The sequence below is a fragment of the Bacteroidia bacterium genome, from assembly GCA_039924845.1.
Taxonomy (GTDB): Bacteria; Bacteroidota; Bacteroidia; order DATLTG01; family DATLTG01; genus DATLTG01.
In genome coordinates this window covers 1-57,671 of sequence record JBDTAC010000077.1, presented here as the reverse complement: position 1 = coordinate 57,671, position 57,671 = coordinate 1, and the positions used below count along the sequence as shown (strand labels likewise).

Genomic DNA, 57,671 nt, shown 5'->3' with positions numbered 1-57,671 from the left:
AGCGATAATTTTGTTCGAGTTTATACGTGTGTAAATCCGGATAATCTTTTTCGAAGTTTAAAATGTTCTGAATATTGGCTCCGCGAAAAGCGTATATGCTTTGTGCGTCATCTCCAACCACACAAATATTTTCGTTCAAAGCCGCCAATTGTTTCACAATTACGTATTGCGAAAAATTCGTGTCTTGATACTCATCCACCATAATATATTTAAACTTGTGTTGATATTTGTGCAACACTTCTGGGAAATCGCGCAGCAACACATTTGTTTTAAAAAGCAAATCGTCAAAATCCATTGCACCTGCTTTAAAACAGCGTTTGGAATATAATTCATACACCAAACCCATTTTCGGTTTTGCTGCCATTTTATCATCGTTCAGCGTTTGCGGATTGGCATTGTACGCTGCTGCAGAAATCAATTTGTTTTTCGCATCCGAAATGCGAGACAAAACGGTAGAAGCCTTGTAAATCTTCTCATCCAAACCCTGTTCCTTTAAAATATCTTTGATTAATCCTTTCGAATCTTCGGTATCGTAAATCGTGAAATTATTTGGATAACCTAATTTTGTAGCTTCTGCGCGCAATATTTTTGCAAACACGGAATGGAAAGTTCCCATCCATAAATTTTTCGCATCGTTGCCTACAATTTTTGCAACACGTTCTTTCATAGCACGTGCAGCTTTATTGGTAAACGTAAGTGATAAAATTTGGAAAGGATCAACGCCTTTTTGAATCAAGTGTGCAATGCGATACGTCAGTACGCGCGTTTTTCCAGAACCAGCTCCGGCAATAATCATTACCGGACCTTCTGTGCATTCCACTGCCTGACGTTGCGGCTCGTTCAGCTCGTTCAAATAATCCATCCGAAAAAATATTTTTTTGATTGTGTTTTCAAAAGTACAGCTTTTGAAGAAGAATTTCGTCTCCGAAAAATTAATTTTTCAAACGCTTTTATTTGAAACTCCAATCATAGGTATCTAATTCTTGCACGCAATGTTTCAATAAATCGATGCTGGCACGAACATCGTCTTTGTCGCACATTTCAATTACTTGATGAATGTGTCGCGTTGGAATAGAAACCGCTCCTGCAATAGATCCGCCAGCTGTCATGCGTTGGATGCCTGCGGTGTCTGTTCCACCTGCTGGTAAAATTTCTGGTTGCCATTTTATTTTATTTTTGATGGCTGTCTTTTTCATGAATTCCACCATTCGATAATCACAAATAGTAGATGAATCCATAATTTTAATTCCGGTTCCATTTCCCAGAACAGTTATTTTTTCGTGTGCTTGTGCACCCGGAACATCAAATGCAATAGTGGTATCTAATCCGAAACCAAAATCAGGTTGTATTTTAAGTGCGGAAACATTGGCGCCGCGAATACCAACTTCTTCTTGAACCGTAAAAACGGCGTACACATCGTACGGCGGATTTTTTAATTCTTTCAGCATTTCAATCAAAATAAAAACAGAAACGCGGTTGTCTAACGATTTACAATTTACGCAATTTCCCATTTCAATTAATTCGCGCTGACGCGTAACGGTATCGCCAATTTTAATAATTTTTTCAACTTCTTTTTTCGGCATTCCGAGATCAATAAAATAATCGCTTAAAGGCACTATTTTAGAGCGTTCTTCCGCTGTCATTACGTGGATGGGTTTGCTTCCCATTACGCCAATCACATCTTTTTTTCCGTGTACGATAACGCGCTGTGCCGTTAATGTTTTCGGGTCAAATCCGCCAAGCGGGATGAAACGCAAAAATCCTTGATCATCAATGTGCGTAACAATGAACCCGATTTCGTCCATGTGCGCAGCAATCATCACTTTTTTATTTTTTTTACCTTTTCGGAAAGCCACCACATTGCCCATGTTATCAATACTTACGCTGTCCACGTGATTTTTTATTTCTTTCAGAACAAGCTCTCTCACGCGTTGTTCATGTCCTGGCGCACCAGTAGTTTCACAAATTGTTTTCAGTAATTTTATGTTTATCGACATAGTTTTTAGGAGTTAAAAAATTATTTTTTTGATGCGTTATTTTTTCGATTAAAATTGGGGGTTGAAAAATTATTTTTTCAAACAGATTAACTGATATAACTCAACTTCAACATATTCGTTCTACCTTTTTCTTTCATCGGAATACTGGCAATATTAATCACTAAATCGTCTTTTTTTACAAAATTATTTTCTTTCAAATATAATTTTAAATCAGTGATGGTTTTGTCGGTACTCTCGTATTTATCGTAATAAAAACCAAGCACGCCCCAAACTAAACTCAGCGAAGTAAGCAAAGGGCGATTATCCGTAAAAATATAAATAGCTGCCTTTGGGCGATGGCTCGAAATTCGAAACGCGGTATATCCAGAATTCGTCATGGAAATAATTGCGCTCACATCCGCTTGTTGCGCCATTACGCAAGCGTTGTAGCAAATCGAATCCGACACAAATGTTTGTGTTTTCAGCATCGGTGCGTGTTCACGATTGTAAATACTGTCTTCCTGTTCCACTCTTTTCACGATGCGGTGCATGTGTTCGATCACATTTACAGGATATATTCCGACAGACGTTTCCGCGCTCAACATCACTGCATCCGCGCCATCCATCACGGCATTCGCTACGTCGTTTACTTCGGCACGTGTTGGCGAAGAATTTAAAATCATGCTCTCCATCATTTGCGTCGCGATGATAACGGGTTTCGATGCTTTAATACATTTATGCACCAACATTTTCTGGATCATCGGTACTTGTTCCATCGGCATTTCTACGCCTAAATCGCCACGTGCCACCATAATTCCGTCCGCTAAATCAATGATAGCATCAATTTCGTTGATGGCTTCTGGTTTTTCTATTTTCGCGATGACGCGCGCATTTTTATTATTTTTTTTGATGAGATTTTTCAAATCCACAATATCATTGGCGGAGCGCACAAACGACAAGCCAATCCATTCCACATCATTTTCCAACGCGAAATGCAAATCGCTGATGTCTTTTTCAGTTAAGCAAGGCAAAGAAATTTTTGTATTCGGCAGATTCACTCCTTTTTTGGATGATAATTTTCCGCCAAAAATAATTTTTGCTTTTACTTCGTTTTCACGATTGGTCGCTAACACTTTCAGCAATAATTTTCCATCGTCAATCAACACATTATCACCCACAGCAACGTCTTTCGGAAACTGCGGATACGTGATGTAAATTTTTTCTGCAGTACCGATACATTCCTTGGTAGTAATGGTAATTTCGTTTCCAGAAATAATTTCCACGCTATTATTTTCTACATCGCCGATGCGTAATTTCGGTCCTTGTAAATCGGCTAAAATTCCAATATGTCTACTTTGTTCTTTGTTAATTTCACGGACGTTTAAAATAATTTTTTTGACCACATCGTATGAGCCATGAGAGAAATTAATGCGGCAAATATTTACGCCCGCAGCAATAATTTTTTCCAGCATTTCTTTTGATTCCGTAGCGGGACCAATCGTTGCAATAATTTTTGTTTTGTTGTTTAACATTTCTAAAATAATAAATTTTGTTTTGATTTTAATTTTGTCGGATCAATACTGTACGCCGTAATAACTGCCGGAATTTCCAATAATTTGGAAAGTATTTTTTCAGTATTCGACGATTCGCTTTTCAGTAATAAAAAATAATCACATTGTTTTTCTTCCAGAATTAACCATTCTTTTAAAGGCTCTTTTGTCGGAATGCTAATTTGGTATGAAAGATTGATTTCAGAGGGCTTAACACGTGTTCCTTCATTTCTCAATAAATAATATTCAGAACATTCATCGCTGTTTGTAAATGCGTACATCGAAAATTCTGCAAAATTTATTTCAGTGTTTTTGAGGCATAAATTTTCTGCTTTTTGAAGTTCCATTCCAAGTTTTGCGTTCAACAACCAGCAAATACGATGTTCTTTCTCGGTGCTGCAAATTCCGATAAGCGCAAAATCGTAATCGTATTGTATGTCGAGTTTAAATTTTTTCAATTCGTAAAAAACGTAAAGATATTAACCTCTGCGCATTATTTCAAATAAATTTAGGAGAAATTTGGAGGTTGAAAAAATTAATTTTTAGGGACTTGGCGCATAAACATTAAAATGGCTAACCAATATTCGTGATAGCTGGGATCTTCTACCCACAATGCTTTAGAGCCATGTTCGCCAACTGTAGCGGGAGCAAAAACAATTTTATGTTTGGACACGATATCTTTCGCTAATTCGGCTACTTTCGGAGCTTCTTCGCGCGTAGACGCAATAAAAACAGCTTTGTCTAAGTTTTTTATTGCGACTTTCACGTTCACATTTTTTAAATATTCGCCCGGACTAAACGCCATCACAGCCTTTACTTTTTCGTTAGTAACAGCAATCATTAAAGCCAAGGACGCAGAATAAGAACTTCCAACCAACAATACTCTTTTTCCATTTTGGTTGAAAGCGTAATTGATGGCGCCCAAAATATCTTTTTCTGCACTCATAAAATCGGTGGGCATTCGTTTGGCTTCTGCCAGATTTGCGGTTTCATCAATTTCTCCATTAACTTCTTTACCAGAACGCAAATCAACAGCAATACAATTATATCCAAGCCGACTAAATTTTTTGGCAGTTTCTTGATATTCTCCGCGGCTATAGCCAGCTTGGTGGCAAAGCACCATGTAGGGCAGCGTATCGTTCACTAAGTATAAATCGGCAGTAACAATTAAATTGTCGGTGGAAAGGAACGTAATTTTCCTCTGCCCCATTGTGGTAGTAGAGACAAACAACGTTGCAATAAAGCATATTTGAAAAAAAAGATTTTTCATTGGCATAAAATTAATAAAAAGAATTGGTTTTGAAAAATTATTTTTTTGAAGTGCTATTCTGAATAAAGTCAAAAACGCGAATTAAACTATTTCTAGGATTCTGAAATCGATATCTTCCCACGCTCGCAAACTTTCAAATAAAAGCAATATTAACGACTGTAATTAGGTGCTTCGCGAGTAATAAAAACTCCGTGTGGATGACTTTCGGTAATTCCTGCTGAAGTAATGCGAATAAATTTCGCATCGTGTAATTTGGAAATATTTTTTGCTCCGCAGTAACCCATTCCAGCGCGTAATCCGCCTACAAATTGATAAATGACTTCGGCTAAAGTGCCTTTGTAAGGTACTCTTCCAGAAATTCCTTCGGGAACTAATTTTTTGATATCGTCTTCTGCATCCTGAAAATAACGGTCTTTAGAGCCTTTTTGCATGGCTTCAATAGAACCCATTCCGCGGTACGATTTGAATTTTCTACCTTCGTAAATAATTGTTTCGCCCGGCGATTCTGCCACACCAGCGAACAAAGAACCCGCCATTACAGTACTCGCACCGGCTGCAAGTGCTTTTACAATATCGCCTGTAAAACGAATTCCTCCATCTGCAATTACCGGAACGCCCTTACCTTTTAAAGCTTTCGCCACATCGTAAACGGCGGTTAATTGCGGTACGCCCACACCTGCAATAACGCGTGTGGTACAAATAGAACCTGGACCAATGCCTACTTTTACAGCATCTGCACCTGCCTTTACCAATGCCAATGCGGCTTCGGCAGTTGCTACATTACCCACTACCACTTGTAAATTCGGAAACATTTTTTTTACTTTCTTCAATGCTTCGATAACGTACATGGAATGTCCATGAGCGGTATCAATTACAATGGCATCTACACCTGCTTTTACCAAAGCTTCCACACGTTGCAACATATCAGTAGTTATGCCAACAGCTGCTGCTACGCGCAATCTACCAAATTCATCCTTGCTTGCGTTTGGTCTTACTTTTATTTTGATGATGTCTTTATACGTAATTAATCCAACCAATGTATTGTCTTTATCAACTACCGGAAGTTTTTCGATTTTATAATTTTGAAGAATTTCTTCGGCTTTTTTCAAATCCGTTCCACGTTTGGCTGTAATGATATTTTCCTTTGTCATCACTTCAATAACCGGACGTTTCAGATTTTTTTCGAAACGTAAATCGCGATTCGTTACAATGCCTACTAATTTATTTTGCTTTGATACAACAGGGATTCCGCCGATTTTAAATTCTTTCATTAAATCCAATGCGTCCGAAACCTTAGCATTTTCAAGCAAAGTAACAGGATCTTGAATCATGCCACTTTCCGAACGTTTTACCTTTCGAACTTGTTCGGCTTGCAACTGAATGCTCATATTTTTATGAAGCACGCCAATTCCGCCTTCTCCGGCAATGGCAATCGCCAATTCCGATTCGGTAACCGTATCCATAGCTGCCGAAACAATCGGTGCATTTAATTTTATTTTTTTTGTAAACTGAGTGGAGATGTCCACTTCGCGTGGAAGTACTTCTGAATAAGCTGGTACTAAAAGAACATCATCGTAGGTAAGTCCTTCACCTATAAATTTGGAATCTGGTAACATGTGTTTGAATTTTGTGATAAAATTCGCGCAAAGTTACTAAAAAATCAACTTGCAAAATAAATTGTTCTAAAAATAGCGTTTGAAAAATTATTTTTTTGAACGCCTTTTTTTACTAAAAAAAATTATTGTTGTCTCGCTCCTCCTTCTTGGTTGCGGTTTTTTAGCTGATTAATCAGATATACTTTAAATTGTTCTTCGGCTTCGTAAAATTTTGCCACTTTCTTTATGGGTAAAACAGCTTTGAATTTTGCGAGGTATTCTTTCACCACATCCAATTCTTGCTGACGGTAAATAATTTCGCCATCTACCAATGTTTCCAAATCTTTATCCGACATATTATCTACTCCTTCCTCTTTGGCTTGCGCCATATTTTTTCGATGATTTTTACGGAGCGTTCCCAAGTCCGCTTCGTACTGATTGTAAACGGGCCAAAAAACCTGCGCCTCTTGCGGAGTGAGCGCTAATTTATCGGTGATAAACGCAATTTTCATTGCTTCTACTTTTTGTTTTTTAGTTTGAGCGGGCGCATCGTTACTTTGGTTTTGTGCTTTTAAAGGCGAAAAAGAGGTTGCGAAAAAAGCGATTAAAATGCTGCTCGCAAAAATATTTTTTCGAAGATGAATAGAAAATATTTTTTTCATAATGGATTTAATTTGTAGCGTTAGTAATGGTATTTACGTCCACATCGTTATCAATTAAATAGTTGACGATGGGTTGATCGTTATCTGTTTTTTGAGTGCTTGCAACTTTATTATCAGGCATAGATTCAATGAGTAATGTTTCATCATCCACCGATAAATTATCCGTTAAAGCAGTTGTAATTTCGTCTGTAGAGGGTGCAGATTTTTGTACTCCATTTTTAGAGAGATAGAAAAAATATCCTCCACTCATCAATAAAATAAGTATTCCGAACGCAATATATTTTCGGCGCATCAAAAAAATAATTTTTTCGAGCACTGAAATTTTATGTGTATTTTCTTGCGCACACCTTTCCTGAATCAACATCGGTAATTCATCAAAATAATCAGCGGGCACTTCAAATGGAAGTTTTCTGTCGAGTGAAAAAAGTTTCGACGCGCTGTTTTTCAACTCATCAAAATCTTCTTCGTCCAAAAAAATATTTTCCGTATTCATCTTTATTAAACTTTTCCTTTTGATAGTGTAATTTTCTTTTTCAATAGATTAATTTCCTCGTTTGATAGTGCAAAATTAGAAAGGTTTAATCCGAAAACACAAAATCTTCATGCAATTTTCATCCATTTTTGATGATGTTCTCTATTTTTTTTACAGCATGATGATATGATGCTTTCAACGCGCCGACAGATGTATCAAGGATTTTAGACATTTCTTCGTACTTTATATTGTCAAAATATTTCATATTAAAAACGATGCGTTGTTTGTTTGGAAGCGTTAAAATCGCATTTTGCAATTTCAACTGAATTTCATCGCCTTTCATGTATTGATCGCTTTGCAAAGAGTTGGACAAAGAATATTCTACATCCGAAAAAGGAACGAGATTTTTGCGCTTTTTTTGTTTTAAAAAAGTCAGTGATTCATTGGTAGCAATGCGATACAGCCAAGTGTATAATTGAGAATCTTCCTTAAAACCATCTAAATTTTTCCACACTTTGATAAATACATTTTGGGTAACATCGTTGCTATCGTCGTGGTCGATAAGGATTTTGCGAATGTGCCAATATATTTTTTTTTGATACTTGCGTACGATAAGATTAAATGCAAAATTCCTTTCCGCTAAATCGGAATTTTTGAATTTATCTAATAGTTCTTTATCGCTGTATTCTTGCATTTTACAGAGGTAGTCAATTGTTTTTTACATGCAAAAATAAGGCTTCGAAAAATTATTTTTTCGAGTGCACTTTTTGAGCTGCATTCACAATGTCAATGGTATCCAAACCGTATTTAGTCATCAATTCATCGGGCGTTCCGCTTTCTCCAAACGAATCTTTCACAGCAACCATTTCCATCGGTGCCGGATTTTTCCGAGCTAATAATTGTGCGATGCTATCGCCCAAACCGCCATTCATTTGGTGTTCTTCCGCACTTACCACACATTTTGTTTTTCGTACAGAATTCAAAATCGCTTCTTCGTCTAACGGTTTAATTGTATGAATATTGATGACTTCCGTAGAAATTCCTTTTTGTTCTAATATTTCAGCGGCTTCAAGGACTTTCCAAACCAAATGTCCGGTAACAAAAATACTTACATCTTTTCCTTCGTTTAAAAGAATTGCTTTTCCAATTTGAAAAACGTGATCGGCAGGCGTAAAATTAGGAACCGCTGGTCGCCCGAAACGTAAATAAACAGGTCCTTGATAGGCAGCAATGGCAAGCGTTGCCGCTTTTGTTTGATTGTAATCACACGGATTAATTACCGTCATGCCTGGCAACATTTTCATCAAGCCAATGTCTTCTAAAATTTGATGTGTCGCGCCATCTTCACCTAATGTTAAGCCAGCATGAGACGCACATATTTTTACATTTTTTCCTGAATAGGCAATGGATTGACGAATTTGATCGTACACGCGACCCGTCGAAAAATTAGCAAATGTGCCCGTAAACGGAATTTTCCCACCGATGGTTAAACCAGCTGCAATGCCCATCATATTTGCTTCTGCAATACCGACTTGAAAAAAACGCTCCGGAAATTCTTTCGCAAAAGCATCCATTTTTAAAGAGCCAGTAAGATCGGCGCACAAAGCAACAATGTTGGAATTGTTTTTTCCAAGTTCATGCAAACCTGCACCAAATCCAGAACGTGTGTCTTTTTTCTCGTTAAAAAAATATTTTTTCATAGCTCAAATTTCATTAATATAATTGGACTTGTGTCGAAGAACCGGAATCTATTTTAAATGTTTTTTCGATGCTGTAAATACATTGAGTGGCTTCTCTGGCGCGGAATTCCAAACGATAATGACCCGGTTGCAAAACAATTGTTTGTTGTGTTTGATTTTCAATTAGGTTACAAACCCAAGCAAGCGTACCGTTATTCTCCAAATAAATACTTCCAGGACCAGCAGAAGGTTTTAAAATAGTAACGCTTCCTGCTTGCGGAATTTGCACAGTGGTGGTAGTACTTTCGGAAATTTTCACATCGTTGATATACGTCCGCGGAAGCGTAAGAATTTCCAAATCGTATTTCCCGACAATGTATTTTTCACTCGTATTAAACGCTTGAATATTGAGCGTATTCATATCGCTTTTTTTTCGCACGATGGTTTGTAAAACGTTGTAATTATTATATCCATCAATTGCCAAATACAAATAACCTTGCGGTGCGTCAAGCGCGATAATATTGTGTTTCCCAGGCGTAAGTGTAATGTCGGATTTTTCCACTTCCGGAATTGTGTGCACCACCAAATGGTATTTTACCAAAGGATCTAAAGGAATGGTATCTGGATTTCCTCTAGCGTTAATTGTATGAATATAATTGTATTTTATTTGTCCGCTTACTTGATCGTAAAACGTCATATCGGTATTGGTTTCCGTCGGTTTTCCTTTTATATCGAGTAAATTTACTTGCGCGGTAGTATTGTCCAAAGCCTGTGAAATCACAATGTTTAAGATATTTGTGAAATTTGCTTCGTTGGTTACTTGATAAAAAGTGCCGACACAATCAAATGCTTTTCCGAAATCTTCGTTGGCGCCAATTCCGATAATAAATGGTTTTAAAATAATTCCCTTTTTTTGTAAAGCAAGAGAAACTGCGCAGGGATCGCCGTCGCATTCTTCAATACCATCCGTAATTAAAATCACAATATTTCTACAATTATCGCGCGGCGGAAAATCGTTTCCACATTGTTCCAGAGAATACGCAATCGGCGTTGTTCCTTTCGGTTCAATATTATCAATGGCTTTTTTAATGGCAGGAATATTATCTCCGCCGAAAGGCACCATTAATTTTGTATCATGACAGTTTCTAACGGGCTCAAGCGCATATTGTGCACCGTACACACGCAAAGCAATTTGTAAATGATCACGACCTTGCAAACTGTCTAAAAACTGAGAAAGCAAGCGTTTCGCAATGTCAATTTTAATTCCTGTTTTCCATGTTCCAAACATACTGAAAGACGCATCGAACATAAACAAAACGCGCGTTGTTGGTTTGTTGTCGGTTTGCGCACGCAACACAATCGGTTGCAAGCAAGCGAAAATGAGCATTAGAAAAAATATTTTTTTGAACGACTTTAAAACCATGTTAATTTTGGTAATCTCCTAATGTTTCAGGAAGCTGTGCCAATGCTTTTGCCAATTGTTCATCGTTAGGTGCTACGCCATGCCATTTGTGCGAACCCATCATAAAATCAACACCATTTCCCATTTCAGTTTTCATTAAAATGAGAACAGGTTTTCCTTTTCCGGTATGTGTTTTAGCTATTTTTAATGTTTCGATTACTTCTGAAATATTATTTCCGTTCATACTCAAAACATCCCAGCCGAAAGCTTGCCATTTTGCTTTTAAATCGCCCATCGGCAATACATTTTCGGTAGAGCCATCTATTTGCTGTCCGTTCATATCCACGGTAGAAATAATATTATCCACCTTACGCGCAGCGCCAAACATAGCAGCTTCCCAAATTTGTCCCTCCTGCAATTCACCATCTCCATGTAATGTAAAAATAAGAGAATTGTCTTTGTTTAATTTTTTTGCGAGTGCTGCACCCAATGCAACAGATAATCCTTGTCCGAGAGATCCAGAAGCGATGCGTATTCCCGGTAAACCTTCGTGCGTGGTAGGATGACCTTGCAAACGAGAATTTAATTTTCGGAACGTAGCCAATTCCTTTACAGGAAAATATCCAGAACGCGCTAAAACACTATAAAATACGGGAGAAATATGTCCGTTGGATAGAAAAAAAATATCCTCTCCAATACCATCCATCGAAAACTTTTTTTTCGGATCGTGTTTTAAAATATCGAAATACAAAGCAGTAAAATATTCTACACAGCCCAACGATCCGCCTGGATGACCTGAATTTACGGCGTGAACCATACGAACAATGTCTCGTCTTACTTGGGAACAAATTTTTTCCAATTCAGCAATTGTGGGCATATCAAATAGTTGTAAAGGTTAAAAAGAAAGGCTCAAAAGTAAATTTTTTTAAGAGGGGGATAAGCAATGTTAATAACATTTAGAAAATTGTTGAAAATTCAATAAAATTAAGCTAAACGAGCGAATTATCGAGCGCAGATTTTGGTATCTTTGTTGGCTGAAAAAAAATGTAAAAACACTAAAAATCATACTTGAATTATGGGATTACAATGTGGGATTGTGGGATTGCCGAACGTAGGAAAATCAACCCTTTTTAATTGTTTATCGAATGCAAAAGCGCAAGCGGCAAATTTTCCGTTTTGTACCATTGAACCCAATATTGGCGTGATTACAGTGCCAGATGAGCGTTTATCGAAACTCGAATTTTTAGTAAAACCAGAACGTGTGGTGCCTACAACTGTTGAGATTGTGGACATTGCCGGATTGGTAAAAGGTGCCAGCAAAGGCGAAGGTTTGGGTAATAAATTTTTGGGGAACATTCGTGAAACAAATGCGATTATTCATGTATTGAGATGTTTCGATGATGACAACGTGGTTCACGTGGATGGTTCTATTAATCCGGTGCGCGACAAAGAAATCATCGATACAGAATTGCAAATAAAAGATTTAGAATCGGTGGACGCGAAATTGAAAAGAGTTGAAAAGCAAGCGAAAACAGGGAATGATAAAGACGCAAAAAAAGCATTTGAAGTCCTTTTAAAAGTAAAAGAAACCTTGGAACAAGGCAAATCTGCTCGTTTAGCTGATATTTCTCCAGAAGATGTAAAACACTTGGCAGACATTCATTTATTAACTATAAAACCCGTTTTATACGTATGCAATGTGGACGAAGCATCTGTGAAAACAGGAAATAAATACGTGGATGTTGTAAAAGAATTAGTAAAATCAGAAAATGCAGAAGTGATTATTATTACGGCGGCAATGGAAGCCGAAATTGCTTCTTTGGAAACGTACGAAGAACGCCAACTATTTTTAGCGGAAATGGGATTGAGCGAGCCAGGTGTAAATAAACTTATAAATGCTGCTTATCGATTACTGAATTTGCAAACATATTTTACCGCAGGTGTAAAAGAAGTACGCGCTTGGACGATTGAAAAAGGAATGACCGCGCCTCAAGCAGCGGGCGTTATTCATACCGATTTTGAAAAAGGATTTATCAAAGCAGAAGTGATTAAATACAAAGATTTTATCGCATTAGGTTCTGAATCTGCTTGTCGCGATGCCGGAAAATTAGGAATAGAAGGAAAAGAATATGTAGTTGATGACGGAGATGTAATGCACTTCCGATTTAATGTGTAATTGAATGAAGAAAAAATAGTCCTCCGAAAAATTATTTTTTCAAACACTTTTTTGGAGCAAGAAAATAGGTCGTCAAAAAAATAATTTTTCGAAGAGTAAAAAAACAAGAAAATAAATTATCAGTAAAATAAAAATGGCTGAACCAAAATACAACGAAGACAGTATCCGATCGCTGGAATGGCACGAACACATTCGTTTGCGCCCGGGAATGTACATCGGAAAACTGGGCGACGGATCATCGCAAGATGATGGAATTTATATTTTGTTGAAGGAAGTAATTGACAATTGCATCGATGAATTTGTGATGGGCAATGGTCGCACAATCGAAATAAGTATTAAAGATAAAATTGTACGCGTGCGCGATTACGGTCGTGGAATTCCACTCGGAAAAGTAATTGATTGCGTTTCAAAAATAAATACTGGAGCCAAATACGATTCAGAAGCATTTAAAAAATCGGTTGGATTAAATGGTGTCGGAACAAAGGCTGTGAATGCGCTTTCCAGCTTTTTTAAAGTACAATCTTTTCGCGATGAAAAAGTGAAAAATGCCGAATTCGAAAGAGGAAATCTAAAAAAAGACGACGCGATTACGGCTTCTGATTCACGCAAAGGAACGCTGATTACGTTTACGCCCGACGAACAAATTTTCGGCAATTTCCATTACATCAATGAGTATGTGGAAAAAATGCTTTGGAATTATGCCTACCTCAATACGGGTTTAACAATTAGTTACAACGGAAATAAATTTTATTCCGAAAACGGATTGCACGATTTGTTGCAGCAAAATATAAATGGCCCAATTTTATATCCCATCGTTCATTTAAAAGGTTTTGATATTGAAGTCGCGATTACACATAGCAATGCGCAATATGGAGAAGAATATTATTCGTTTGTAAACGGACAACATACCACGCAAGGCGGAACACATCAAGGCGCATTTAGAGAAGGAATTGTACGCACGATACGTGAATTTTACAAAAAAGAATTTGAAGCTGTTGATGTGCGAACTTCCGTCATCGCTGCTATCAGCATAAAAGTGCAGGAACCTGTTTTTGAATCTCAAACAAAAACAAAATTAGGTTCGCAAGAAATTTCTCCGAAAGGTCCTTCTGTAAAGGCGTTTGTTGGTGATTTTCTAAAAACCGCGTTGGATAATTTTTTACATAAGAATCCACAGGTTGCAGAAGTTTTACTCGCTAAAATAATACAATCAGAAAGAGAACGAAAAGAACTTTCTGGCATCCAAAAATTAGCGCGCGACCGTGCTAAAAAAGCAAGTTTGCACAATCGTAAATTGCGTGATTGTAAAATTCATTACAACAGCAACGACAATCGCAGACTGGAAACCAGCATTTTTATTTGTGAAGGAGATTCCGCGAGCGGTTCCATTACCAAAACGCGCGATGTAGATACGCAAGCCGTTTTTAGTTTAAAAGGAAAACCCTTGAATGCGTTCGGACTCACCAAAAAAATTGTGTACGAAAACGAAGAATTTAATTTATTGCAATCCGCTTTAAATATTGAAGATGGACTCGAAAATTTACGTTATAATAATGTCGTAGTTGCCACAGATGCCGATGTAGACGGAATGCACATTCGTTTGTTGTTGATGACATTTTTTCTGCAATTTTTTCCGGATTTAGTAAAGAATGGACACATTTATATTTTACAAACTCCTTTGTTTCGTGTGCGAAATAAGAAAGAAACAATTTATTGTTATTCAGAAGAAGAACGAAAAAAAGCCTTGGAAAAATTGGGTGCAAAGCCAGAAATAACACGATTTAAAGGCTTGGGAGAAATTTCTCCAGATGAGTTTAAACACTTCATCGGAAAAGACATTCGCTTGGAACCAGTTATCATCAAAAAAGAAAATGCGATTGCCGAAATTCTGAATTATTACATGGGAAAAAATACGCAAGAGCGCCAAGATTTTATCATCCAAAATTTACGTGTAGAAAAAGATTTAGCGGAAAGTGTTTAAATTAATTTGATTGCAAAAGCATGAGCGAAAACATCGAAAATACAGATCAAAACGAAGCTTTTGAAAATTCAGGAAGCGATTCTGCTAACATCATTCCCATTTCGGGAATGTATCAAAATTGGTTTTTAGATTACGCATCGTATGTTATTTTAGAGCGTGCTGTTCCCGCCATTGAAGATGGTTTGAAGCCAGTTCAACGCCGACTTTTACACTCGATGTGGGAAATGGAAGACGGACGTTACAATAAAGTTGCCAACGTAATTGGTCATACGATGAAATACCATCCGCATGGAGATGCCTCTATTGGCGATGCTTTGGTGGCTTTAGGACAAAAAAATATTTTGATTGATGCACAAGGAAACTGGGGAAATATTTTAACCGGAGATTCCGCTGCTGCTGCGCGATACATTGAAGCACGACTTTCTAAATTTGCATTGGAAGTTGTTTTTAATCCGAAAACAACCGAGTGGCTTACCAGTTATGACGGGCGAAACAAAGAACCCGATGTACTTCCGGTAAAATTTCCATTGTTGCTGGCACAAGGTGTGGAAGGCATTGCCGTTGGTTTGGCATGTAAAATAGTACCGCATAATTTCAATGAATTAATCGACGCTTCCATTGCTATTTTAAGAGGTAAAAAAGTAGAAATATATCCTGATTTTCCGACTGGCGGAATGGCGGATTTTTCGAATTACAATGAAGGTTTGCGAGGTGGAAGAATTCGTGTACGCGCGAAAATTTCACAATTGGATAAAAAAACATTGTTGATTACTGAAATTCCATTTGGTACAACGACCACATCATTGATTGATTCAATTGTTTCTGCAAATGATAAAGGTAAAATAAAAATCAGAAAAGTAGAAGACAACACTGCCGAAAATGTAGAAATCGCGGTGCATTTGGCTCCTGGAATTTCGCCTGATAAAACCATTGACGCGTTGTACGCTTTTACATCTTGCGAAACGCCTATTTCGCCCAATGCGTGTATCATTGAAGACAATAAACCGCGGTTTGTGGGTGTCAATGAAATGTTGAAAACCTCAACACATCAAACGTTGCAATTGTTGCGCAAAGAATTGGAAATTGAAAAAGCAGAATTACAAGAATCTTTTCTTTTTGCTTCGCTCGAAAAGATTTTTATCAAAGATGAAATGTATATTGATTTCAAAAAATATTCAGATAAAACAACATTATTCGACTACTTAGACGGACGTTTTGCGAAATACAAAAAACAATTTATTCGTGAAATTACCAACGATGATTTTGAAAAACTAACTCAAATTCCGATGATTCGCATCACACGTTTTGATTCTGCGAAAGCAGATGAAAAAATGAAAACCTTGGATACGCGCATCAAAGAAATTGAACATCATTTGGTTCATCTGGTTGATTATGCAGTGGAGTATTTTAAAAATCTAAAAAAGAAATACGGAACAGGACGCGAACGCAAAACAGAAATAAAATCGTTTGAAAACATTGTTGCTTCAAGCGTTGTGATTGCGAATGAAAAATTATACGTGAATCGCGAAGATGGTTTTGCTGGTTACGGACTTAAAAAAGACGAATTTGTTTCCGATTGTTCTGACATTGATGAAATTATTATTTTCAGAAAAAATGGAACAATGATGGTTACTAAAATATCCGAAAAAGCCTTTGTTGGAAAGGATTTAATTCACATTGCGGTTTTCAAGAAAAACGATGAACGCACCATTTACAACATGATTTATACCGATGGCGCAAAAGGTGCGGTGATGATGAAACGCTTTGCTGTTACGGGGACTACGCGCGACAAAGAATATATTTTAACGAAAGGAACTGCTAATTCGGAAGTACTTTATTTTACTGCAAATCCGAATGGAGAAGCGGAAGTGGTAACTGTTTTTCACAAAGCCATGGCTGGATTGCGCAAAGTAGAATTTGATGTTAATTTTTCGGAATTGGCAATTAAAGGTAGAAATTCCATCGGAAATATTGTAACGAAATATCCAGTGCGAAAAATTATTCTTGCCGAAAAAGGTTTGTCTACGCTTGGTGCGCGAAAAATTTGGTTTGACGATACCGTGAAACGCTTGAATTCAGATGTGCGTGGAACGTATCTCGGAGAATTTGGTGCGGAAGATAAAATTTTGACCATCACGCAAAGTGGACATTACAAGCTCAATTCGCATGATTTATCTACACATTTTGAAGATGATATTGTGTTGATAGAAAAATATTTTCCGAACCAGCCCGTAACGACTATTTATTACGACGGAGAAAGTAAAAATTATTTTGCGAAACGTTTTTTATTGGAAGCAAGCGATAAAAAAATAGTATTTATAAGCGAAAACCCGGAATCAAGAATGGAACTGGTTACAACAGATACCAATCCGATTGTGGAACTGAAATTCAGTAAAAATAAAGACAAAGAAATACCCGATGAAAAAATAAATTTAGTTAGCTTCATCGGCGTAAAAGGCTTGAAAGCAAAGGGAAATAGACTTAGCAATGGAAAAATAAAAGAAATTAATTTGCTTCCGTCGGAAGAAATTCCCTTGGACGTAGAAGCCGAAAATTTTGAAGAAAGTGGACTTTCGCCTGTGGAAGAATTACGCAAAACAGTTCATAAAGACCCTGTTGTTCCTGAAAAATCCGAAGAGAAAAATAAAAAAAAATCAGACGAAGATAAACTTAACCAAATGACGCTTGGTTTTTAAAGACAGTTTGAAAAAATATTTTTTCGACCTCCAAAAATTACTGATTTTTATCGCCTTTTCCCATCAACACATATTCCAATAAATTGGCGCCCATTTCCAATGCTTTTTCATGCAACTCAGGCGGATCGTGATAGATTTCATAACTCTCCCAACCATTTCCTAAATCGGTATCGAAGGAATAAAAACATACCAAGCGTCCTTTAAAAATAAGTCCGTAACCTTTTGGTGGACCGCCATCGTGTTCATGAATTTTAGGCATCCCATGTGGGAATTCATATTTCTGATGATAAATAGGAAATGAAAAAGGTAGTAATATCAAATCCAATTCCGGAAAAACCTTTTTTAATTGCGGACGCACGTAAGGATCTAATCCAAAATTATCATCAATGTGCAAAAAACCGCCACCAACAAGATAATTACGCAGGTTTTGCGCCTCTTGCGGAGTGAGCGACCAATTGCCGTGCCCTGTCATGTGCACAAAAGGATAATTGAAAATATCCGGACTTCCAACATCAACAATTGCTTGTTCAGGATTGATATTCATGTTTAAATTCTTATTGCAAAATGCGATGAGATTTGGTAAAGAAGTTTTCAGATTCGCATACCAATCGCCGCCACCGCCGTATTTGAGCAAAGCAATTTGAAACGAATAGGTATTTTCATTTCCTGAAAAAGCGAAACACATAAAAATAGCCGACAGGAAAATTATTTTTTTCATTGCTCAAAAAATTATTTTTTTGATGTGCCTTTTAAGTTCCAATTTCATTTTTTAAATTGACTGTATGACATGCTACGAGAGCCGCCGTTTCTGTTCGTAACCTGCTTTTACCAAGCGAAACTGCTTGCCAACCATTTTGCAAAGCTGTGTTTATTTCATCTGCTGTAAAATCCCCTTCCGGACCAATTAATACCAATGTATTTTCCTTCGTTTTACAGGCTTCAAAAAAATATTTTTTCGAAGCTTCTGCGCAATGTGCCATTAATTTTTGTCCAGAAAAACTGGTTGTCTTTTTGATAAAAGTAGAAAAATTTTCCACTTCGTTTAATTTCGGATGCCAAGGAGTGAGCGATTGTTTGACGGCGGAAGTAATAATTGTATTACACCTTTCTGTTTTTAAAACAGTGCGTTCAGAATTTTTTGAAATGATGGGAGTAATCTCGTCGATCCCAATTTCAGTGGCTTTTTCGAGAAACCATTCAAAGCGATCCATGTTTTTAGTGGGAGCAACGGCGATGTGTAATTTAAAATCGGCTCTTTTTTCTTCCGTTTTTTTCTCGATAATTTTTACGACACATTTTTTTGGAGAAGCATCTGTAATTTCAGCTTTGTAAAAGGAACCTTTTCCATCCGTTAAGTGCATCGTATCGCCAATATTCATTCGTAAAATACGAATACAATGTTTGGATTCCGCCTCACTGAGCGTGTATTGATCACTTGAAATATCGGGCGTGTAAAATAAATTCATACAAAAAATAAAACCCTTCTTATAAAAAACAAAGAAGGGTTTTACAAATTTTAGTTTTAGAAATTATGCATTTTCAGTTACTTTCGGAGCTGCAGCCATAATTTCGGCATTCGCAGCGCCAGCATATTGTTCGAAATTTTTAACGAAAGAAACTGCCAACGAATTTGCTTTTGTATCGTAAGCATCTTTGTCTTTCCACGTATTTCTTGGATTTAAAATTTCAGATGGTACGTTCGGACAAGAAACAGGAACGCTTAATCCGAAAATCGGCAAGGTTTCATATTTCACTTTGTCTAAATCTCCATTTAAAGCAGCTGTTACAATAGATCTGGTGTAACTTAATTTGATACGACTTCCAACGCCGTATGCTCCGCCAGACCAACCTGTATTAACTAACCATACATTTACTTTATTTTCTTTCATCTTTTTTCCGAGCAATTCTGCGTATTTGGCAGGATGCAAGGGTAAAAAAACTTTTCCGAAACAAGCTGAAAATGTTAATTGTGGTTCTTTGATGCCCACTTCCGTTCCCGCTACTTTTGCGGTATATCCGGAAATAAAATGGTACATCGCTTGTCCTTCTGTTAATTTAGAAATAGGAGGCAATACGCCGAATGCATCTGCTGTAAGGAAAAAAATATTTTTCGGAATGCCACCAACAGAAGGTTTTACGGCATTTGCGATGTGCTCAATTGGATAAGCAGCTCTTGTGTTTTCTGTTTTCGAAATACAGGCGTAATCTACGCTGGATGTGCCTTCTATTAATTCTACATTTTCGAGCATGGTGCCGAATCTAACGGCATCGTAAATTTGTGGTTCTTTTTCTTTCGATAAATCCACACATTTCGCGTAACATCCACCTTCAAAATTAAACACGCCATTTTTAGACCAACCGTGTTCGTCGTCGCCAATTAATCCTCTTTCAGGATCTGCGGAAAGCGTTGTTTTTCCTGTTCCGGATAAACCGAAAAATAAAGCAGTATCACCTTTTTTACCAATGTTAGCAGAGCAATGCATGGATAAAACGCCTTTGTCTTGCGGCAACAAATAATTCAATAAAGAGAAAATTCCTTTTTTAATTTCGCCCGTATAAGCAGTTCCGCCTATCAAAACGATTTTTTTCGTCAAATTTAAAATCGCGAAATTGTGCTGGCGTGTTCCGTCAACAGCAGGATCTGCAAAAAATCCAGGGGCACATATTATGGTCCATTCCGGATTGAAATTTAAAATTTCTTCTTTAGTTGGACGTAAAAATAAATTATTGGCGAATAAATTTGCCCATGGGAATTCCGTTACCACACGGATGTTTAAACGGTATTGAGGATCCGCACAAGCGTAAGAATCGCGCACATAAATTTCTTTTCCGGAAAGATAAGCTGTTACACGATGGTAGAGTTTATCGAATTTATCGGCGTCAAATTTGAGGTTAATATCGCCCCACCAAACCGTATCTTTCGTAATGTCATCGCACACAATAAATTTATCTTTTGGAGAGCGTCCTGTAAATTCGCCCGTATCCACTGCTAACGCGCCAGTGTCTGTTAAAACGCCTTCTCCGCGAAGGATTGTTTCTTCGACCAATTCTGCCGGACTTAAATTCCAATAAGCTGCCGACACATTTTTTAAGCCTAAACTTGCCACTGAAGCGTCCTTGGCTCTAATACCCATTTCGTTCATTTCGATGTTTTTTAGTTTTAAAAATTAAAAATAAGAAACGGCGAAATTACAAATTTTGCCCCTATTTAGTACCTTTTTGCGACTTGTTATTTTTTATCAACAGTTTAAGAACAATGGTGTAGGATAAATAATCCCTTTGTTTTCGGGATAAAGTAATTTGAAAAAATATTTTTCGGTTAATAACTCATCGCATTTTTAACAAATTGAGTTTGTTTAAATGAGGTGTATTTTTGAAACTATTTCTTTTTTTTCAGAGAATAAAAAAAGAGTCATTGAGAAAATATTTTTTATGAATCTATTTTACAGTACAAAATATTGCTTTTCTTTAATTGATTATGTGATGAAGCTATGGCAGCTCTGAAAAATTATTTTTTCGGAACACTTTTTTTGCAATGGGTCATTTTGCTCGGTGTAAATAAAAAGCAGCTCCATTTATCGGCATCACTAAGGTGTCTTTATTTACCATAATAATATATCCCCAGTCAATAAATTCTAAAGAAGTGTCATTTTTAACAATAAGGTCAGTATTACAATTAGCATCTGTAATGACCACCGAATCTGTTTTTGTAGTAATCTTCATTAGAAAATTATAATCGGTGGATAAATCATTTGTGTTTTCTCTATAGGGTGTTTTATATGTTATTGAATTACATGTATCCCCAAATACAATTGCCTGTTTGGGTTTAATGATTATTTTTTCGCTTATGTATCCATCAGCTTGTTTAGTTGTAAAAGCTGATACTTCGCCTATCCAAGTATATTTAAAAACATTCCATGTCCCATAAGGCATAGTCTTAGGTAAGACTTGAGATTTAACAAAAAAACTCAGCATTACAAAAGAAGTAAATAAAATTATTTTTTTCATTGGCTATATTTCAAACCAAAGATAAAGATTTTTATTCTTTCTTTTTTCTTATCACATTTTCAATTGTCAATTCTCCATTTTCAATTATTAGCGGAGGATTTAGGTGAGGCTTTTACTCCGTTAAATCGAAATCTTCCAAAAACTTAGTGGTATAATCTCCTTTGATAAAATTTTCGTCTTGCATTAATTTAAGATGAAAAGGAATGGTGGTTTTCACGCCTTCAATCACAAATTCGCTGAGTGCGCGGTACATTTTTGCAATTACTTCTTCACGCGTTTGTGCCACCGTAATTAATTTCGCAATCATCGAATCGTAATTTGGAGGAATGGTATAACCTGCGTAAACGTGCGTATCCACGCGTATTCCGTGTCCGCCCGGAGAATGAAAATTAATTATTTTTCCCGGACAAGGACGAAAATTATTGAATGGATCTTCCGCATTGATGCGGCATTCCATTGCATGTAAAATCGGCATGTAATTTTTTCCTGAAATAGGAATTCCGGCAGCTACTTTAATTTGCTCGCGAATTAAATCGTAATTAATCACCTCTTCCGTAATGGGATGTTCCACTTGAATCCGTGTGTTCATCTCCATAAAGTAGAAATTTCGGTTTTTATCTACCAAAAATTCCACCGTTCCAACACCTTCGTATTTCACCGCAGTAGCAGCTTTAATAGCAGCTTTCCCCATGGCATCACGCAATTTTTGCGTCATAAAAGGAGAAGGTGTTTCCTCTACTAATTTTTGATGTCTGCGTTGAATGGAACAGTCTCTTTCCGAGAGATGACACGCTTTTCCGTATTGATCGCCTACAATTTGTATTTCGATATGACGTGGTTCTTCAATGTACTTTTCCATATACATACCATCGTTTCCAAAGGCAGCAGCGGCTTCCTGACGCGCCGTATCCCACGCATGTTCTATTTCTGCATCTTTCCAAACAATGCGCATTCCGCGTCCACCGCCACAGGCAGTCGCTTTCATAATTACCGGAAAGCCAATTTTCTTCGCCGTCTTTTTCGCATCCGCTAAATCTTTTAATAAGCCGTCGGAGCCAGGAACAATGGGAACGCCCGCTTTTTTCATTGTATCTTTCGCGCTTGCTTTATCGCCCATTCCTTCAATCATCGCAGGAGATGCGCCAATAAATTTTACGCCATGTTCGGAACATATTTTAGAAAATTTAGCATTTTCAGAAAGAAATCCATAACCCGGATGAATCGCATCAGCATTGGTAATTTCGGCAGCAGAAATAATACTCGGAATATTCAAATACGAATCTTTGCTCGGCGGCGGACCAATACACACAGCTTCATCCGCAAAACGCACGTGTAAACTTTCTTTATCTGCAGTAGAATAAACGGCTACCGTTTTAATTCCCATTTCTTTACACGTTCTGATAACGCGCAAAGCAATTTCTCCTCGGTTGGCAATAAGTATTTTTTTAAACACGATTTTGAATTTAAAAATTAATTTTTTGAAAACTTGAAAAACAATAATCGCTTTTGTAGCGGATTAAATCAATCATTCTCAAATTGGAAATTACATCGGATCTATCAAAAACAAAGGCTGGTCGTACTCTACCGGACTGGAATCATCCACCAATACTTTCACGATTTTACCTTTTACATCCGATTCTATTTCATTGAAAAGTTTCATGGCTTCGATAATGCAAATCGGGTTTCCCGGTTTTATTTCATCGCCTACATTTACAAATACCGGTTTATCGGGCGATGGAGAACGGTAAAATGTTCCAATCATCGGCGATTTAATGGTTATTAATTTGGAAATATCTTCCGCTTTTTTAGGTTCAGCTGTTTTTTGTTCTGCCACCGGATTACTTTGCTGTATTTGTTGAGTAGGTGCAGCAAATGGAGTGGTAGTTTGCACAACAAAAGGCGATTCATTGTCGGGTCTGCCTCCTTTTTTAGCAGCCGATGTTTTGATAATGATCTTCACTTCTTTTGTTTCCAGTTCTACTTCGCAAACTCCTGATTTGGCGACAAATTTTATTAAGTCTTGAATTTCATTTAGTTTCATTACCTGATTTTTTAGTTAGTATTCTGATTGCTTTTTTTTGAAAAAAATAGAGGATAAAAGTAATGGATTTATTGTGCTTTGCAAACATTAATTTTTTTATGAATTATAAGCCCATTTTACATACACGCTTCCCCACGTAAAACCTCCGCCAAATGCAGCTAAAATGATATTATCACCTTTTTTTAATTTTTTTTCATAATCCCACAAACAAAGCGGAATCGTGCCTGCTGTGGTATTTCCATATTTATGGATATTCAACATCACTTTTTCGCTACCCAAACCAACACGGTTGGCAGTGGCATCAATAATTCGTTTATTGGCTTGATGCGGTACTAACCAAGCAATTGTTTCTGCGGTTAAATTGTTTTTTTGCATGATATTGAACGATACTTCTGCCATTTCTTTCACAGCTGCTTTAAAAACAGGTTGTCCTTCCTGATACACGTAATGCTCACGAGCATCCACCGTTTGATGAGATGCCGGTTTTACAGACCCTCCTGCTTTTTGATGTAAATGATGACGACCTGCTCCATCCGATTTTAAAATTGCATCCAACACGCCGAAACCTTCGGTATTTGGCTCCAGCAAAACAGCGCCAGCTCCATCTCCAAAAATAATACACGTGGAACGATCTGTATAATCAATAATAGAAGACATTTTATCCGAACCTACTACCACCACCTTTTTATATTTCCCCGTTTCGATAAATTGAGATGCCGTGGTTAATGCGTAAATAAAGCCCGAACACGCTGCGTTGATATCAAATCCCCAGGCGTTTTTTGCTCCTACTTTATCGCATACAATGTTTGCCGTTGCCGGGAAAACCAAATCGGGTGTTACAGTGGCAACAATAAGCAAATCTATCTCATCCGGTTTTATTTTTCTTTTTTCGCACAAGCCTTTAACTGCTTCCGTGCACATATCCGACGTGCCCAATCCGGCGCCTTTTAAAATTCTTCTTTCCGTAATTCCGGTGCGAGATAAAATCCACTCGTCGGTCGTATCTACCATTTTTTCGAGTTCTTTATTCGTCAGTACATAATCGGGTACATATCCCTGAACGGCAGTAATGGCAGCAGTTATTTTAGTCATGGTTGAAAGCGTGTTTAATTTTTTCGGACAGATTTGCTTCCGCTACATTTTTTGCCAATAACAGCATATTTTTTATCGCAATGGCGTTAGAAATTCCGTGACCAATAATGACATTTGAATTAATACCAAGAATGGGCGAGCCGCCGTAATTTTCATAATTAAATTTTTCGAAATAATCATCCTTCCAACCTCTTCGTTGAACCAATGCGTAAAAACCTTCTGCTTGTTTTAGCACCACGTTTCCAGTAAATCCATCGCACACAATTACATCTGCTTTATCCGTAAAAATATCTCTGCCTTCCACGTTTCCAATAAAATTTATTTCCTTCGAATCTTTCATCATGTGATGTGCTGATTGAGAAACTAAATTTCCTTTTTCTTCTTCTTCACCAATATTAAGCAATGCTACTCTCGGATTATCAATACCAAAAACATTTTTTGCATACACGGAACCTAAAATTCCAAACTGATAGAGCGTATCCGGTTTACAATCTGCATTCGCACCCACATCTAAAATCACGCCCACATTTCCATTCTCTTTCGGCATTACGGAAGTAATACACGGACGTATAACTCCCACAATAGACTTCACGGTATACATCGCGCCAACCAACATAGCGCCAGTATTTCCGGCACTTGCAAAGGCATCAATTTTTTTTTCTTTTAATAATTTGAATCCAACAGCAATCGTCGAATTTGTTTTTTGAGCGAAAGCTTTGGTAGGATGTTCGCCCATTCCTATTACTTCGGTGGCGTGTACAATTTCGAAATCGCTTGGATTTATTTTTTGCGCTTGAAGAGCTTCTAAAATATTTTTTTCATCGCCTATCAACACCAATTTTATTTCTGGAGGAAGTTCTTTTCGAGCAAGTATAGCACCTGAAATGGTTACTTGCGGCGCGAAATCACCTCCCATTACGTCTAACCCAATTTTCATTTCAGGAAAATAGAGAATAATGAAAAGGAATACTACGACACAAACCTCCGAAACATGATTGGAAGTGATAAATCATATTTCGTGTTTGCGTTTGCATGTTTAGCTTAGGCTGTTACCGCTTTTTCTACTGCTAATTTTCCTCTGTAATAACCGCAATCCCCACATACTCTGTGGTACAATACGGGAGCTCCGCAATTGCTGCAAGTGGATATAGTTGAGGCAACCGCTTTATCGTGCGTTCTTCTTTTATCTCTTCTCGACTTGGATATTTTTCGCTTCGGATGTGGCATTTTTACTAATTTTTAAATGATTATTTGTTTTAATTTTTCTACTACTTCAGGATTGCAATCGCTTTTCCCGTTTTCATCTTGCGGATGAACACGCCTGTACGGAAGTGCTGTAACAATGTATTCATAAATGGGTTGCGAAACATCAATTTCATAAGCTGTGCTTGAAATTGCTAATATGTTTTCATCATCATCAAAATCATTTTTTCCCAATTTTACAATCAATTTTTCTTGATTTTCAATGGGCAAATCAAATGCGTCTAAACATCTATCACAAGGTACATTAACAGTGCCTTTCAGTGTAAACGCCAATACCAACATATTGGATTGTTTCGTCAGCAATAAATCTACCGATACATTTGCTTTTTCAATAATTTCGGTGCAACCGATGTGTTCAAAGAACGAATTTTCTACTTCAAAATGATACTTGTGTTGTCCGTCATTCAAGCCAACAAAGGGAATTACAAACTGTTTTAACTTTGATATAGCCATGTTTTCAAAAAACAAAAGTCCGCAAAGATAAAAAATTATACTTTACTACAAAAAAGAAGCGAAAAATTCTATTTTTACCCTTTTCTCGAAAAACAGCTTTGAAAAATTATTTTTTTGAAAGACTTTTTTCGAATGATTTTTATTCAATCATTTTCAAAAAATCATCTTCCGAAATAATATTTATTCCGAGTTTAACGGCTTTTTCCAATTTCGCTGGACCGATATTTTCTCCTGCCAATAAATAAGTTGTTTTCGCAGAAACAGAACCAGTATTTTTTCCACCATTTTGCTCAATTTTATTTTTCAATTCATCTCTCGAAAATTTAGCGAAAACTCCTGAAATAACAAATGTAGCAGCATTTAATTTTTCGGTGCGCTGCGCCATAAATTCTTCCGACATTTCGAAATTCAGTCCGTAACTTTTTAAGCGCGCAATAATTTCTCGATTACGTTCGTCTGCAAAATAAGCAACCACACTTTGCGCAATTTTCTCACCAATTTCATTCGTATCAATTAACATTTCCAAACTGGCATTTTCGAGCGCTTCTATATTTTTAAATTGAAACGCTAATTTTTTCGCAATCGTTTCGCCCACATGGCGAATACCAATGGCGTACAGCGTTCTTTCAAAAGAAACCGTTTTCGAAATTTCAATTCCCTTTAATAAATTAGTAACGGATTTTTCTGCCATTCGTTCCAAACGCAACAAATCTTCTTTCTGCAAAATGTAAATGTCTGCCACATTTTTTAGTAAACCATTTTGAAACAATTGTTCAATGGTTTCGCCTCCCAAACTATCAATGTTCATCGCTTTCCGACTTACAAAATGTTCCATTTTACCTTTTATTTGCGGAGGGCATCCCAACTCGTTCGGACAATAATGATTCGCTTCGTCTTCTTCGCGGACAAGCTCTGTTCCACATTCAGGGCAGGTTTTAATGTATTCCGTTTTCAAACTATTAGGAGAACGTTTTGTTACATCCACGCCAGTAATTTTTGGAATAATCTCTCCTCCTTTTTCAACAAAAACAATATCGCCTACACGCACATCTAATTTTTCAATTACATCCGCATTGTGCAAAGATGCCCGTTTAACAACCGTTCCGGCAAGTGATACAGGTCGCAAATTTGCCACTGGCGTAATCGCTCCTGTGCGTCCCACTTGATACGAAATACTTTCCAAAATAGTGGAAACATTTTCTGCTTTAAATTTATAGGAAATAGCCCAACGTGGCGATTTTGCAGTGAAACCAAGCGATCGCTGTTGATCGTAGGAATTTACTTTTATCACGATGCCATCAATATCAAAATCCAATTGATAGCGCGCTTTGTTCCAATGTTGAATAAATTCCCAAACGCCATTTATATCCGCCACTTTCCGAAGGTGTTCCGATGTTTTAAAACCCCATTTCTTAGCACCTTCCATGCTTTCAAAATGGTTTTTAAACGAAAGATTTTCGCCTAACACATAATACAAAACACAATCTAATTTTCGTTTTGCAACAACAGAAGAATCCAACATTTTTAATGTTCCGGAAGCTGTATTTCGCGGATTAGCGAGCAGCACATCACCTACTTCTTCGCGCTCTCTATTGATTTCATCAAACACAGGACGAGGTAAAAAAATCTCTCCGCGAATTTCAAATTCGTTAGGAAAATCGGTCGAATGCAATTTCAAAGGAATACTTTTTATAGTTTTCACATTCGCCGTTACATCATCTCCTTGCACGCCATCACCACGCGTTACCGCTTGCACTAATTGTCCATTTTTGTACGTCAAACCAATCGCAACACCATCGTATTTTAGTTCGCAAATATATTCCAATTGCTCGCCCGTAACTTTTTTTACACGCTCGTCAAATTCTCTTAAATCTTGCTCTGAATAAGTATTTCCGAGCGAAAGCATTAAATATTTATGTTTTACAGATTGAAATTCTTTCGCAATTTCTCCACCAACTCGTTGCGAAGGTGAATCGGATTTTAAAAATTCTGGAAATTCTTTTTCGAGCTGGATTAATTCTTCCAACAATTTGTCAAATTCAAAATCCGAAACAAGCGATTTTGACAACACATAATAATTATAATTGTGTTGATTCAAGGCATTCGAGAGTTCTTCAATTTTATGTTGAGCTTCTTCTTTGGTCATTTTAATTTAGAAATTACAGTACAACATACGATTTTTTCCATTCAAATCTTTTTTCAAAATAATATTTTTCGCATCGTTTATTTCTAAAAAATCAATCAAATTATTTCCTTGTGATTCATTGATTTCAAAAAATAATTTTCCGGCAGGTTTTAAATTTATTTTCGCAAAAGCGATAATTTTTTTATAAAATAGTAAAGGATCATTGTCTTCTACAAACAAAGCCAAATGCGGTTCATAATTAAACACATTATCATTCATCAATACTTTTTCAGAAAGGCAAACATAGGGAGGATTGCTGACAATCACATCTAATTTTGTTAGAAAATATTCTGAATTAAAATTCAAAATATCGGTTTGCAAAAAAATAATTTTCACATTATTTAAATTAGCATTTTCTTGCGCTATTTTAATTGCTTCCGCAGAAACATCCATTGCGAAAATATCGGCTTCGGAAAAATATTTTTTCAACGCAATCGCAATACAACCGCTTCCGGTTCCGATATCCAAAATCGAAAAATTATTTTTCGGACATTCATTGATAATCCATTGTACCAATTCTTCCGTTTCAGGTCGCGGAATCAATACGTTTTTATTGACATTTAAAGTCATCCCGTAAAATTCTGTGTGTCCAAAAATATATTGTATTGGACAATTTTTTTTCAATTCATCAACCACAAAATTAAATTTAACAAGATCGGATTCGTTGATTCTATCTGACTTTTTCAGGATAATATCCGTTCGTGAAAAGCCAAGAATTTCATTGAAAGAAATAATAATAAATTGTTCAATTTCTTCTTTATCGTACCTATTTTTTAATTCTGTACGAAAATAAGAAACCAACGATTCGATTGTATTGTTTGCCAAATTCACGGGATAAAATTACATTTTAAAAATTAATTTTATGAAATAAAAACTACCTTCGCATGCGCGATGAACACGGACGAAAAATACATGCAACGTTGCCTCGAATTGGCAGCAAAAGGTTTCGGCAAAACAGCTTCCAATCCTTTGGTTGGCTGCGTAATTGTGCATGAAAATAAAATTATAGGTGAAGGTTTTCATGAAAAATTTGGCGAAGCGCATGCCGAAGTAAATGCCATTCGTTCTGTCAAAAATAAAACACTTTTAAAACACGCAACACTTTATGTAAATCTGGAGCCTTGCAGTCATTTCGGGAAAACGCCGCCTTGCGCCGATTTGATTCTCAAATATAAAATTCCGTATGTCATTATCGGAAATACAGATCCAAATAAATTGGTGAAAGGCAAAGGAATTCAGAAATTAATTACAAATGGCTGCGATGTAAAAGTGGGTATTTTAGAAAATGAATGTCGCGATTTGAACAAACGTTTTTTTGTTTTCCACGAGCAAAAACGTCCGTATATTATTTTAAAATGGGCGCAAACGAGTGATGGTTTTATTGACAAAAAGAGAACATTAAATGACGGACAAAAACCTTTGCAAATAAGTGATGAAAATTCGTTGAAACTTTCGCATCAATGGCGTAGTGAAGAACAAAGTATTTTAGTAGGTACAAATACCGCTTTACTTGATAATCCTAAGCTTTCTGCAAGAATTGTAAAAGGTAAAAATCCATTGAGAATTTTAATCGATAAAGATTTACGCGTGCCGAAAAATTATTTTTTGAGAGACGATTCTACGCCAACTTTGGTGTTTACTTCTATCAAAAAAAAAGAAACAAAAAACATAGAATTCATTAAGATAGATTTCAAAAAAAATAGTTTGAATCAGGTATTAAAGGATCTTAACAAAAAAAATATTTTGTCTGTAATTGTTGAAGGAGGGGCGCAATTATTAAATAGTTTTATAAAAGAAAACCTTTGGGATGAAGCGAGAATAATCGTTTCACCTAAAAAGATAAAAAATGGAATAGCAGCTCCTATATTTCCTGAAAAAATAATTTTTCCCACTAAAACAAAAACAGATTTAATTCTCTATTATACAAACAAAAAATAAATTTTATGGAACTATTAAAAAAATTATGCAGCATTCACGCGCCTTCTGGAAACGAATCAGCAATGACAGCATTCGTATTGGATTATGTAAAAAAGAACAGTAAAAACTGGAAAACAAAACCTGTCATCCATGCTGGAAAAGGATTTCAAGATTGCATTGTATTGGTTTTCGGTAAACCGAGAACGGCTATTTTCGCACATTTAGATTCGATTGGATTTACGGTTCGGTACGGAAATGAATTAGTGAAAATCGGCGGTCCGAGAACAAAAAGCAACTACGTATTAACCGGCGCAGACAGCAAAGGAAAAATCGAATGCAAGTTAAAAGTGGATGCCAAAGAAAATATTTCGTATGAATTCAATCGCGAAATTGACAGAGGTACCGATTTGGTTTTCAAAACTAATTTTAGAGAAGATAAAAATTTCATTCAATGTTCTTATATGGACAATCGCTTAGGTGTTTGGAATGCGCTGAAAGTAGCCGAAACATTGAAAGACGGAATCATTGCTTTTTCGTGTTGGGAAGAACACGGCGGCGGAAGTGTGGAATATTTAGGTCGTTTTATTTATGAAAAATACGAGGTCGCTCAGGCTTTAATTTCCGATATTTCGTGGATTACAAATGGCGTTCAACATTCCAAAGGCCCTGTTATTTCCATGCGTGACAGAGGTATTCCACGCAGAACATATTTGAATCAAATTATTGAAATCGCTAATAAAAGTAAAGTGCCATTTCAGCTCGAAGTGGAAGGTTCTGGTGGCAGCGACGGACTTTCTTTACAACATTCTCCTTATCCGTTTGATTGGTGTTTTGTAGGCGCAGCGGAAGAAAATGTACATTCTCCAGATGAAAAAGTGCATAAAAAGGATATCGAAGCAATGGTAAATTTATACCGCGTTTTAATGGAAAAGCTGTAAGAAAAACGGCTATAAATCAAAACGCTTTGTTACTTTTGCAGCCTCAAAAAATTATTTTTTCAAACCATGATTAGTACTTCCAATTTATCGCTTCAATTCGGCAAACGCGTTTTGTTTGATGAAGTGAATATCAAATTTACGCCGGGCAATTGTTACGGAATTATCGGTGCCAACGGCGCTGGCAAATCTACTTTTCTAAAAATTTTATCAGAAGAAATTGATCCTACAAAAGGTCAAGTCATTATGGTTCCGGGACAACGTTTAGCGGTGTTAAACCAAGATCACTTTGCGTTTGACGAAGTAAATGTGTTGCAAACTGTGTTGATGGGACATTCTAAACTTTGGAAAATAATTAAAGAGAAAGATGCGATTTATGCAAAGCCTGATTTTAACGATGCAGACGGACTTCGTGCTTCCGAATTGGAAACCGAATTTGCCGAAATGAACGGTTGGAACGTGGAAAGCGAAGCTGCATCTTTACTCAGCGGCTTAGGTGTGAAGGAGGAATTTCATCAAAAATTAATGAAAGAATTGAGCGGAAAAGAAAAAGTACGCGTATTGTTAGCGCAAGCTTTATTCGGAAATCCAGATATTTTATTGCTGGATGAACCGACAAACGATTTGGATATTGAAACCATTTCATGGCTCGAAAATTTCTTGGCAGATTTCGAAAACACCGTTATTGTTGTTTCTCACGACAGACATTTTTTAGATACCGTTTGCACACATATTGCTGATATTGATTTCGGTAAAATAAATTTGTATTCTGGAAACTATAGCTTTTGGTATCAATCCAGTCAATTGGCATTGAAACAAAAATCAGATCAGAATAAAAAAACAGAAGATAAACGTAAAGAATTACAAGATTTTATCGAGCGATTTAGTGCCAATGCTTCTAAATCGCGACAAGCTACAAGTCGTAAAAAATTATTAGAAAAATTAACTGTGGACGAAATAAAAGCGTCTACCAGAAAATATCCTGGAATTATTTTCAGGCAAGAACGTGAAGTGGGTGATCAAATTTTGAGTGTTGAAAAACTGAGTAAATCATTGGACGGAAAAAAATATTTTTCGAACATCCATTTCACAATTAATAAAGGGGATAAAATTGCTTTTGTGTCGAAGAAGCGCATTGCTGTTACAACATTTTTTCAAATTCTGGCAGGCGAAGTAAAACCTGATTCGGGCGAATGTACATGGGGCTCGACCATTACAAAAGCTTATCTACCCAATGAAAACTCACATTATTTCGATGAGTCTCTTAATTTAATTGATTGGTTGCGACAGTTTTCAAAAGATAAAGACGAAACTTTTATTCGTGGCTTTTTAGGGAAAATGCTTTTCTCAGGAGAAGAAACATTGAAAAAAACGAACGTACTTTCTGGTGGCGAAAAAGTGCGTTGCATGCTTTCGCGAATGATGTTGTTGAACGCGAATGTGTTGATTTTAGACGAACCTACCAACCATTTGGATTTGGAATCTATCACCGCTTTAAATAATTGTTTGAGAGATTTTAAAGGCATTATTTTATTTACTTCTTTCGACCATGAATTAGTGCAAACCGTTGCCAATCGTGTTATCGAATTAACACCCAAAGGTATCATTGACAAAGTAATGCCTTACGATGAATTTCTCGAAAATGAATCTGTAAAAACAATGCAAGCGGCTTTTTATAAATAATTATTTTCCAATAATTTTGTCTTTCAAAAAAATAATTTTTCAAAGTCGAACTATTTATATTTTTCTAAATAATTTGTCGCAAACGTAGCATATTTAGAATCCGTAGCACGATCCGATATTTTCAAAAAATAAATTTTTGCTTGGTCTTTTTCTCCTCTGTCAAATAAATTTTTTCCAAGAAAATAAATAGCAGCACTTTGTCCGTAAAAATTTTTACTGTTTTCAATTAACTTCCATTTTGAATCGGCTTCTTTTGTTTGACCAGAAGCTTGTAAAGCCCATCCGTAGCACAAATTAAATTGTTCTGATAAAGAATCAGACAATATACCTTTCAGGTTAATTGTTTTAAAAGCCTCAATAGCGGCGTTGTAATTTTTATTGTACGTTTCAATTTCTCCATAGGAAAAAGCAGGATTGTATTTACCTGGAAAAAGCTTCATCGCGCGTTTGTGCAAAAGTAATGCGTACGCATCCTGTGGCAGATAATTCAAGGATTTTAGATAACTATCGTAATCATTTTTATTACTGTCAGATTGCAAATAATTTGCCAACATAATGTCTTCTTTTCGAACAGAAGTATCTGCCTTTTGAATAAAATCAGTAAATGTTTTTTTATATAAAATATTATTTTTTGCATACTCCAACATTCCTTGATAGAAAAGTGCCTTGTTTGAATGTTCCAATGTATCCGCAGCTTTCAAATCGTTTTTTGCATCCTGATAATAGCCCAATACCGCATGGATAAAAAAGGCATTGTTGTAGATGGAGACATCCAAATGCTGCTTTTTTAATGCTTCTGAAATATATTTTTTGGCGAGAACTAAATTTCCATTTTGAAAATATGCACCAGCGATATCGCTGTAAATAGAAGCTTCTTCTGGAAAATAAGTAGTCATTTTTTTATACACTTCAATTCCTGCGTCCAAGGCTTGTCGCTCAAAAAACATAGCTGCGTAATCATCTATTTCGAACATTAATTTTTTGGAATCTTTCTCTTCGTTTTTCAATTCATCAAGTTGTTTTATCAATTCGTCTTTCAGCAAAGATGCACTGTATATGTAGCATAAACTTTTACGGATGTCCATCCGATCTGGTTTAATTGCCAAAGCTTTCAGCCAATATTCGGCAACTGTTTTTGCAGCTTCCTTATTGAGAATAAGTGCAGGTGGATTGTCGTTTGCTATATCTGGTTGGTAAATGGATTCATTCGTATCGGAAGTGGAAGAAACGTACAGATTGGATTGCATAAAATCATTGAGTGCCACATTTCCTTTCATCAACAAAACATCCGGATTGTCTGGATATTTTTTCATGTAAACATCAATGGTGGAGTCAGCCGCAGCATATTTATTTTGTTGCAATAAATCACGAATAACTGTGCTTACATCGCTTTGCGCGGAAGTATTTCCGGAAATAAAAAATAGAAAAAAGAGGCTTCCAAAAATTATTTTTTTAATCTTCATTTAATCGATGTTTTTACTTTTAAACGTTCCTGCGCTTGATTAAATTCCGTAAACATTTCGTTGAAACGAGCCGTTATTTTTTGCATAAATGATTCATCCAATAATTCCTGAATTCCTTCTAATCCAGCAATTTCATTCTGATTTATTTTAAATATTTGCTCCATAAAACCAGCTTCAAATTGAATAATAAATTTATCATTCATCCCGAAAACGGTGATGTGAATACTTTTGTGCGGAATATTTCCGATGATGCGCATAATCTTTTAGAAAATCAAAAATACGGAATTAAATTATTAGGAACAAAAAAAAATAATTGTTCAAGTTTCATCAAGCATGTTGATGAATAATTACCTCCGTTGCACCGTAACCGTAATGTTTGTAAGGTGCATCGTAAAAAGTAATTCCATCGTAAGCGGAAAGAATTTGGAGAATTTCCTGTTTCAAACGGCCCGTGCCGACGCCGTGTATGAAAATTATTTTTCGGATATTGGAACACATCGCTTCGTTTAATTTTTTTTGGACGTGGCTGAGCTGGATCACGATAATTTGTGCGTTTGTCATTCCTTTGGAAGAATCGACTAATTCTTCGATGTGTAAATCAATTTCCCAATTCCCTACGCCAGATTTTCCAATTCGTGGTTTACTTTTTTTCGGAATTATTTTTTTGTCTTTTTCAAAAATAGCTGTTGAAAAATTATTTTTTGGAAGGTCTATTTTGGGTGATTCTATTTTTGGAGGAATAGGCTCGTTTAATACCAATTTGCTCACAAAATAAGGAATTTCAAAACCGTCGTCGGTAATTATTTTCACGATTTTTTTATTCAAGAATTCGGAAATAACGCCGCCGCCTTGCTCGTTTAAAAATTTTATTTTATCACCAACTTTAAATTCCATCGCGTGAAGCATTTTTACAAAAATACAAAACTAAATCGTTTCTTCATACGCTCCTGAATGAACAACAGAATAGGCTTCAATACCTTGTTCATTACACTCTTTCAGCCATTTTTCAATTTGCCATTTAGAATTGGATGCGTCAAAAATTATTTTTTTGAAGTCGTAAATTTGACAAATTGTTTTTAGATTCGTTTTCGGATTGTGTGAAATAATGACGTAATCCACTTTTAGCTTTTGAAAAATTATTTTTTTGGGAAGGTTTATTTTCTCGTTTACAAAAATTATTTTTTTAGTTCTAAATTGAATACATTTATTTTTCAAAAAAAAGTTTTTCTGAATATAATTTCCTCCTGTATCTGCGCCGATCAGTGTATGCGATAGAATTCCTTTTTCGAACCAATTGGGTGTAATATGTAAAGAAATTTCATTGGGATTGTTTAAAAATGCAGTATCGGCAATTAAAAAATTATTTTTTCCAACGATGAAATCGCAAGCGCTCGTTTTGGCAACATTGTAAACGATAAATCGCGATTGATTTTGTTCTGATTTTTGTTCAAAAACTTGTATCGTCAACAGTAAAATAAAAATTCCGAGTGCGATAAATAAATAGTTTAATTTTTTTCGAAAAATATACATCAGCATAAAAAATAATCCAAAATAAATAATCCACGTTTCGGTTGCATTGATTGATATTCCTTGCGTAAGTGAATAAGGCGTGAATCGAATTTCTTTCACGAAATAATTTAATCCTCCTATTAAAAAAATTAAAATCTTTGATAAAAATCCAGCGATAAATGCAAGTTTCCCAGTTATAAAAAGGAGAATGCCAGCGTATATACTGAGCGTTGCGAGCGGTATAACTACCACGTTGGAGACTAAAAAATAATTTGGAAACTGGTGAAAATAAAACATACTAAGCGGAAACGTAATAAACTGCGCCGCAAAAGAAACAGCAACAATGGACCAAATTTTATCCAAAAGCCAGTATTTTGTTTTCCATAAACGATATATCCAAGGGAAAATGGATACGATGCCAAGTACTGCCAAATACGAAAGTTGAAAACCAACTTCGGCAATTAAGTGCGGATTAATTGCCAGCAATAAAAATGCGGATGCTGCCAATGTGTTGTAGATAAGACTATTTCGATGAAAGGCATTGGCAATAACTACAAAACTCAACATCGTGGAAGCCCGCAATACCGATGGTGAAAGCCCAGTAAGCATTGCATAAAACCAAAGCATTGCTAAAAGAAAAATCCCTTTTATAAAATTCCCGTATCGAAATTTTTCAAGAAAAAATAGCAAGTAGTTGAACACAACAAAAATAATTCCAACATGTAAACCAGAAACCGACAAGACATGCAACACGCCGCCTGCCGCGTAATCCGAGGTAGTTTCCGTATCAATGTCATTTTTATAACCGAGAATAAGTGCAGATGTTACAGCAAATTCTTGCCCTTGAACATTGTATTTTTTTAAAACAGCAAGACAATATGCTTGCGTACGAATGGCAGCAGCACGAATAAAATTTCCTTTGTTGATACCTGTTGAAATAAAATTTCCTGCAGAAATATGATTTTGTAAATAAATAGTGTGAAGCGCTAAATATTTTTTGTAATCAAATTCAGATGGATTTTGTGGCGTATTTATTTCTGAAAAATTATTTTTCACGAGCACTAAATCGCCGTACTTTAATTTGGCAGAAAGTTCGTTTTTAGGTAGATAAAACAATGCTTTTCCCGATGTGCTTTTCCAACTTTTATTTTGACGAGTAGAAATAACCGAGCCAATCATTTTAATTGATTTCTCTTTTTCAACAAGTGGCTCTTCTATTTTTACCAAGCAAAAATCGGATCCAGAAATATAATTTCCAAAATAGCTTGAGCGAAATTTCGTAGTGTTATCAAGCGTTATTTGATAAGCAGCCAAAAAAAGTAAGGAGGAAAGTGTCATTCCGTAAAGCCAACGGAAGCGATAATTTGCGCCTGACTTTTTATGAAAAGTAAAAGTGGCAATACTGGAAAATAGCACAGCCATAAGGACTTTCAGCCAAAAGGAATATTCTTCCATATAAATGGCAGCACTAATACCGGCGATAAAAGGAAGAAGCAAACGCACCAGCGGCGCACGATGGATTAGATTCATGCACAGCGGGTTTACGTTTCTATTTACTCAAAATTTTAAATTCCGTTCTACGATTTTGTTGGCGACCTTCATCGGTATCATTGGTAGCAATCGGTTGCGTCATTCCGTAACCTTTAAATTGCAAACGCGAAGCAGAAATACCTTTTGAAACTAAATAATTAACAACGGATTGCGCGCGACTTTCAGACAATTTTTGATTGTGCTCCAAAGAACCTTTGTTATCCGTATGCCCGGATATTTCTATTTTAAGCGTTGGTACATCGTTCATTAATTTTATCAAACGTTCTAATTCGTTCGTCGATTCTGGACGAAGCGTGGCTTTATCTGTATCAAAGAAAATATTTTCCAACACAATTTTACTTCCAACTGCTACTTTATTCAAGGCAATATTTTTTTCAATGACTTGATACGCCGCCGTATCTGGCAAATTCACATTTTCCGAATGAAATAAATAATCTGGAGCTTTTACCGTAATTCCATAATTTTTTCCGGAAGGCAATGACACCAAATATTTTCCAGATTTACTGTTAGATGAAAACGTAGCAATGGTTTGATTTTTTTTAATGTCCACAATTTCAATAGAAGCTTCCAATGGTTGTTGTGTGATGGCATCTGTAATAACACCCTTTAAAATGGTTGTACGTGCTGTTTTTATTTCCATCGCTGGAGCAATCACCATTTCTTTAACAGGAGCCACTGCATTAGCAAGTAAGTTGTCTTCATTGTTCAACACCAATGGTTTTTCGGGACCTAAAAAAGTAATCATGTAAATGTCCTTATCTCCGTAGCTATCGCCTTTTGCAGATGCATAATAACCGTGTTTCCCGCTACCGGAAATAACAAAAAATACATCGTCATCGGCAGAATTAATAGGATATCCCAAATTTACGGGTTCCGACCATTGTCCATTTTCATACACCGATTTAAATATATCGTAACCGCCCATGGTGTTATGACCTTTGGAGCTGAAATAAAGTGTTTTTCCATCTGGATGAATGAAGCAACCTTCCTCATCGTATTTAGTATTGATGACAGGTCCGAGGTTTTGTGCATCGCCCCATTTTCCTTTGTCATCTTTTTGCGTCATGTAAATATCTCGTCCACCAAGTCCGCCTGGTTTGTCGCTCACAAAATACAGTGTGTTTCCGTCTGGAGAAAGACTCACTGTAGATTCATGATAAGGAGAATTTATTTTTTTACTCATGCGTTCCGGTTTCGACCACTGATCGCCTTGTAAATCGCTTTCATAAATATCACCTCCGTCTTTTTCCTTAAAACGATAAACATATAAAGTCTGACCGTCAGCAGAAAGTCCTGCCGTAGCATCGTGATCGGGCGTATCAATTGGAGGTCCCATATCTTCCGCAGGTGTCCATTTTCCATCTTTAAAATAAGAAATGTATAAATCTTCAAAATATTGTCCTGAGCCAGGATCTATTTGTCCGCCAGTTGTATTGGGTCTTCGCGAAGTAAAAATCATTTCAGACTCATCAGCAGAAATCAATGGTCCATATTCCGGATATTTCGTATTGATAGCGTCTCCCAGATTATCAATAAAAACTCTTACCGGATGTTGCACCATTTCTTTTCCCGTATTACATTCTTCTATCCCTTTATTGGCGGCAGCTATATTGTCCATGTTTTCTTTTTTCGCAGGCGTATTTTGGAGGTATAGTTGAAATTCGCCGATGGCTTTATCCCAATCCATATTGAGATGATACCCTTCTCCCAGCAATAAATGTATTTGCGGATCCACGTTCGGATTCAATGAAAATGCTTTTTGCAAATAAGTAAGTGATTTTGATTTGTAAGCCGAATACAAATAACAACTTCCAATTTTAAAATTCAATAACGCATTATTCGGATTAAAATTGTTAGCTTGCAAATAACTGGGCAATGCCAAATTATACATGTATATTCCTTGTTGATAGAGAACATCTCCAGCATCAATGGATTTCAAGGCTTCTTTCAATCCAGCTTTATCGCCTTCAAAATTTTTTTTCACAAACTCTACATTTTGAGCCGCTGCACATTGTGCAATAATCACTATCAGTAAAATAAATAATTTCTTCATCATCTTTGTTTTTTATTCAGTTTAAAAAAATAATTTTTCGAGGTAATTTATTGACAACCTTGTGAATAATCTTTTCCTGCTGCTACGCCGAGTGTGGCGGCAGTGCTCCAATCCTGGCAAGCGCCACTTGCATCGCGCAACATTTCTTTTGCTATTCCACGATTCAAATACGCATATCCATATTTCGCGTTTAGCTGAATGGCTGCGTTGCAATCGTCTACAGAACCTTTGTAATCTTTTAATTTAAATTTCGCGGAAGCTCTATTATTATAAGCATACGCATATTCCGGATTTAAACTCAAAGCTTTTGTAAAATCGTCTATTGCGCCTTGGTAATCGCCTTTGTCAAATTTTGCGCTACCGCGATTATTGTATGCAATGTAATCGTCTTTTTTCAAAGAAATAGCGCTGGAATAATCCTGAATAGCACCGTCTAAATCGCCGGCTTTACGTTTTGCGCTACCACGGTTGTTAAAGGAAAAAGCCATTTTCGGATTCACAATCAACGCTTTATTATAATCCGCAATTGCGCCTGTATAATCGTTCAATTGACGTTTTGCGCTGCCGCGATCATTATAAGCGTAGGCATAATCTGGTTTGTTGGAAATGGCTTTGGTAAAATCATCCACGGCGCCTTTGTAATCGGCATTCTGAAATTTTATTTCTCCTCTAAAATAATACGCTTGCGCATTTTTTGGATTCAATCGAATAACGGAGGAATAATCACTTTCCGCGCTTTTGTCGTTCAGCGCATCTTTCACTTGCGCGCGACTGAAATACGCGTTTGTATCGTTTTCATTTAATATCAACGCTTTGTTGTAATCATCCATCGCGCCTTTGTAATCCTTGGTTTCAGCTTTTGTGATGCCACGATTATAATATGCTTTTTCGAAATCCGGTTTCAACGTAACCGCTTGCGTAAAATCGCCAATTGCGCCGTTGTAATTACGATTGGCAAAATCGCTGATACCTTGATTGTACATTTTTTCAGCATCCTGATTCGGCAAAAGCGTAGTCGCTTTTACCGTGTCTGTTTGCGCGTGCAAGATTTGAGCGAAAGAAAAAATCAGTGCTGCAAAAAATATTTTTTTTATCATCGTTTTATTTTTTAAGATGGATGGAGTAAAAATAGGAAGATTTTTTAATTTTTAGATATTTCTTTTAATTGAAAATAATTCTTCAAAAATAAGGTTTGAAAAATTATTTTTTTGAACGCTTTTTTTCGGCAACGGATTGCACTCTATCTGGCTCAGCTTCCACTATTTTTTCTGGCTCACGTGCTGCATTGAATTCTCATTTCGAAAAATTTAAATTTACAGAAATCAGCATTCAGAAACATTCAATACTTTTGCAATCAAAAAAAACTATATTTGTAGTATCAAAAAAATATTTTTTATGAATGAAATAAAAAGCAGTTGGAGCAGCAATGAAATTTTGGAGGTTTACAATACTCCGCTTATGGAGCTTATCTATCGCGCAGCAAGTGTTCATCGCCAGTACAACAATGCGGAAGAAGTTCAAATCAGTTCACTAATTTCTATTAAAACAGGCGGTTGCCCAGAAGATTGTAGTTATTGTCCGCAAGCAGCACGCTATCATACCGATGTGAAAGTACATAAATTATTATCCGTTTCGGAAGTTACAGCAGCAGCAGATAAAGCAAAAGCAGGAGGAGCATCTCGTTTGTGCATGGGTGCTGCTTGGCGCGAAGTACGCGATAATAAAGACTTTGACAATGTCATCGAAATGGTAAAAGCCGTGAATGCTAAAGGCATGGAAGTATGCTGTACCTTAGGGATGCTTACTGAAAACCAAGCGAAACGCCTTGCAGATGCAGGCTTGTACGCATACAATCACAACTTAGATACTTCCGAAGAAAATTACGAAAAAATAATTACCACACGCACTTACGAAGATCGTTTGAATACCATTCAGAATGTTCGGAAAGCGAATTTGACCGTTTGTTCTGGAGGTATCATCGGCTTGGGCGAGAGCGTAGAAGATCGCATTGGAATGTTACTCACACTTTCCAGATTACAGCCACAACCAGAATCTGTTCCTATCAATGCGCTTGTTCCTGTAGAAGGCACTCCGCTGGGAAGTCAGCCTTTAGTCCCAATTTGGGACATGGTTCGGATGATTGCTACCACGCGAATTGTGATGCCAAAAACAGTAGTGCGCTTATCCGCAGGTCGTACGCAAATGTCCCTCGAAGGACAAGCCTTGTGTTTTATGGCAGGTGCAAGTTCTATTTTTGCTGGAGATAAATTATTGACCACACCCAATCCAGATTACAATACCGATATGGAAATGTTTTCGATACTCGGTTTAAAACCCCGTGCGGCAGATAAAAGCAGGCAAAAACAAGTAGCAGAAAATTAATTTTTCAAACTCTATTTCACAGTGAAAAAAATAAGTGCATTTGTAATTTTCTTTTTCACAGTCATTTCTGCTTTCGCTGGATATCATAGTAATCATGGAGATCTCGACAAGAAACACAAAAAATATTTTGTAGCAGTAGGCTATGGAATTGGCACAGCAAAATGGTATTCGCGTTTTCAAAATACCAATTTGTTAAGTACAGATGGATCTGTTATCGAAACCGGAAACACTACGTTTCAAACACAAAACCCAACTAATTTTTATAATTTTGAAGTTTCCTTTCCGGTGCAACGCGTACGCTTGGGTTTAGGTATTTCCTTTGAAAGTTTTTATTTGGATAAACTTTATTTTACGTCTCCTTCCACCATTGCTAGCAATTACATTGTATTCGACGACAACATTCGTTTTGATAAATTTTATGGAATGATTGAAATTCCGTTTAAGCCGGAAAGCAATCAGCCGTATTCTTTCAGTTTTATCGGGCGTTTAGGTTACTACGGGTACAACGGCTTGGCACATTTAGGTTTTTTCGGACAAAACGCTTTGGCAAGCACTTACCTTGCTAATATTGCCTTTCTTGCCGATTACGAACTGTTTACTCAAACCTATCTCTATGTGTCGCCTTGCTTAGAATTTAAGTATTTCCGAAATAATAAAAACGAAGTTCCGAGTATTATTGTTCATGATATTTACACGGCAGGTATCGTATTTGGAATACGTGTTGATTTAGGAAAAAAGTAATTGTATGCACGATTCTAAAAAGAAACTTGACACAGAACATTTTTTGTCAGATGCTCTTTTAGTCCGCCAACAAAACGATTCGCTTCGTGCGCTTTCTGTCAAAAAGAATTTAATTGATTTTTGTTCCAATGATTACTTGGGTTTTGCGCGTTCCGAGAAATTACAAGACAAAATAAAAGCTGCTGAAAAAAATATTTTTTCAAACGGATCTACTGGCTCTCGATTACTTTCGGGCAATTCGGAGATGGCAGAAATCTTAGAAAAAAAAATTGCGGATTACCATCAGGCGGAAGCCGGATTGATTTTTAATTCGGGATACGATGCCAACATCGGTTTGTTTTCATCGCTGCCAAAAGAGAGCACGATTATTTACGACGAGCTGATTCACGCTTCTGTACACGATGGCATACGACTTTCTAAAACAACTGCTTTGCGCTTTATGCACAATGATTTATTTCATTTAGAAGCACGTTTAAAAACAGCCGAAGGAATTATTTTTGTTGCCGTTGAATCCATTTATTCGATGGATGGAGATGCTGCTCCATTAAAAGAAATTTCTGCCTTATGCGAAAAATACGAAGCGTATTTAATCGTGGATGAAGCTCATGCAACAGGCATTTTCGGTAAAAAAGGTGAAGGAAAAGTAACAGAACTACAACTCGAAAAAAAAGTTTTTGCACGCGTTCATACCTTCGGAAAAGCTTTAGGATGCCACGGAGCCATTGTTTTAGGAAGTAATGCACTCCGAAATTATTTAATTAATTTTGCACGAAGTTTTATTTATACCACCGCATTGCCTTATCACGCCTTAATTTCCATAAATTGTGCGTACGATTTTTTAGCTGAATCCAACACCGAAAAAGAGCAGCTCAAAAAAATAATTTTTCAGTATTGTTCTGAAATAAAAACTTTGGAAGGATTTGAGAAAACAACGAATGATGCGCCGATTCAGTGCATTACCGTTCCCGGAAATCAATCTGTAAAAAAATTAGCAAGCGCTTTACAAAATAAAGGTTTTGATGTTCGCCCAATTTTAAGTCCGACCGTTCCGAAAAACAAAGAAAGACTCCGAATCTGTTTGCATTCTTTCACAACCGAAAGTGAAATTTCTACTTTTATAAAAACGCTGAAAGAACAATCCGAAAAACCGTAATTTAGCGCATTCTTAATTCATAAAATGAAAACTATTTTTGTTGCCGGTATCGGAACAGATGTCGGAAAAACAGTGGTAGCAGCTGTTTTAACAGAAGCTTTAAAGGCTGATTATTGGAAACCTGTTCAAACAGGCAGCTTTTTCGGAACAGATACTGAAAATGTAAAAAAATGGGTGACGAATGAAAAAACTTTTTTTCATCCCGAAGCCTATTGTTTGGAGCAATATATGTCGCCACATGCTGCGGCAGAATGGGAAAAAATTTCCATCAAATTGGAAAATATACAAATTCCAAAAACCTCCAATCATCTTGTTATTGAAGGCGCAGGCGGAATTATGGTTCCGCTTAACAACAAGGAATTTGTAATTGACATTGCTAAAAAAGCAAATGCCGAAGTAATATTGGTAATTCAAAATTATCTGGGAAGCATCAACCATTCCTTACTTTCGATTGATGTGTTAAAACAGCGCGGACATAAAATCATGGGATTTATTTTAAACGGTCCGCGAAATGCGTCTTCCGAAAAAGTAATTTTAGCTTACAGTGGCTTGAAATGTCTTGGCTCTATTGGAAAAGAAAAAGAAATAAAAAAAGAAATCGTTTCCAAATACGCTTTGGATTTTGAAAATATCTTGAATGAAAAATAATTTTTCAATTTAAAAAAATGACACTTTCCGAAAGAGATAAAGCTGTAGTTTGGCATCCCTACACGCAAATGAAAACAGCAGATTTACCCATCGCCATTGTGCGCGGAGAAGGCACTTACCTTTTTGATGATACCGAGAAAAAATACATTGATGCCGTTTCTTCGTGGTGGGTAAATGTACATGGACACGCACATCCGCACATCGCAAAAACAATTTTCGCACAACTCCAAACACTCGAACACGTAATATTTGCAGGCTTTACACATGCTCCTGCGGTAGAACTTTCGGAACGGCTTTTAAAAAAGCTTCCGAACAATCAGCAAAAAATATTTTTTTCAGACAACGGTTCTACTGCCGTAGAAGTGGCGTTGAAAATGGCTTTTCAATATTGGAGCAATCAAAATTTACCTCGAAAAAAAATCATTGCATTCAAAGATGCCTATCACGGCGATACGTTTGGAGCAATGTCGGTAAGTGCTCGCAGCGCGTTTACACATCCGTTTTTTCCTTTTTTGTTTGATGTCCTTTTTATTGATATTCCTTCCGAAGGTTCTGAAAATAAAGCCTTGGAGCAATTAAAAAAAGCAGTTGAAGAAAATAAAAATGATGTAGCCGCTTTTATTTTTGAGCCGTTGTTGCAAGGTACAGCTGGAATGAAAATGTATCAACCTTCGGCTTTGGATGACTTGCTTACGTATTGTAAACAAAAAAAAATTATTACGATTGCCGATGAAGTAATGACGGGTTTCGGACGAACCGGAAAATTTTTTGCAACTCATTATTGCACGCAAAAACCTGATATTTATTGCCTTTCTAAAGGATTGACAGGCGGAACAATGGCGATGGGAATTACTTCTTGTGCGCAATTTATTTACGATGCTTTTTTGTCGGATGATAAATTAAAAACTTTTTTTCACGGACATTCTTATACCGCAAACCCTGTTACTTGTGCAGCTGCATTGGCGAGTATGGATATTTTTGACGATCCCAAAACCTTTGAAAATATTCATCGTATCGAGAAATTACAAAAACAATTTATCGAGAAAATAAAAAACAATCCGAAAATTAAAAATGCACGTTGCATTGGAACTGTTGCTGCAATTGATTTATACAACGACACGAATACATCCTATTTTAATGAAATTCGCGACAAAGCATACCATTATTTTTTAGACAAAGGTGTTTTATTGCGTCCGCTCGGAAACATTATTTACATTATGCCGCCGTATTGTATTTCGGATGAAGATTTGCGCTACGTGCAAGATTGCATTGAAAAATTTATTGCTGAAGAAATGATTTAATCACTCAAAATTTACACTCAAAAAAATATTTTTTTGAACATGGAAAAAATTGGAAATAGAATTAGTATTGAAAAGACTGCCGATCGTTTACACATTGAAATTGTTGCTTCTACAAATGCGGATAATTTAAAACGTAATTTATTAATTATTTGGTTATTGATGTGGACTGCATTGGGCGTTATTGTTGCTTCTCAATATGTTCAATTACGCGATCCAAATCAAAAAACATTTCTGATTGTTTATTTAGGATTTTGGCTTTATTACGAATATAAAGTAGGAAAAACATTGCGCTGGAGAATGTTCGGAAAAGAAATTATTGATATAAATAACGAAACTTTTTCCATCACAAAAATGCTTTCCGGAAAAGGAAAAGAAGAATTATTTGAGTTAAAAGACATTCACGAATTACACTTGTTTGAAGGCAGAGAAAAAGGTTTTTTCAAATCGTTAAATAATTCTTATTGGGTAATCGGATTTGGCTCCGTAGCTTTTGATTATGATGGAAAAGAAATAAAATTTGGATTGCAAGTGGAAGAAGAGGAAGCGAAACAATTAATGAAAATGGTCAAATATCGCTTGAAGAATTAAAAAAACAATTTTAAATTCTAATTCGTTTTTCCATTTAAAAAATCCAACTGCTTTACTTTTAGTAATCCTAAATTTAGTGTTGGTATTTTATTTATAGGGTTTATTTTAGCGGAATCAGGATTTATTTCGCCTCTTATCGCAGTTTTTCCAACTGCCGAAGCAATCCAGTGATAGAATTTAAAATCTCCTAATAATTCAAAACTTCCATCAGGTTTTGTAATGGTATGATACGAATGCAGCCAGTATTGATTCCATCCTAAAACAACTCCGCCTTGTATTGGCTTATTATTTTCATCAACCAAATGTCCGATAAGACGATACGTATGGAATTGAGAATAATTATAATAGTTGGGTAAAAAAACAGGTTTGCCTTTCACTGCTTTTGGATTGAAATGCTTAAATGCCTCCACCACGGGTTTCACCGTGCCATACACAGTAAAACCATTGACTTTTGTTGTTCCTTTCTGATTAACAACACCCATGTATTTATTACTGTAATTTCCCCAATCAACATCTTTATATTGCCACCACGAATAGCCTATTGCACCACAGTTATAGGCTTGTGTCAATGTTTTTTCTGCAAAATATTTTTGTTGCTGATACGTAACAGAATCATTGTCTGCTGCAATCGCAGTTTCTCCAATTATCCAAGGTTTACCAGTATATTTTCCATACCAATACATTTCATTTCTAACTTGTTCGGTTTCGTATTCATACGGATGATAGGAAATAAAATCAACATCCAGAATAGTTGGATCCCACTTAAACACTTCTCTAATTCCTTCTAAACCAATAGTTGATAATTGATACGCAGCATTTCGCTTTTGTATCTCGCTCCAATTCTTTACGATTAAATAAATATCTTTTTTCTTTCTGGGTATAGAATCAAAATAGAGTGGTTCATTAAAAAAATCGTACGCCATTAAAGTAGGTTCATTTTTAAACCTATTTGTTATTTTTTCAAACAACGTATCAGAAGCGCTAAAATTAGGAACCATCCTAACCAATAAAATTACTTTTAAACCGGCTCTATCAGTAATTGTAAATAAATCAGACAAAGCATTAAAATAACGCGCATCGTTTTCGCTGTTATTAAGCACTATTGAACTGTCCTTTTTGTTGCCAATGGCAAATTCACTAATAAGTTTCTTTTGTTTATTAAAAGTTGTTTCTCCGATACCTACAATTCTGACCGTATTAAATCCCATTTTTTTTATCAAATCCATTTGTGCTTGCAATTGCATTAAGCTGGAATCTTTAGTGGTAAATCGAAATTTATTATTTGGATCATAGTTTTTCGTAGGACAAGGCCACAACTCCTTTTTATTACCTTGCATCGAAACAAAATAATTTAACACAATAGGAAAAAATGCAGAATCGCCGATGCTAAAATGATTGTGTTGGATAGACACAAAACCTTTCTTATTGCGAGTCGGTAAAATAATAGGACGCTTAATCGTGTCTTCATGCTGTTGAATGGACACTAACTTCTTTTTATTTTGCATGGATAAACGTTCTCTTTTACCTGAATAATAGAAATAGCACATTATCCCTATCGTAATTATAAATACATAAAGCGGTAAAAATGTTTTTTTATTCATCCATTAATGTGTCAATCGTCAGCAAAATTTGGTCAAAAGTAATATAAAATACAAGCGCTGCGTGTTTGTATTGAACCCAGTGAAAAAAGAGAACTATTTTTATCGTTCAAAAAAATAATTTTTCAAACCAATTTTTTCTCCATTAAATAATGTTGAATTTCTCCCCACATTAAATAGGATTTTTCTGTAATGGAATAACCTTGTTTTTGGTAAAAGCCGACAGCATTTTCGCGGGCGTGCAAAATTATTTTTTCAGCTCCTTTTTCGCGCGCTATTTTTTCGAGGTGAGAAATTATTTTTTTTCCAGCGCCTGTTTTCTGTCCGCTTTCACGAACGCCCATAAATCTCAATTGTGCAATTTCAGGAGTGTTTAATTGCAAACGACAAACAGCCAAAGCGTTTTTATTTTCATCCAATAACAAAGCATGAATAGATTCATTTTCCTGTTCGTCTTTTTCGCTGCCAACAGGTTTTCCCCAAGGCGCGCGCAAAACTTCCCAACGTAAACGATAATACGCTTCGAAATCGGCTACTGTTTTTGGCTCTATAATTTGCATTAAATATGAATCGCTCTTTTGCCTGTTGCGTCCATTGCCGCTTCTTTAACAGCTTCCGTAAAGGTAGGATGCGCATGACAAATACGCGCAATGTCTTCTGCGCTGGCGCGATATTCCATTGCTACAACGGCTTCCGCAATGATGTCGGCTGCGCGCGGACCAATAATATGCACGCCCAAAATTTCATCCGTTGCTTCGTCTGCTAAAATTTTAACGAATCCAAATTCGGCATCCATCGAAGCACGTGCTCTTCCGCTTGCTTTAAAAGGAAAATTACCAATTTTATATTTTTTATTTTGCGTTTTTAATTGCTCTTCGGTTTGTCCAACACTTGCCACTTCTGGCCAAGTATAAACCACTCCCGGAATTAAATTATAATCAATGTGCGGTTTTTGTCCTGCCATTATTTCTGCTACAAAAACACCTTCGTCTTCTGCTTTGTGCGCTAACATTGCGCCTTTTATCACATCACCAATCGCATAAATATTCGGTACATTGGTTTGCAAATGATCGTCCGTTTCAATTTTTCCTCTACTATCTAATTTTACACCCGCTTTATCTAAATTCAGATTTCCCGTGTACGCCTTTCTGCCAACAGCCACCAAACAAAAATCGCCTTTGAATTCTACCTTTTCGCCTTTCTCATTTTCTGCCGTAACGGTAACGTCATTTCCTTTTACAGAAGCGCCGGTTACCTTGTGTTTAAAGTAAAAATCGAAGCCTTCCTTTTTCAATACTTTTTGAAGTTCTTTGCCAAGTCCTTTATCCATCGTACTTATAATGCCATCTGTAAATTCGATAACGGAAACCTTTGCACCCAAACGCGCATACACAGATCCTAATTCTAAACCAATTACGCCGCCGCCGATAATAATGAGTTGCTTCGGAATTTCTGTTAAATTTAAAGCTTCGGTAGAAGTAATAATTCGTTTTTTATCAATCGTAATTCCAGGTAAGGAAACAGGTTTGGAGCCTGTCGCGATAATTATTTTTGCACTTTCTATTTGTGATTTGGTTCCGTCCGCTTTTGTAATTTCAACCGTAGTTTTATTCACAAAACTTCCGAATCCATTGTAAACAGTGATTTTATTTTTCTTCATCAAAAACGCAACACCATCGCAGGTTTGCTTCACCACATCGGCTTTGCGCTTTATCATTTGCGCTAAATTGATACTGATATTTTTTATATCAATGCCATGTTCTGTGAATTTATGTGTGGCATTAAAATAATGTTCCGACGAATCCAACAAGGCTTTGGAAGGAATGCAACCCACATTTAAACACGTCCCGCCCAGCGTATTGTAACGTTCAATAATGGCAGTTTTCATTCCCAATTGTGCGCAACGAATGGCTGCTACATATCCACCAGGACCAGAGCCAATAATTGTAACATCAAATTTTTCCATAAAAAATTATTTTTTCGATTTCAAAAGGCGAAGTTAATAAGAAAGTACGAAAAGAGGTTTCAAAAAAATATTTTTTCGAGGCGCTTTATTTTCGAGATTTTTTTGTTGAAAAGGGAAATGAATATTGCTTATTTTTGGAAGTGAAAAAATGTTTTGTATAAGCACATTTCAAAATTGCAAATTTACTCGACAAACCACTCGTTCATCGAAATACAAAAAAAAAAAATGAGTAATCAAGAGACAAAAAAACAGCACTGGGTACCGAAAACCTATTTAGAAAAATTTAGCATTGAGAGAAAAAAGGATGAATTTCTAATTTATGCTACAGACAAAATGGACTTAAAAAATCCATTTAGTACTAATGCAAGGGATATATGTGCAGAAAATTATTTATATACATTACAAGGAGAAACTGAAGAACAAAGACAGCTAATTGAAAATATATATGGAAAATCATTTGATGATAATTACAATAGATTTTATTCAATACTCACCAATCCAAAAATCAACCAAATTCTTCCTTCAGCAAGCAAATTAATAATATCAACGGCTGTTACATTATTATTTCGCAATCCTAAGCTAAGAAATAGTAACAATAATTTATTCCGTGAAATTTTTGAGGAAGGATTTAGGTTTGCTGAGAAAAATAATAGGGAGTGTTTTTATTTATCAGAAAAAAAAATAATAGTTAGAGGGAAAGAAATTAACGAGTCGTATAAATCATATATTAATGAATCAAAGGATTTGTTGAATATTCAACAATTGGACTTAGCATTAAAACTCATTAACCTCCGCATTAATGATCAAATACATATCGTTAAATTGGAAGAGCAAGAACATACACTAATTACATCTGATCACCCAGTGATATTATACAACGGCAGTAACAACATAATAGCACCTTTTGACATAAAGAATGAAATAAAAATACCTATTGACAATAAACATAATTTATATATTTACCCTCATAGTTCATTCACAAGAACGAATTATATAACAAGAACCTTTCATAAAGGAGTTGTTTCTAAACGTGAAATGATTAACTCTAATCAAGAACAATATAATTCTTCAAACAAATTTTTACTTGGATATAAAGAAGATATTGAAAAATACATTTGCTTTTATAAAAACCCAAAGAATTTATTTGCAAAATCCGAGCAAAAAGAACTTAACGAAATTGACAATAAGTTCCGTAACCACTAAGCTCCACTTTTGAAATTATTTCTTGTAATTTCCGCTTAAAAAATGCTACACTGTTTTTTGAATTTGGTTTCTTTTTATTCTGTTGTTGAAAAGACAAATAAATAATTCTTATTTTTGGAAGTGAAACTGAAGTAGCGTGCATAAACAAGTTGTCCGTAAGCCAAAAAAAACATTGTGGGAACATTTATACTTTGCGTAATAGTAATTTTGGTAATTGGTTATTTCATCAACAAAAAGATTGAAGATGGAAAACAAAATAAAATTAGAAAAGTAATATTTGAAAATATTGATGATTTTTATACAGAATACTATTCTCAATTAACCACAAACTTGCAGCAAAAATATCCATTTATTGGCTTCACCTTTTTGTCCTATGAGCAATATAAAGCGGACAATTTTTTCACTCTTATTGATTACAAACAAAGTAAACTGAAAATAATTCATACTCTTGCAGAACCTTTAGTCTCATATTGCATAGACACGTATTTAAATCACTATCGAGATTTCACTATACCGCAAATTGAAAAAAACGATAGCGACTTTTGGGGAAATGAGGAGAAATATAGAACTACTGAAAAAGGACGAAATCCAACGGATTGGAGTTTAAGAAGAGAATTAGTTTACAATAGAGATAATGGTCAATGTCAGCGATGTGGGAAAAATGAAAAAATAAATACTTGCCATATACATCATATAATAAGAAGAGCGAATGATGGTAATCACGCATTAGAAAACCTTGTTGTTCTTTGTAGAAGTTGTCACACTTTGATGGACGGGCATTCAAAAATGCAATCCTTTCGGGATTATTACATCTCGAAAAGTAAAATAATTCATATAATAAAATGCCAACACTCATTTACTAGTCAAAAAAAGACAGCAAGTTATGGAATGCTAAGAAATAAAGGATTTACTGGTTGTAAAATTTGCAAACCGTGGATTTATCACGAAAATGCAAAATCTGAATGGAAGTATGAAATTGAATTTCACATACATAAAACTTTGAAGGCTTATCTCCTCCAATAAACACTAAGTTCTGCTACACTGTTCAAAAAAATATTTTTTCGAGATCAAATTTTCAGCGATAAAAGGAGGCTTCAAAAAAATAATTTTTCAAAGCCAGAAATACGTGAATTTTATATCTGTATATTTTTCAAATCATACCGCTATTTTCAATAAAAACCATAACTTTGTCTATCAATTTCAAAAAAATATATGGATAAGTTTTCCTACTTGAGCAATGCTGATACTTCCGCCTTGGAAGAAATGTACAAGCAGTATTTGAAAGATGTTAATTCGGTTGATGTTTCATGGCGAGATTTTTTCGAAGGTTTTGATTTTGCACGAAAAAACTATGAAGATACAGGCGAAGTTCCAGAAAATTTCAAGAAAGAATTTAACGTCATTAACTTGATTAATGGCTATCGCAGTCGCGGACATTTATTTACTAAAACCAATCCTGTTCGAGAAAGAAGGCATTATTCGCCCACGCTCGACATCGCTAATTTCGGACTTGTTGACGCAGATTTGGAAACGGTTTTTCAAGCCGGCTCACAACTCGGAATTGGGTCTGCGAAATTGAAAGATATCATCGCCCATTTGGAACAAACGTATTGCGCGTCTATTGGCGTGGAATACACGTATATTCGCATTCCGGAAATTGTAGATTGGCTGCGCGAGAAAATGGAATCGAGCAAAAATACGCCGCATTTCAACATCGAAGAAAAGAAAACAATTCTCAATAAAATTAATCAAGCTGTTGTTTTTGAAAATTTTCTGGGAACAAAATTTGTCGGACAAAAGCGTTTTTCTTTAGAAGGTGCAGAAGCCTTGATTCCTGCCTTAGATACCGTTATTGAAGTAGGAGCAGAGAGCGGAATTGACAGTTTCGTAATTGGAATGTCGCATCGCGGAAGATTGAATGTGTTGGCAAATATTTTGAATAAAACCTATAAAGATATTTTTACGGAATTTGAAGGAAGAGAATCGGAAGATTCATTGTTTGAAGGCGATGTAAAGTATCACAATGGCTATTCTTCGGATTTATTTACGAATAAAGGAAAACAAATTCACCTCAGTTTAACGCCCAATCCATCGCATTTAGAAGCGGTAGATCCAGTTGTGGAAGGAATAGTGCGCGCGAAAATTGATAATTTATACAACGGGAATAATTCCAAAATCATTCCGATTTTAATTCACGGAGATGCTGCTATTGCTGGACAAGGCATCGTTTACGAAGTGGTGCAAATGTCGCAATTGGAAGGGTATAAAACTGGCGGAACCATTCATTTGGTGGTGAACAATCAAATCGGATTTACAACCAATTATTTGGATGGTCGCTCAAGTACATATTGTACAGATGTGGCGAAAGTGGTACATGCGCCTGTGTTTCACGTAAATGGAGACGATGCAGAAGCGGTAGTTTTTGTTTGTCAAATGGCGATGGAATACCGTCAGAAATTTCACAAAGATATTTTTATTGACATTTTGTGTTATCGTAAATACGGTCATAACGAAGGCGATGAGCCACGTTTTACGCAACCTTTGTTGTATAAACTAATTGCGCAACATCCTAATTTGAGAGAAATTTATAGTAAAGAATTAGAAGCGCAAGGCGAAATAGAAGCCAGTTTAGCGAAAGAGATGGAGGTAAAATTCAAGGATCTTTTGCAAAGTAAATTAGATGAAGCCAAACAAACTGCTAAAGCAAAAGTAACTTCTTTCTTAGAAGGTGTTTGGAAAGGCTTGCGCATGGCGACTCCTGCTGATTTTGAAAAATCTCCTGACACAGCAGTAGATAAAAAAATATTTTTAGACCTCGCCAATAAAATTGTTCAACTGCCTCCTGAAAAAAAGTTTTTCACCAAGATTGCGAAACTGTTTAAGGATAGGAAAGCAATGATTGATAACGACAGTTACGATTGGGGAATGGGCGAATTGATGGCGTATGCGACTTTGTTAAACGAAGGAATTGGCGTGCGTTTGAGCGGACAAGATGTAGAACGCGGAACTTTTTCTCACCGTCATGCGGTTGTGAAAATTGAGGATTCGGAAGAAGAATACATTCCATTAAATCACATCAGCGATACGCAAGAAAAATTCTCCGTTTATAATTCCTTGCTTTCGGAATACGGCGTGTTGGGTTTTGAATACGGGTATGCGTTTGCATCGCCAAATCGACTCACCATTTGGGAAGCGCAATTCGGAGATTTTTTTAACGGCGCACAAATTATTGTGGATCAGTTTTTAACCTGTGCAGAATACAAGTGGCGTAGAATGAATGGCTTGGTAATGTTGCTGCCACACGGTTACGAAGGGCAAGGACCAGAACATTCCAGCGGACGTATGGAACGCTTTTTACAACTTTCGGCGGAATACAATATTCAAGTGGCGAATTGTACCACGCCGGCTAATTTGTTTCATCTCTTGAGAAGACAGCAAAACCGCCCTTTCCGTAAACCTTTAATTGTGTTTACTCCGAAAAGTTTATTGCGTCATCCAAAATGTATTTCCTCTCTAAAAGATTTTACTACGAATGGTTTTCAAGAAGTAATAGATGATGTTTCTGCGAAAGCAGCGAACATTAAAAAAATTGTTTTTTGTACCGGAAAAATTTATTATGATTTGTTGGAACATCAAGAAAAAGAAGGTGAAGATTCCATTGCATTGGTACGCATAGAACAAATTTATCCGTTACCTTTAACACAATTAAAAGCCATTTTAGCGAAATACAACAAAGCAAAAGAATGGTTGTGGGTGCAGGAAGAACCAGAGAATATGGGCGCATGGACATTCATCGCAATGAATTTCCGCGAAGTGCCATTGAAAGTAATTTCACGTGCTGCAAGTGCAAGTCCGGCAACGGGTTATCACGGAATGCACGAACAACAGCAAGAACAAATTATAGAAAAGGTGTTTGAAAAAGTATTGGTTAAATAATCAGTTTTCATCGAAAAAAATTAAGAAAATAGTAAATACTCCACTTATGATCGTAGAAATAAAAGTTCCAAGTCCGGGCGAATCCATTACAGAAGTACAAATTGCACGTTGGTTAAAAAAAGACGGCGATTACGTAGAACGCGACGAAGAATTGTGTGAAATAGATTCTGACAAAGCCACCCTTACCGTGAATGCAGAAGATGCTGGTACGATTAAAAGAATGGCTGCCGAAGGCGATACCGTTTTGGTAGGAAGTGTAGTGTGTAAAATTGATACAAGTGCGAAAGCTCCTGCTGCATCTGCAAAACCTGTTGTTGCTGAGAAAAAAGCCGAAGTGAAAGCAGATGCGAAAGTAGAAGCAAAGCCAGTTGCTAAAGTGGCGGAAGTTACTGAAGTAGCGAAACCGAAAGCGGAAACTACTTATGCTAATGGAGTACCATCGCCTGCTGCTAAAAAGATGATGGATGAAAATAAAATTTCCACAAGCAAAATAAATGGCACTGGTAAAGACGGAAGAATCACCAAAACAGATGTCATCAATGGCATGGCTGCCGGATTTGATAGTGCTGCAATAGCGGGCTGGGGCGGAACACGTGATGAAGATCGTCAGAAGATGTCTGCCTTGCGGAAAAAACTTTCTAAACGTTTGGTGACGGTGAAAAATGAAACGGCCATGCTAACTACGTTCAACGAAATAGACATGAGCGCGATTTACGCACTGCGCGCCAAATACAAAGATAAATTTAAAGAAACGCACGGTGTTGGTTTGGGTTTTATGAGCTTTTTTACAAAAGCGGTAACGGAAGGACTTCATTTGTTTCCTGCGGTAAACGCGATGATTGACGGAGAGGAAATTGTGTATCTCAATTATGCAGATATCGGCATTGCAGTGAGTGCGCCAAAAGGATTAGTGGTTCCGGTGTTGCGCAATGCAGAGCAAATGAGTTTGGCACAAATCGAAACACAAATAAAAAACTTAGCGGTAAAAGCACGCGAAAATAAAATTACGTTGGAAGATATGTCGGGTGGAACATTCACCATTACCAATGGTGGCGTGTTTGGTTCCATGATGTCAACTCCAATTATAAATCCTCCTCAAAGCGCTATTTTAGGAATGCACAATGTAGTGGAAAGACCGATGGCTATTAACGGACAAGTAGTGATTCGTCCGATGATGTACGTGGCACTTTCGTATGATCACCGTGTTATTGATGGACGCGAATCGGTTGGCTTTTTAGTGAAAGTAAAAGAGATGCTGGAGAATCCGACAAAGATTATTTTTGGAGGCAAAGAACCTGCGGACGTTTTATTGGGATTTTAATTCTCTGGTTTTTCTTTTGTTAGCTGTCATTGTCTAATGTTGTTCGGAATTTCCCTGAGTGGCAGCGATTTTGATGGAGGTTTCGACAAGCTCAACTACTACATCTTACATTGGCTGAGTTTGTCGAAGCCAATATCACATGACCTTGTCGGAGCCAACAATCACATCGAAGCCTTTTTTATTAGAATATGCCTTTGCTAATTCTGGCAATTTATCATACTCGCCATTTCTTTTATTAAGTTCATTTCAAAAAATATTTTTTAAGAAAAAAATTATAGTTCAAAGATACCGTTTTTCCTTTGGAGTGATTAAGTGATGAGGTAATTAGGTGATTAAGAAAAGGCGATTGTCATTTCGTAATGATGCGGAATTTGCGTGTGGGAAAATAATATATCTTTGGTATTGAGAAAAAAATAATTTTCGTGATATGAAAAAAATATTCTTTCTTTTTTTTATAATTAGTTGCTTTTTATTTTCTTGCAATAATTCTACTCAAGAAAAGCCGAATACCACAGAAAAAAAAGATTCATCTATTTACGTTCAGAAATTAGTAACCAAAAAATCTGTTAATCCGAATAATAAAAAAAAATGGGTATATAAGGATAGTATTTATACCTACGAAAAAGATATATCTAATGGCGAATATTCGCTATCAGTAAGAACAACGTGTTTAAATGATTCCGTGAAGCCAGAAGAAACAAACATTTTTAATCCCGTTGTGCTAAAACAGGAAATGATTTTTATGAAAAAGAATAAAATTATTTATGAACGAAAATTTCCGGCTTTGGAAATAACACAAATGGTATATAATTATAAAAAAGTAAAAATGTGTGAAAATGTAATATATGAGATTGGACTGATTTCAGGACTAAAGATTCCATTTTATACCGTTTATGGTTATGGTGGATGTAACTCTTGCTCGGAATATTTTGGATATTTTACTTTAGATGGTAAATTATTATGGGAGTATTATGGTGTCAAGGGCGGCTGGGAAGGCAGAGGCGGTAAGACTTATTTGAAAATAGGAAATGATAAAACTATAAAAGAGTTTGATATACCTGATAGCTTATATCCACAACATTTAAAAATAGTAGAGGTATATAATAATGATTAGGTAGGTAGTGTTCAGAATGACACATTAATTAACATCGCTACATCCGCACATCTTCAAATTTTCAAAACAGATTTAATTCTTAATTTTTTACAAATACATTGCGTTCGA

At 36.2% G+C, this 57,671-nt stretch carries 50 protein-coding genes (1 of these 50 running past the window's edge); 17 read left to right on the top strand and 33 right to left on the bottom strand.

From position 1 onward, the window contains the following. The 12 genes from ABIZ51_08840 to ABIZ51_08785 form a co-directional block, all read right to left on the bottom strand. A protein-coding gene (locus ABIZ51_08840) for a UvrD-helicase domain-containing protein (protein MEO7088883.1) crosses the window boundary here: on the bottom strand, positions 1-862 show its start. 1,433 nt of this gene lie to the left of the window's left edge; only the first 862 of its 2,295 coding nucleotides appear in the window; it begins with the start codon at positions 860-862; the stop codon falls past the left edge of the window. Between the two features lie 88 nt (positions 863-950). Further along, entirely contained in the window at positions 951-1,997 is a 1,047-nt protein-coding gene (locus ABIZ51_08835; protein ID MEO7088882.1) for a M42 family metallopeptidase, read from the bottom strand. 86 nt (positions 1,998-2,083) lie between these two features. Further along, entirely contained in the window at positions 2,084-3,508 is a 1,425-nt protein-coding gene (gene pyk / locus ABIZ51_08830) for a pyruvate kinase (protein ID MEO7088881.1), read from the bottom strand. Positions 3,509-3,510: 2 nt separating this feature from the next. After that, positions 3,511-3,984 carry an IPExxxVDY family protein gene (locus ABIZ51_08825; protein MEO7088880.1) on the bottom strand — a complete coding sequence of 158 codons (474 nt, stop codon included), beginning with the start codon at positions 3,982-3,984 and terminating at the stop codon, positions 3,511-3,513. Positions 3,985-4,061: 77 nt separating this feature from the next. Beyond that, positions 4,062-4,796: a dienelactone hydrolase family protein gene (locus ABIZ51_08820; protein MEO7088879.1), complete on the bottom strand. Its 735-nt coding sequence runs from the start codon at positions 4,794-4,796 to the stop codon at positions 4,062-4,064. A gap of 149 nt (positions 4,797-4,945) precedes the next feature. Next, positions 4,946-6,412: an IMP dehydrogenase gene (gene guaB / locus ABIZ51_08815; GenBank protein ID MEO7088878.1), complete on the bottom strand. Its 1,467-nt coding sequence runs from the start codon at positions 6,410-6,412 to the stop codon at positions 4,946-4,948. A gap of 122 nt (positions 6,413-6,534) precedes the next feature. Continuing rightward, on the bottom strand, positions 6,535-7,053 hold the full coding sequence (locus ABIZ51_08810; protein MEO7088877.1) for a hypothetical protein: 519 nt from the start codon (positions 7,051-7,053) through the stop codon (positions 6,535-6,537). A gap of 7 nt (positions 7,054-7,060) precedes the next feature. Further along, complete coding sequence (locus ABIZ51_08805) at positions 7,061-7,546, bottom strand: hypothetical protein (protein ID MEO7088876.1); 486 nt, start codon at positions 7,544-7,546, stop codon at positions 7,061-7,063. Positions 7,547-7,664: 118 nt separating this feature from the next. Continuing rightward, complete coding sequence (locus ABIZ51_08800; GenBank protein MEO7088875.1) at positions 7,665-8,219, bottom strand: sigma-70 family RNA polymerase sigma factor; 555 nt, start codon at positions 8,217-8,219, stop codon at positions 7,665-7,667. 52 nt (positions 8,220-8,271) lie between these two features. Then, positions 8,272-9,225 (bottom strand): transketolase family protein, encoded by a 954-nt coding sequence (locus ABIZ51_08795; protein MEO7088874.1) that lies wholly within the window; start codon positions 9,223-9,225, stop codon positions 8,272-8,274. A 13-nt stretch (positions 9,226-9,238) separates the two neighbouring features. Further along, positions 9,239-10,591 (bottom strand): VWA domain-containing protein, encoded by a 1,353-nt coding sequence (locus ABIZ51_08790; GenBank protein ID MEO7088873.1) that lies wholly within the window; start codon positions 10,589-10,591, stop codon positions 9,239-9,241. A 37-nt stretch (positions 10,592-10,628) separates the two neighbouring features. Next, on the bottom strand, positions 10,629-11,483 hold the full coding sequence (locus ABIZ51_08785; protein ID MEO7088872.1) for a transketolase: 855 nt from the start codon (positions 11,481-11,483) through the stop codon (positions 10,629-10,631). 198 nt (positions 11,484-11,681) lie between these two features. Between ABIZ51_08785 and ychF the strand changes: the two genes are divergently transcribed. The 3 genes from ychF (at position 11,682) to ABIZ51_08770 (ending at position 17,459) form a co-directional block, all read left to right on the top strand. Further along, positions 11,682-12,782, top strand: a complete 1,101-nt coding sequence (ychF, locus tag ABIZ51_08780; protein MEO7088871.1) for a redox-regulated ATPase YchF — start codon at positions 11,682-11,684, stop codon at positions 12,780-12,782. Between the two features lie 133 nt (positions 12,783-12,915). After that, complete coding sequence (locus ABIZ51_08775; protein MEO7088870.1) at positions 12,916-14,763, top strand: DNA topoisomerase IV subunit B; 1,848 nt, start codon at positions 12,916-12,918, stop codon at positions 14,761-14,763. A gap of 20 nt (positions 14,764-14,783) precedes the next feature. Beyond that, positions 14,784-17,459 (top strand): DNA gyrase/topoisomerase IV subunit A, encoded by a 2,676-nt coding sequence (locus ABIZ51_08770; GenBank protein ID MEO7088869.1) that lies wholly within the window; start codon positions 14,784-14,786, stop codon positions 17,457-17,459. 37 nt (positions 17,460-17,496) lie between these two features. Here the strand turns inward: ABIZ51_08770 and ABIZ51_08765 are convergent, their stop codons facing one another. The 12 genes from ABIZ51_08765 to prmC all read right to left on the bottom strand — a co-directional run bounded on the left by ABIZ51_08765 (position 17,497) and on the right by prmC (position 29,326). Next, complete coding sequence (locus tag ABIZ51_08765; protein ID MEO7088868.1) at positions 17,497-18,177, bottom strand: DUF4159 domain-containing protein; 681 nt, start codon at positions 18,175-18,177, stop codon at positions 17,497-17,499. Between the two features lie 31 nt (positions 18,178-18,208). Then, positions 18,209-18,925: a 16S rRNA (uracil(1498)-N(3))-methyltransferase gene (locus ABIZ51_08760; GenBank protein ID MEO7088867.1), complete on the bottom strand. Its 717-nt coding sequence runs from the start codon at positions 18,923-18,925 to the stop codon at positions 18,209-18,211. Positions 18,926-18,988: 63 nt separating this feature from the next. Beyond that, entirely contained in the window at positions 18,989-20,602 is a 1,614-nt protein-coding gene (gene pckA / locus ABIZ51_08755; protein MEO7088866.1) for a phosphoenolpyruvate carboxykinase (ATP), read from the bottom strand. A gap of 397 nt (positions 20,603-20,999) precedes the next feature. After that, positions 21,000-21,392: a hypothetical protein gene (locus tag ABIZ51_08750; GenBank protein MEO7088865.1), complete on the bottom strand. Its 393-nt coding sequence runs from the start codon at positions 21,390-21,392 to the stop codon at positions 21,000-21,002. A 187-nt stretch (positions 21,393-21,579) separates the two neighbouring features. Next, on the bottom strand, positions 21,580-22,920 hold the full coding sequence (gene accC, locus ABIZ51_08745) for an acetyl-CoA carboxylase biotin carboxylase subunit (protein ID MEO7088864.1): 1,341 nt from the start codon (positions 22,918-22,920) through the stop codon (positions 21,580-21,582). Between the two features lie 90 nt (positions 22,921-23,010). Further along, positions 23,011-23,508: an acetyl-CoA carboxylase biotin carboxyl carrier protein gene (gene accB / locus ABIZ51_08740; GenBank protein ID MEO7088863.1), complete on the bottom strand. Its 498-nt coding sequence runs from the start codon at positions 23,506-23,508 to the stop codon at positions 23,011-23,013. A gap of 96 nt (positions 23,509-23,604) precedes the next feature. Next, positions 23,605-24,600, bottom strand: a complete 996-nt coding sequence (locus tag ABIZ51_08735; GenBank protein ID MEO7088862.1) for a beta-ketoacyl-ACP synthase III — start codon at positions 24,598-24,600, stop codon at positions 23,605-23,607. Beyond that, on the bottom strand, positions 24,593-25,537 hold the full coding sequence (gene plsX / locus ABIZ51_08730; GenBank protein MEO7088861.1) for a phosphate acyltransferase PlsX: 945 nt from the start codon (positions 25,535-25,537) through the stop codon (positions 24,593-24,595). The genes ABIZ51_08735 and plsX overlap by 8 nt, the downstream gene beginning before the upstream one ends. Before the next feature lie 104 nt (positions 25,538-25,641). Next, positions 25,642-25,827, bottom strand: coding sequence for a 50S ribosomal protein L32 (rpmF, locus tag ABIZ51_08725; protein ID MEO7088860.1), 186 nt, complete (start codon positions 25,825-25,827; stop codon positions 25,642-25,644). A 12-nt stretch (positions 25,828-25,839) separates the two neighbouring features. Then, positions 25,840-26,316 carry a DUF177 domain-containing protein gene (locus ABIZ51_08720; protein MEO7088859.1) on the bottom strand — a complete coding sequence of 159 codons (477 nt, stop codon included), beginning with the start codon at positions 26,314-26,316 and terminating at the stop codon, positions 25,840-25,842. A 139-nt stretch (positions 26,317-26,455) separates the two neighbouring features. After that, positions 26,456-28,462, bottom strand: coding sequence for an NAD-dependent DNA ligase LigA (ligA, locus tag ABIZ51_08715; GenBank protein ID MEO7088858.1), 2,007 nt, complete (start codon positions 28,460-28,462; stop codon positions 26,456-26,458). A gap of 6 nt (positions 28,463-28,468) precedes the next feature. Further along, on the bottom strand, positions 28,469-29,326 hold the full coding sequence (prmC, locus tag ABIZ51_08710; protein MEO7088857.1) for a peptide chain release factor N(5)-glutamine methyltransferase: 858 nt from the start codon (positions 29,324-29,326) through the stop codon (positions 28,469-28,471). A gap of 66 nt (positions 29,327-29,392) precedes the next feature. On the opposite strand from prmC, the gene ribD reads away from it, so the two are divergent. The 3 genes from ribD to ABIZ51_08695 all read left to right on the top strand — a co-directional run bounded on the left by ribD (position 29,393) and on the right by ABIZ51_08695 (position 33,036). Beyond that, positions 29,393-30,439 carry a bifunctional diaminohydroxyphosphoribosylaminopyrimidine deaminase/5-amino-6-(5-phosphoribosylamino)uracil reductase RibD gene (gene ribD, locus ABIZ51_08705; GenBank protein ID MEO7088856.1) on the top strand — a complete coding sequence of 349 codons (1,047 nt, stop codon included), beginning with the start codon at positions 29,393-29,395 and terminating at the stop codon, positions 30,437-30,439. 5 nt (positions 30,440-30,444) lie between these two features. Then, positions 30,445-31,356, top strand: a complete 912-nt coding sequence (locus tag ABIZ51_08700) for an aminopeptidase (protein ID MEO7088855.1) — start codon at positions 30,445-30,447, stop codon at positions 31,354-31,356. Positions 31,357-31,422: 66 nt separating this feature from the next. Continuing rightward, entirely contained in the window at positions 31,423-33,036 is a 1,614-nt protein-coding gene (locus ABIZ51_08695) for an ATP-binding cassette domain-containing protein (protein ID MEO7088854.1), read from the top strand. 50 nt (positions 33,037-33,086) lie between these two features. Here the strand turns inward: ABIZ51_08695 and ABIZ51_08690 are convergent, their stop codons facing one another. The 6 genes from ABIZ51_08690 to ABIZ51_08665 all read right to left on the bottom strand — a co-directional run bounded on the left by ABIZ51_08690 (position 33,087) and on the right by ABIZ51_08665 (position 40,709). Then, the gene (locus ABIZ51_08690) at positions 33,087-34,499 is read right to left on the bottom strand and encodes a hypothetical protein (GenBank protein ID MEO7088853.1); all 1,413 of its coding nucleotides are present in this window, start codon (positions 34,497-34,499) and stop codon (positions 33,087-33,089) included. Continuing rightward, the gene (locus ABIZ51_08685) at positions 34,496-34,756 is read right to left on the bottom strand and encodes a hypothetical protein (protein ID MEO7088852.1); all 261 of its coding nucleotides are present in this window, start codon (positions 34,754-34,756) and stop codon (positions 34,496-34,498) included. Before ABIZ51_08685 ends, ABIZ51_08690 begins: the two co-directional genes overlap by 4 nt. 70 nt (positions 34,757-34,826) lie before the next feature. Next, a complete protein-coding gene (locus ABIZ51_08680) occupies positions 34,827-35,393 on the bottom strand; it encodes a Smr/MutS family protein (GenBank protein MEO7088851.1) in 567 nt (188 codons plus the stop codon). A 30-nt stretch (positions 35,394-35,423) separates the two neighbouring features. Further along, positions 35,424-37,538: a ComEC/Rec2 family competence protein gene (locus ABIZ51_08675; GenBank protein MEO7088850.1), complete on the bottom strand. Its 2,115-nt coding sequence runs from the start codon at positions 37,536-37,538 to the stop codon at positions 35,424-35,426. A gap of 19 nt (positions 37,539-37,557) precedes the next feature. Then, positions 37,558-39,615, bottom strand: a complete 2,058-nt coding sequence (locus ABIZ51_08670) for an OmpA family protein (GenBank protein MEO7088849.1) — start codon at positions 39,613-39,615, stop codon at positions 37,558-37,560. A 44-nt stretch (positions 39,616-39,659) separates the two neighbouring features. After that, positions 39,660-40,709, bottom strand: coding sequence for a tetratricopeptide repeat protein (locus ABIZ51_08665; protein MEO7088848.1), 1,050 nt, complete (start codon positions 40,707-40,709; stop codon positions 39,660-39,662). 298 nt (positions 40,710-41,007) lie between these two features. Between ABIZ51_08665 and bioB the strand changes: the two genes are divergently transcribed. From bioB to ABIZ51_08635, 6 genes are read left to right on the top strand one after another with little or no spacing between them, the layout of a single operon-like run. Then, the gene (bioB, locus tag ABIZ51_08660; protein MEO7088847.1) at positions 41,008-41,994 is read left to right on the top strand and encodes a biotin synthase BioB; all 987 of its coding nucleotides are present in this window, start codon (positions 41,008-41,010) and stop codon (positions 41,992-41,994) included. Between the two features lie 21 nt (positions 41,995-42,015). Next, complete coding sequence (locus tag ABIZ51_08655; protein MEO7088846.1) at positions 42,016-42,735, top strand: hypothetical protein; 720 nt, start codon at positions 42,016-42,018, stop codon at positions 42,733-42,735. A gap of 4 nt (positions 42,736-42,739) precedes the next feature. Continuing rightward, a complete protein-coding gene (locus tag ABIZ51_08650; GenBank protein MEO7088845.1) occupies positions 42,740-43,888 on the top strand; it encodes an 8-amino-7-oxononanoate synthase in 1,149 nt (382 codons plus the stop codon). A 24-nt stretch (positions 43,889-43,912) separates the two neighbouring features. Next, the gene (gene bioD, locus ABIZ51_08645; GenBank protein ID MEO7088844.1) at positions 43,913-44,536 is read left to right on the top strand and encodes a dethiobiotin synthase; all 624 of its coding nucleotides are present in this window, start codon (positions 43,913-43,915) and stop codon (positions 44,534-44,536) included. Between the two features lie 17 nt (positions 44,537-44,553). Further along, positions 44,554-45,837: an adenosylmethionine--8-amino-7-oxononanoate transaminase gene (gene bioA, locus ABIZ51_08640; GenBank protein ID MEO7088843.1), complete on the top strand. Its 1,284-nt coding sequence runs from the start codon at positions 44,554-44,556 to the stop codon at positions 45,835-45,837. Positions 45,838-45,876: 39 nt separating this feature from the next. After that, positions 45,877-46,425: a hypothetical protein gene (locus tag ABIZ51_08635; protein MEO7088842.1), complete on the top strand. Its 549-nt coding sequence runs from the start codon at positions 45,877-45,879 to the stop codon at positions 46,423-46,425. Between the two features lie 17 nt (positions 46,426-46,442). Here ABIZ51_08635 and ABIZ51_08630 read toward each other — a convergent pair whose 3' ends face one another. The 3 genes from ABIZ51_08630 to lpdA all read right to left on the bottom strand — a co-directional run bounded on the left by ABIZ51_08630 (position 46,443) and on the right by lpdA (position 49,989). Further along, entirely contained in the window at positions 46,443-48,026 is a 1,584-nt protein-coding gene (locus ABIZ51_08630; GenBank protein ID MEO7088841.1) for a hypothetical protein, read from the bottom strand. Between the two features lie 122 nt (positions 48,027-48,148). Beyond that, on the bottom strand, positions 48,149-48,583 hold the full coding sequence (locus tag ABIZ51_08625; GenBank protein ID MEO7088840.1) for a GNAT family N-acetyltransferase: 435 nt from the start codon (positions 48,581-48,583) through the stop codon (positions 48,149-48,151). After that, on the bottom strand, positions 48,583-49,989 hold the full coding sequence (gene lpdA, locus ABIZ51_08620) for a dihydrolipoyl dehydrogenase (protein MEO7088839.1): 1,407 nt from the start codon (positions 49,987-49,989) through the stop codon (positions 48,583-48,585). The genes ABIZ51_08625 and lpdA overlap by 1 nt, the downstream gene beginning before the upstream one ends. A gap of 225 nt (positions 49,990-50,214) precedes the next feature. Here lpdA and ABIZ51_08615 point away from each other — a divergent pair, with 225 nt between their 5' ends. The 5 genes from ABIZ51_08615 to ABIZ51_08595 all read left to right on the top strand — a co-directional run bounded on the left by ABIZ51_08615 (position 50,215) and on the right by ABIZ51_08595 (position 57,563). Further along, positions 50,215-51,192 carry a DUF4238 domain-containing protein gene (locus ABIZ51_08615; protein MEO7088838.1) on the top strand — a complete coding sequence of 326 codons (978 nt, stop codon included), beginning with the start codon at positions 50,215-50,217 and terminating at the stop codon, positions 51,190-51,192. A gap of 174 nt (positions 51,193-51,366) precedes the next feature. Continuing rightward, positions 51,367-52,215: an HNH endonuclease signature motif containing protein gene (locus ABIZ51_08610; GenBank protein ID MEO7088837.1), complete on the top strand. Its 849-nt coding sequence runs from the start codon at positions 51,367-51,369 to the stop codon at positions 52,213-52,215. A gap of 189 nt (positions 52,216-52,404) precedes the next feature. Continuing rightward, complete coding sequence (locus ABIZ51_08605; GenBank protein ID MEO7088836.1) at positions 52,405-55,128, top strand: 2-oxoglutarate dehydrogenase E1 component; 2,724 nt, start codon at positions 52,405-52,407, stop codon at positions 55,126-55,128. Positions 55,129-55,174: 46 nt separating this feature from the next. Continuing rightward, positions 55,175-56,449 carry a 2-oxoglutarate dehydrogenase complex dihydrolipoyllysine-residue succinyltransferase gene (odhB, locus tag ABIZ51_08600; protein ID MEO7088835.1) on the top strand — a complete coding sequence of 425 codons (1,275 nt, stop codon included), beginning with the start codon at positions 55,175-55,177 and terminating at the stop codon, positions 56,447-56,449. A gap of 427 nt (positions 56,450-56,876) precedes the next feature. Next, positions 56,877-57,563 carry a hypothetical protein gene (locus tag ABIZ51_08595; GenBank protein ID MEO7088834.1) on the top strand — a complete coding sequence of 229 codons (687 nt, stop codon included), beginning with the start codon at positions 56,877-56,879 and terminating at the stop codon, positions 57,561-57,563. Positions 57,564-57,671: the final 108 nt, after the last annotated feature.

Bases quoted from the DNA above. Each gene is read 5' to 3' on its own strand.
- ABIZ51_08835 (MEO7088882.1), bottom strand. From the start codon at position 1,997: ATGTCGATAAACATAAAATTACTGAAAACAATTTGTGAAACTACTGGT.
- pyk (MEO7088881.1), bottom strand. From the start codon at position 3,508: ATGTTAAACAACAAAACAAAAATTATTGCAACGATTGGTCCCGCTACG.
- ABIZ51_08820 (MEO7088879.1), bottom strand. From the start codon at position 4,796: ATGAAAAATCTTTTTTTTCAAATATGCTTTATTGCAACGTTGTTTGTC.
- guaB (MEO7088878.1), bottom strand. From the start codon at position 6,412: ATGTTACCAGATTCCAAATTTATAGGTGAAGGACTTACCTACGATGAT.
- ABIZ51_08810 (MEO7088877.1), bottom strand. From the start codon at position 7,053: ATGAAAAAAATATTTTCTATTCATCTTCGAAAAAATATTTTTGCGAGC.
- ABIZ51_08805 (MEO7088876.1), bottom strand. From the start codon at position 7,546: ATGAATACGGAAAATATTTTTTTGGACGAAGAAGATTTTGATGAGTTG.
- ABIZ51_08800 (MEO7088875.1), bottom strand. From the start codon at position 8,219: ATGCAAGAATACAGCGATAAAGAACTATTAGATAAATTCAAAAATTCC.
- ABIZ51_08795 (MEO7088874.1), bottom strand. From the start codon at position 9,225: ATGAAAAAATATTTTTTTAACGAGAAAAAAGACACACGTTCTGGATTT.
- ABIZ51_08790 (MEO7088873.1), bottom strand. From the start codon at position 10,591: ATGCTCATTTTCGCTTGCTTGCAACCGATTGTGTTGCGTGCGCAAACC.
- ABIZ51_08785 (MEO7088872.1), bottom strand. From the start codon at position 11,483: ATGCCCACAATTGCTGAATTGGAAAAAATTTGTTCCCAAGTAAGACGA.
- ychF (MEO7088871.1), top strand. From the start codon at position 11,682: ATGGGATTACAATGTGGGATTGTGGGATTGCCGAACGTAGGAAAATCA.
- ABIZ51_08775 (MEO7088870.1), top strand. From the start codon at position 12,916: ATGGCTGAACCAAAATACAACGAAGACAGTATCCGATCGCTGGAATGG.
- ABIZ51_08770 (MEO7088869.1), top strand. From the start codon at position 14,784: ATGAGCGAAAACATCGAAAATACAGATCAAAACGAAGCTTTTGAAAAT.
- ABIZ51_08765 (MEO7088868.1), bottom strand. From the start codon at position 18,177: ATGAAAAAAATAATTTTCCTGTCGGCTATTTTTATGTGTTTCGCTTTT.
- ABIZ51_08760 (MEO7088867.1), bottom strand. From the start codon at position 18,925: ATGAATTTATTTTACACGCCCGATATTTCAAGTGATCAATACACGCTC.
- pckA (MEO7088866.1), bottom strand. From the start codon at position 20,602: ATGAACGAAATGGGTATTAGAGCCAAGGACGCTTCAGTGGCAAGTTTA.
- ABIZ51_08750 (MEO7088865.1), bottom strand. From the start codon at position 21,392: ATGCCTTATGGGACATGGAATGTTTTTAAATATACTTGGATAGGCGAA.
- accB (MEO7088863.1), bottom strand. From the start codon at position 23,508: ATGAAACTAAATGAAATTCAAGACTTAATAAAATTTGTCGCCAAATCA.
- ABIZ51_08735 (MEO7088862.1), bottom strand. From the start codon at position 24,600: ATGACTAAAATAACTGCTGCCATTACTGCCGTTCAGGGATATGTACCC.
- plsX (MEO7088861.1), bottom strand. From the start codon at position 25,537: ATGAAAATTGGGTTAGACGTAATGGGAGGTGATTTCGCGCCGCAAGTA.
- rpmF (MEO7088860.1), bottom strand. From the start codon at position 25,827: ATGCCACATCCGAAGCGAAAAATATCCAAGTCGAGAAGAGATAAAAGA.
- ABIZ51_08720 (MEO7088859.1), bottom strand. From the start codon at position 26,316: ATGGCTATATCAAAGTTAAAACAGTTTGTAATTCCCTTTGTTGGCTTG.
- ligA (MEO7088858.1), bottom strand. From the start codon at position 28,462: ATGACCAAAGAAGAAGCTCAACATAAAATTGAAGAACTCTCGAATGCC.
- ribD (MEO7088856.1), top strand. From the start codon at position 29,393: ATGAACACGGACGAAAAATACATGCAACGTTGCCTCGAATTGGCAGCA.
- ABIZ51_08700 (MEO7088855.1), top strand. From the start codon at position 30,445: ATGGAACTATTAAAAAAATTATGCAGCATTCACGCGCCTTCTGGAAAC.
- ABIZ51_08695 (MEO7088854.1), top strand. From the start codon at position 31,423: ATGATTAGTACTTCCAATTTATCGCTTCAATTCGGCAAACGCGTTTTG.
- ABIZ51_08690 (MEO7088853.1), bottom strand. From the start codon at position 34,499: ATGAAGATTAAAAAAATAATTTTTGGAAGCCTCTTTTTTCTATTTTTT.
- ABIZ51_08685 (MEO7088852.1), bottom strand. From the start codon at position 34,756: ATGCGCATCATCGGAAATATTCCGCACAAAAGTATTCACATCACCGTT.
- ABIZ51_08680 (MEO7088851.1), bottom strand. From the start codon at position 35,393: ATGGAATTTAAAGTTGGTGATAAAATAAAATTTTTAAACGAGCAAGGC.
- ABIZ51_08675 (MEO7088850.1), bottom strand. From the start codon at position 37,538: ATGAATCTAATCCATCGTGCGCCGCTGGTGCGTTTGCTTCTTCCTTTT.
- ABIZ51_08670 (MEO7088849.1), bottom strand. From the start codon at position 39,615: ATGATGAAGAAATTATTTATTTTACTGATAGTGATTATTGCACAATGT.
- ABIZ51_08665 (MEO7088848.1), bottom strand. From the start codon at position 40,709: ATGATAAAAAAAATATTTTTTGCAGCACTGATTTTTTCTTTCGCTCAA.
- bioB (MEO7088847.1), top strand. From the start codon at position 41,008: ATGAATGAAATAAAAAGCAGTTGGAGCAGCAATGAAATTTTGGAGGTT.
- ABIZ51_08650 (MEO7088845.1), top strand. From the start codon at position 42,740: ATGCACGATTCTAAAAAGAAACTTGACACAGAACATTTTTTGTCAGAT.
- bioD (MEO7088844.1), top strand. From the start codon at position 43,913: ATGAAAACTATTTTTGTTGCCGGTATCGGAACAGATGTCGGAAAAACA.
- bioA (MEO7088843.1), top strand. From the start codon at position 44,554: ATGACACTTTCCGAAAGAGATAAAGCTGTAGTTTGGCATCCCTACACG.
- ABIZ51_08635 (MEO7088842.1), top strand. From the start codon at position 45,877: ATGGAAAAAATTGGAAATAGAATTAGTATTGAAAAGACTGCCGATCGT.
- ABIZ51_08630 (MEO7088841.1), bottom strand. From the start codon at position 48,026: ATGAATAAAAAAACATTTTTACCGCTTTATGTATTTATAATTACGATA.
- ABIZ51_08625 (MEO7088840.1), bottom strand. From the start codon at position 48,583: ATGCAAATTATAGAGCCAAAAACAGTAGCCGATTTCGAAGCGTATTAT.
- lpdA (MEO7088839.1), bottom strand. From the start codon at position 49,989: ATGGAAAAATTTGATGTTACAATTATTGGCTCTGGTCCTGGTGGATAT.
- ABIZ51_08615 (MEO7088838.1), top strand. From the start codon at position 50,215: ATGAGTAATCAAGAGACAAAAAAACAGCACTGGGTACCGAAAACCTAT.
- ABIZ51_08605 (MEO7088836.1), top strand. From the start codon at position 52,405: ATGGATAAGTTTTCCTACTTGAGCAATGCTGATACTTCCGCCTTGGAA.
- odhB (MEO7088835.1), top strand. From the start codon at position 55,175: ATGATCGTAGAAATAAAAGTTCCAAGTCCGGGCGAATCCATTACAGAA.
- ABIZ51_08595 (MEO7088834.1), top strand. From the start codon at position 56,877: ATGAAAAAAATATTCTTTCTTTTTTTTATAATTAGTTGCTTTTTATTT.